Genomic DNA, 57,671 nt, shown 5'->3' on the forward strand with positions numbered 1-57,671 from the left:
TGGAAAAAGGTGTGCGCTTCGTACAGCCGCCAACCGACCTCGGGACAGTCGTTACGGCGATATTCGACGATACATGCGGCAACTTGATCCAGATCCAAGAGGAGAAACCTCAACCGTAACGATCTTGAGCAGTCCCACCAGCCCCGTGGGACGTGGCCGGTCGCCGATCGCAACGTGTCGCGCCCAAGAACGGAAGCCACGACTTGACGGTTGCCAGGAGGTCGAGCGCCTGCTTGGCTCAACTCACCAGCGGATCACGGTGCCGAGGGCGGGACTCGAACCCGCACAGCCCGGAGGCCACTAGCCCCTCAACAGAGACCAACCCACCGCTGGTCACCACAAGAGCGTCTCGATTCAACTTACTGCCCATGGTCGCCGTAACGTCCACAGGCTAGTAAACCCGATCCGCCAAATGCGGTTTCCAAACCACCGAAAACCGGTGGTAATTGCATTTTATCCGATAATTTCGGCTATGCCTAGTCCCTCAGTCCCGTGCTGAAGTCCTCGGAGTAGATGGCCTCACGCCCCGCCACGCGCGCTTCGGCGAGCATCGCCCCGTCCTAGTAGGACGATCTGGACCGGTGGCTGATGGTGACGGCGGCCTGAAATCCCTCCACGGTCATGGCCTGAATCGGCAACGTGAGGTTCGGATCCAGGAACCGCAGGGTCTGGCCGTGGCTCAGACAATCTGGCCGACTGGGCCGCGTGGCCTGGTAATAGGACTCCTGAAGCACCTGCACCGACACGGCAAGGTCAGGCTCCGAGAGCAGTTCTCGCGCACGATTGCGCCTTTCGGGCTCTGCCGCCGCTCCGCTTGCCGCGTAAATGAGCACGTTGGTGTCGCCGAAGCGCAAGGCTGCTACCCCCGCGACTTCACCAGCAGCTTGGCAGCCGGCGATTGATCGACTTGCTGGGTCGCTGGCTCACCAGCACTGTCCCGATCGCGCCGGTGGTGACGGGCACTGGCGACAGAAGTTCCTTCGTACTGCTTGACCGCTACGGCCGCACGAAGGGCGTGGCGTGATCGAACTCGTTCACCCCGCGGCGATCGACCGCTACCCGGCGCTGCTCGTAGACGGGCGTGCCGGGGCCACCGCGCGCAGGGCGATCAATCCCGAGGCCAACGTGCCCGTGATACTGACGGACGCGCAGATCGACTCATGGTGGACCGCTACGTCGAGCGCCTCACCTAGAGCTAGACGCTGCGCAAGCGGCGCTTCGCCAAGGTGGCTGTAGAACCCGTGCGCCCGCGCGCGATGGACGCCCCTGTCTACGACCGCGCCATTCGGCGAGGCCTGCTCGCGCCCCTCATGCGCAACATCCGGTCGGGACTCAGCACCGCCGTTGCCGCCGCAGAGGCCATCGAGCGCCTGGACGAGGTGCCGCTGCTGACGACTCGGCGAAGAGGGTCTCGTGGCACGCGAAGTCGCGAAGCAAGCCCGGCGCCTGAACGGCTACCTGCGCCGGCGGCTGATCCAGACTTTCCGCGCCGCGCTGGGCGTCGACATTGCGGCCCTGCTGGACAACGAGGCGATCCGCCCGCCCATGGACGCTTGGCGGCGAGAGACCATCGACCTGATTCGCACGGTGCCGACGCGCTTACGCGGCGACCTACCCGCGGCGATCAACCACGCGTTTGCCGAGAAGCCGTTCGATCAGTAGGAGCTGACGCGCGTGGCGCGGGAGAAAGGGGAGAGTAGCGGCTAGAACTTACGCCAGATTGCGCCCGATCAGACCAACAAAGTGATCGGCAATTTGACGGCGGCGCGGCATGGGCAGCTTGGCATCGCGGAGTACGTGTGGGGGGCCGCGCAAGGCGAACGCGTGTGCGATGAGCACGCGGCGTTGGAAGGCACGACGCACCCCTGGGACGCTGAGGGTATTACGCCGGGCAGTGAAATTTCGTGCCGCTGTTCGGCAGAGCCGGTGCTTCCCGAAGACGGCATTGCCGCATGACCGTCAAGTCGCCGCCGCGCCGCCCATCACCGACATCAAGCCGCGCTGCTGGAGGTCTCGGAAGCTGTTAGCGATGCAAGTGACGCGGCCATGGCGGATCGACTGCTCGCGCTGTAAGGCCGGGAACGCGAGCCCCCGTAGCCTGCTGACGACCGCCCAAGACTATTATTGTTGCTTGACCCGTCGCCACAGCTGGGCGACACTCGGAAGGTGCGCTATCTGCCGACTTAGAATGACGTCAAGGTCAGCGACAACGGCGGATGCAAGGCCGTCAAAGGCACCTTGGGACCACTGGCGAAGGACTACTACATGAGAGTTAGTGATTGAGAAATACGAAAAGCAATAGAGTGTGACGGTCCAGGATTCTGGGCCGAGCGCGTGCTAAAGAAAACAGAAAAAGAGTACAGAGAGCTTTACCAACCTAATACGGAAGAGGATAAAACAAAAACCAACGACCCTAGCATGATATCAATTGCCCATTTTCTGTTCATATTCGGAAACGAAGACATTTCAAGAACTGTGGCGCACCTATACATGATTGGCGACTCGGAAGAAGAAAGGATAGGTAGAATAGCGCACTTCTTCTACCACCTGATAAGGAGGCACGACCGCCAAATATTCAAATGACCGATCGCTAGATTAGCTGCTTCATAATACAGATCTAGAATTCATATGAGAGCGGACAAATAAGGCCAAGACTTTCCGAAGGGCAAACATGATCGTTTTTGTCGTACGCGTATCGCTTAAATTGAGATTCAGCGTCAAGGTCACCAGGTTCAACATCAAGACCATGAAACTTATCTTTGTTGCCGTCATTTCACACTTGTCACACTTTATCTAACCTGAGCTTCGCCCGTCTCGGCCGGTGGCTACCCCGCCGCGCCGAGGCGGGTGAAGCCCCAGGCGAGTAGCCCGAGCGCCAAGTAGGTTGCCAGCAGCTCGGCCCGAATCTCGCGATCTGGCGCTGAGCCTGGCAAGACCTTCTTGACCGGCGCCTACGCCCTACGATGGCTTGAGATCGCCGAGGCGCTTGAATGTCACCCACCACATCACGTCGGCGGGGATGGCGTGGACCTCCACGATCACCGCCCCCGGCGTGAAGGTCACCAACTCGGGGTGCTGCCAATCGCCCACGTGAATGGCTGCCCACGCGGTGCCCGTCCATCCCATCCCGCCGCAGCATCCGACCGCGTGGACGGTCACGCCTGGAAGTGGCCCGTGGGTCGGGGGCGTGTAGTCGTTGAAGCGCACGTCCACGATCCACAGGCCCGACGTCAATTCGATGGGGTCCGCGGACGAGGCGCCCCATCCGTAAGCCCAGACGCTGACCTCTGGAGAGACGGGGACGTCAAACACGTGGCGGGCGTCAGTGCGCGCACGGTCCAGCATTGTCACGTATGCCGCCGTCATGCCCGTGCCTGAGGCATCGAGTGGCGCCTGCTGCCGGCGCAACTGGAGCATTTCAACTGCCGCGGTCACGCTGAGTGCGCCAGCGATCACCACCGCAGCCAGCATCAAAAGGCCGCGCGAAACGTAGCGGCGGGTGTTCATCGGCTCCCTTGTCGACGCCGTCTGCCGATGCCCTAAAGGCTATCAAGTCCCTATTCGACGCCCCTGGAATCCCGAGCTACGGTGCGAGGAGGTGAGCAATTGCGCCCACCCAAGAGGAAGGAGACAGCAATGTCTCACGTACTCACACGCACCCGGGCCGTGGTTGGCGGCGGAATCCTGGCGGTGCTCCTCTTGGCCTGTTTCAGCGTGTGGAGCCAGCACACGAGCGCGACCGTCGACGAGTAGACGCGGCTGATGGGCCGAGAGCGATTGCGACCCTGCTTGCAGTCCTTGTGCCTGTCGTGGTGGCCACCGTGGCTGCTGGCCGCCGGTGGCACCTGCACCTGAATTGACGACGGGCCGGCCCGCACTGGCACGACGCTGACCGCCGGGCCGGTGGTCGGTCAGACCCTCCGGCCCCGGCCCGGCCGCAATCAAAGGAGCACCCAATGAACCGTGCAGTGAAGGGCGCGGCGCTGGCGACCGTGGGCCTCGTGTTTGCGGTGATGGCCGTCGCGATGGTCTGGCACACCGTGCGCATGGAGTTGATCTTCTGGGGCGCGTCCCCATCGTCAATGACGGTCGCCGGCGATGAAGAGGCGTTGCACGGCAAAATCGTGCATGAGGTCCTGCTGGTCGACGGCGTCGGACGCGAGGATCAACGGTTCACGCTGACGCCGGGCGTTTGGCGCGCCACCGTCGAGGCGATGGACGCAACGGTCGATGAGGCGCGACTCAGCTCGACCGGTGACCGCAACAGCACGTCCATGTGGAACCTGGACTACCCGCTGGTGTTCACGGTGGGAGAGTTCTCGCGAGCCAAATTCACCCACGGGCCGGAGTTGGCGATCCGGGTCAACACGCTTGAGGATGACGTGGAATGGTCCGTGACGCTGGAACGGTTCGCGGAGCCGGTCTGGCCGTGATACTCGACGAGTAACGCCAAGCGGTCCGACTATGCCCGGCTAGAGGAGAACGCTTTCGGACCCGTCGAGTTGGTGCTGACCTTCGTGCTGCCGGCGGCGCTGATCCTGGCTGGAGCGGCCGTGGTGGTCATCGCCGTCTTCAGCCGAACCGTCGGCCGCCCCCCTGCGCGAGGAGGCTGACTCGAGCGATCGGTGGACGCGGCTCGGTGTCCTAGGAGAGTGAGTTCCCGCAGGCTGTCGATGGCGCCACCGCGGCGGCACCGTCATGCTGTCATGGCTCGTGGCCCCACTGACGCTTGGTGCACCCCGCATCGCTAGTGCCCTCGTGATGATGGTGCGGGACCACCATCGCAGCCTCTACGATTTGCTCGGCGGCACCGTCGTGATGACCGGCGTGTACTAGCGTTTCACGTATTGCTTCGGTGGCCTCCAATCAGAGTTGTCGAATAGACGCACCAGGATCCAGTCGCCGGCGGCCCCGCCGCCCGTGATCGCCGGTCCAATCAGCACCGGTCAGGAACGGAAGTCAACCGAAGGCATTCCACAGCCACTCGACGGCGCGGGTCACCTTGTCGAAGCCCCAGATACCGAATTGCGTTCGACCATACTGCCGATGGGCGTGCAGCTGCTGCTCAGGGCCATAGACCGGGCCGTAGATCACCGGTGGCCGCTCCTTGAGTTTCAGGGCTCGCTTTAGGTGCCGCCAGCACCGGGATGCTCCGGTCACAGGCACTCGCCGTCGTCGGCGGCGCCGGTGGGAAACGGCGTGAACGCCACCGCCCAGGTGAAGCCCGGCGGCACGTTGGCGGTGACCGCCACCTCGCCCGGATCCACGCGCGGCCCGCTCACGCGCTGGCCAGCACTGGACCCCACATATAGCACGGTGCACGATCGACTACTCCATGACCCGCCACCGAACCCCTCGACGGATTCGTAGCTGCCGTCCCACACCCAGTTGGATGGCTGCTCACCGGATGTCCACAAGAGGTCCACCCGCCAGAGGCCCGGCGACAGGTCCGCGATCGCCGACTCGTCACCAACGACCTCGACCCTGATCGACGCATCGCTCTCGGAAACAAGCCGCTCGATGTCGATTCCCCAGCGCACATCAGGGCCGGGCGGATTCACGGTGATGCGTGTGGGACCCGAATACAACGCGTCGTCGCCGTGATCGCCCACCGCAAACGAGACTGACTTGGTACGCCCCCAGGTGAAGCGGCTGCGTCCATCCACGGACTCCATGGTGACGTCGAGGGCGAAGGTGTCACCGCAGATCGTGGCGGTGTAGACGCCGGGCGCAAGGTCGCGGACCTCAGTGCCAGGGCCGACGCCCTTTAGGTCGATGGATTCGCAGAGACTCGGCAGCGTCGGGTCCGTGACGTCCGGCGGCACGATATTCGTGACCTTGCCGGTGACGATCCCGTCGCCGCTTCCTGGGATCGCACGAACCGGAACTCGCTCGACGGGGACTTCCCTCACAATCTCCGAGGAGACGATCTGCTCTCCCATGCTGGCCCGCGCGGCCATTTCCATGAACGTACGCGTCTCGCGGCGGGCCAACTCATCGCTGACGGTCTGCCACACGAGGCACCCGGCAATGACGAGGCCAAGGGTCAGCCACACGAGCCGTTCAGAGCGGGCCACGTGATTCACCTTCCGCTCTCAAGCGTACGTGCAGGCGCCGGGCCGATGGTCGGACATCCCCAACGCCGCTTGCGTGACGGTGCGCTGGTCCTAATGGCCTCAGGGGCCGTCAACCATTCCCCTCGTCGGCGGGCTGCGGTTCGACCCAGAACTCCATGCACGCGCCCGCCTGGACGTGCCGGTCGGGCTGAAACCTGATCACGAGCTGCCGACCGGCCAGTAGCGGAAACGACGTGCCCACGTCCACCAGCCACTCGTGGACGTGTGGCCGCAGGTCCTCAGCCAAGGCCCAGGCCCATTTCAGCGCGGCGGCCGTTTCCACGTCGGGAATGGAGCCGCGCGGAATTGCCGTTGGGTCTGCCATCGCCACAGCTGGCCGCCCAGCGGTGGCCGGCGCTGGCGCCCCTCCGTTAGGCGTCACAGCCGACCACCGTCTCGGTGGTGGTCAGCCGTGGATCCGCACCGGAGGAGGGCAGCAGGTGGTCGCCCGGCACCTCCGTTTCTGGGCCCGCTGCGCCAGCCCCGGCGATGAACGGAGAGAGCCCGAAGGCCAAAGTGGTGGTCGCGGCAGCCGTCCTGGCTGCCGTGCGAAGGAGACACCGTTTCATGGCGGACCTCCTTATCATCAGGTAGTCACCATTGGCTACCTACCAGCACAGTAGCTCGCCATGCGCGCGTGTCAATCTTCTCCTTCGAAGTGACTGCACCGGACGGAAACGACGCAACTGGCAGCCGCTGATGCGACTGCCAGCAACCCGCACGGGTGCGGGTGAGTCGATGCTACTGCTGCGTCCCATGAGTACGAAATGAGCCGAGTCGGTGCTGAGGCATCAGTGGCCTGTTCCAACCAACTCGTGACCTGCGATGGGTCTTGGGTCCGCGCCAATCACAGAAATCACAAGGCTTGAATCCGTCGGCCGCGCTGCCCGCGCTGTGACTATGGCTGCGGCCACGGTGCAGGTGGCGCAGCGAATACGATCGGTCTTCCAAGATACGGATCGTCACCCCCCATCAGCGACTGGGGAGGCGGATGCTGCTGGACGTGAATGTCTGGAGCGCCTGGCCAGCGTCGTGACCCACAGGCCGGACCCTCCCGCCACCTCGCGCGACGCCGAACGCGTCGACGACCGGCCGGTGATTGCTCCACGGCAACCGCCTGTTTGCCTATCTCGACTGCTCGGGCCCGTCGACTGTGAATGCCATGTAATCGGACGGCAGATACCTTGCAATCAGACGAGTGTAGACCTTGCAATTGGACGGTAGCCGGCTGACGATCAGGCGGAGCCTGACCTTCCGTTCTGCCGGCGTTACGTCGACCGTCGGCTGGCCGAGGCCCTGGAGGACTCGCCCGCGGTGCTCATTCATGGGCCGCGCCAGTGCGGGAAGCCCGCTCTCGCCCAGGTCGTGTGCGCTCCGAGGCAATTGCCCTGGCGGAACGCCGGGGCACCGTGGGCTGGAAGCCCCGAAGCACGCGGGGCCGAGTACGCCTATATCAGCTTCGACGACGATGTGGTGCGCGGCGGGGCCGAGGCTGATCCCATGGGCTTCGTCGCGTCCCTGCCCGAGCGCGTCGTCCTCGACGAAGTCCAGCGTGTCCCAGGGTTGTTCGCCGCCCTGAAACCGGCCATCGATCGCCGGCGTGTCCCGGGGCGCTTTGTCCTCACCGGATCGAGCAACGCGCTGCGGGTTCCCACGCTCGCGGACTCGCTGGCGGGACGCCTGCAAATCGTCCGGCTCCATCCGCTCGCGCAATCCGAGCTCGCTGCCGGACCAGTCGGTGCCACCGTCCCAGATCCGATGCCGCGCTTTCTCGACACGCTGTTTCACGGCCGGTTCCCGACCCGGCAGACCGACCCGCTGGGCGGGCAGCTGGGCGAGCGGATCGTGGCCGGGGGATTCCCGGCGGCCCTGGCACGCCCCACAGGTCGGCGGCGGACGGCCTGGTATCGCGATTACGTACAGGCGCACCTGGAGAAGGATGTGCGGGACATGGCCCGCGTCACGATGCTCGACGCCCTGCCCCGGCTCCTGATGCTGGCGGCGGCGCAGACGGCCACCCTGCTCAACGTGTCCAATCTCGCATCATCGTTCAGCCTCAGCCGCCCCTCCATTAGCGCCTATCTGGGTCTCCTCGAACGGGTCTTCATGCTCGAGCTGCTCCGCCCGTGGCATAGCAATCGCCTGCGCCGCCTCGTCAAGACACCCAAGCTGCATATCGGCGATACCGGCCTCGGATGCGCACTACTCGGGCTCGATGCCCGCGGCCTGGCGAAGCATCGCGGGCTCCTGGGCCAGCTTCTCGAAACGTTCGTCTTCCAAGAGTTGCGGCGCCAGGCCAGCTGGCACGACGCGCACCTCGAGCTTTTTCACTACCGGGATAAGGATCAGGTCGAGGTCGATATCGTCATTGAGCAAGGGGCTTTGGCGCTGGCGGGCGTTGAGGTCAAGGCGTCGGGCACCGTGACTGGAGCGGACTTCCAAGGCTTGCGCCGTCTCAGGCGAGCGGTTGGTGACCGATTCGCTGCGGGTGTGGTGCTCTACGACGGTGAGGTCTGCACCAGCTTTGGCGATGGGCTTTTCGCGGTACCGATCCGCGCCCTCTGGGAAACCGCCGCCTGACCCCGGCACCGAATCCATCGGTGCGGCCGCGGCGCTCGGCTGGCAGGAGGATCTGGGCTGACGGTCTGACCACGAACCCGCCACTGCACCCGACACCCCAGCTTCAAGCGTCTCGACCATGCACAGGGCGTGACGGAACGTGGCCTCCTCGACGCCCTGGCAGTTTAGTCGTGACCCACCCCGCAACGCCCTGGACAACGCCTGCCGCTAGCGAACCGGGCTAAGCGGCGGTGGCCGTGGATATTCGCACTCGTGACTTCCACCGATCGCAGCGCATGCACCGGCGCCTGCCGAGAGTCCGCCACCGGCGCCTGCTCCTCGGCCAGCCCGCCCAACTCACCGGCCACGCTCCGCGCCAAGTCCGCCGTCACCGTCCACGCACACCGTGTCCGATCTCGAATCAACGAAGACGACGGCCTCATCCCCAGCACAGCCTCCCGAGAATCCGGCCATACCCATCCAAGACGAACAACGTTGCCAGCCGCGGATCATGCGTCCTCACGACGAGCTGTGAAGGAAATCGTCCGGACGCCGCACTCCCAAGTACGGTTCCTGCTCACCACTCATGGGATCTGATTTGGATGTGGCCAGGTCAGAAGAACGGCCTAAGGCGCGGCTCGGATGCGAAGGCGATCCAGCAATGCCAAGAACTGGTAAGACTTCACGTACGGTGCTGCAGTTTTTCCGGTGGGAGACTCGACGCTGACGCTCGCCCCAAGTCGGCGAGCCTGCCTGAAGGGGCAAGCACACGGCGTGTCAAGGTTGTCAATCAGGCCCCGAGGCCACAGGCGTGACGCTAGCTGATGGTCCGTCTACGGCACCAAGGCTTCCAGTTCAGATCCAGGCGACGACGACCACCGGCCATATCACGCGCGCGCAGACCGTCAATCCGGGATCTTTGGGCGCGTATCCCGACTGGCGACCAGAACTTCGTTTCCCTCCAACCAATCCCCCTAAAGGAAATCAGGGGACGTCGGATCGCCTCGCAAAACCTCCCGGCGACAACGTCATCGACCATTTCGTGGAGCCGCTCGATCTCGCCTTCTGCGGGCTCGTCGCACGCGTCGCAGCCACAACTCGGAAAAAGCTCGCCGTACCACCGCCCGAATCGGACGTGAAGACCCGGAAAGGTTGAGAACACCACCACAATTGGGGCGGAGTCGTGGTTCCTCGGGTTGAGTCGCACATGCGGACGTGCAGGGTCCAGTCCCTGCTCCAGTTCCGCCTCCAGGCCATACCCCTCGATACGCTCGACGTCGAAGTCGTTCTCCAGGCGGTCGACAGTCTCCAGCATGGCCGAATGCAACGGTCGAAAGCGCTCGGCGTTGGTCACGCGGCTGTACGCTGGATCTGGAGGTGGTCCCGCACTTCCACATTTCGCATATCCAAACCAGCCAGGCATCTCCCTACGTTCCTTGTTCCACGCCAGCCTCACGCCGCAAGATAGTCCAATTGTGACGTGTGGACGCCGCGGAGGTCGACCTGCCGAGGCGACCGCGCCCAGCTTCGTATCCGCTGAGGAGCGCGCGGCACACCGCCGGCGCCAGGTACCTGCCGTGATGGCAATGACACCCTCTTCCGCACCGCCTTTGATAGCGGCGCGGACATCGCCCAACTCGTCAGCCAGGGCGAACAGCCGTAGCCGGTGTCGGCACAACACGTCATCATGGGGCATGAGCGGGTGCCTCGCACTCATCTCATCACTAGATCCCGACGAGACGCCGCGTGCACCGCTCCCTGGTGTCAGCCCAATCCGCTGCAAAGTGTCGCGTCTCTTTGGGACGTGAACACTTTAGGCACTAGCCGACTATGTATCTCGTGTCATGCAGCGTTGCCCCAAACGAAGGTCGCAGTTGCCCGGCCTGCACGATATGAGCGACGATCCGTCGGTAACTGCGCAATTTCGTCTCGGATAGGTTCGATTCTTGGGCCACGACTTGCCTGCGACTATTCGGCTATGTCACGATTCCGCGATTCAACGCAGACTGTTCGACGGGAGTCGAGAAACACATGAAGCTCAAAGAGGTGGTACCGGCGAGTGACTGGAAGCAGCGACCGCAGCGGTCACGGCGCATTAGCCCTGAGATTCGCGAGATTGTCAGCCGTCTAGACAAGACGTCGCGTGGCGAATGGGTCGTTATTGGCCTCACCGAGCAGGAGAAGAAGCGCCAGCCCACGATTCGCGGCCAGATCACGTCGGCGGCCGCACAGTCGGGACTCAAAGTAAAGTTTGAGATGCGAGCGGGCGATTTGGGCGTACAGAAGGCGTAGGCTTACGTCGGCGGCGTTCGGCCTTCCGAGTGAACCACGGCGCCGGGACCGGTAGCGCTAGCCGCACACCCTGCCTCGCTGCTGCAGGCTGGGCCCGCTGGCACCGGCAGCCGTCCGGGCTCGGGACCAGCGTCAAGGGCCGGGACGGCCACGCTGCCGAACGGTCTCTTGGGACCCAGGGGCGGACGGCCTGCCCCGGCCGGGTGCTTCCCCAAAGACAATCCGCGGGCCTTGCAACATACAAGAGGCGGTTCGCGAGCCGCCCCCACCGCTTGGTCGGCTCGGCGGGGCAGTACTTGCTCGCGGCGGTACCTCCTGGCGCTAGTCCACGCGAGCCGAGCTGTCGGAAGCGAGTCGGTGTCGCAGATTCTCCAAAATGCGCTTTCGGCGCTCCTCGTAGAAGCGCAGAAATCCATTGACATCAGCCGGCACTTCACCGAGATCGTGCAGCTGGCAGTGATTTCGCCTCTCAGAGTCAGACGGGAGTTCCGCGCGCAGCCAGTCAGCCGGCGGCATGGCGCCCTTGCGCGAGTTCGTTGATCCCTCCAGGAGCTGGAGGTTGGCTAGACGGTTCATCCGCTCGCGAAATGCGGGGATCTTCTCCTCGTTGACTCCGGCCTTCTTCAGACACGCCGGTGTCATCAGCGCACGCGGAAAGACATGGTCGATGTGGAAGCGGTTTGTGGCCACGTCGACGAAATCGTACAGAAGGAACAGGAGGCTATAGGCATTACCACCGTACGTGGCGTCGGCAAAGTCTTGGATTTCCTCGTCGACAAAGGTGAGGCTCATGCCAGGCGGCATCGCTTGCTCGATCGCGCGAGCCGGGAAGCCATCGTGACAGGACCTCTCCCGAATGGCCCTGCGGATTGCCACCAGCAAGTTATCGACACCGCCGCCCCAGATCCCGCGCTTTAGCAGGGAGCGAATCAGCCAGTTACGTATCGCCGCGCGATCCTCCACGCCCAGCGCTTGCTGACGGTGGTAGAGGAAGTACGCGATCGGCAACAGGGCATTTGCCGATGTCAGGCTCAGCCTGGAATACCCGAAAGATGAAACCAGTTCCACCGTTTCTGAGATTGTGCTTCTGATGCGATCCCATTGATCCTGAAGGGCGCCGATCTTCGATTTACCGAAGTTCTCGACCTTGAATCGGACGCTGCTGCTGTCCCCAAGCATCAGGCAGGCCTTGAGCACAAAGTCGTGGTCGAAAGAGAAGCCACTGCCAACGTTGTTGATCTCGTCAACCAGAGCATGGATTTCTTGCCGCGCGTCGACCTTGTCCCATTGGGCTACTGCCATGCTGAGAAGCATGTCCGAATATGAAAGGGGCGTGCCGCCGCTGTTGGTCCGTACAAAGATGTTGAGAACCCGTTCTGGGTCCTGGTCCGGCTCTTCGTAGGCCGAGACGGTGCCATTGCTGTGAACGACGTGGTGTAGCCGGTTGAGTATCTTCTGGGGCTCGCGCGTATCCGCGAGCCCCAGGTCATGAACGACGTCAATCAGGTCTGCTGGATCCTCAACGTCAAGGATGTCTCCCACTCGGTACCAGTGTTCGTGGTCGTCACGGCAGTTCCGATCGTAGGCCTCCTTCTCCGGGAGCAGGCTGAATTTATACGCGAGCTCGTCGTCGTTCTCCGTCTGGGACGCGAGGAGATTCAAGTAGAGCCGTCGTTCCGGAAAGGCGTCCGGGTTGTTCCACCACAGGCGTGGAAGTTTCCATCTCCCACTGCCGTGGAGTGCGACATTTAGCGCGGTCAAGCGTTGTTGTCCATCGAGCACCGCCGTCAGGCCGGGTACGGTGGACGGCGCCCCGTGGACGGGATTGTGGGGCTTCCGTTGATCGTAGTTCGTGATGAACTGGTAGAAGCTGTAACTCTTGGCAGTCTCGGGATCGACTCGCCAGAACAGGAAGGATCCAATCGGATAGCCGCGCATAAGGCTGTCAAAGAGCCTTTCGATCTGACGCGGCTGCCACACAAACTCCCGTTGAATGGCCGGAAGCAGGTACTGGTTGTTGTGAATGTGGCCGATCGCCTGCTTGATGGTGATTGGCGTCTGGAATGCCACGGATCTGCTCTCCTAGCGCTGTGCGCTTTCCAGTGCGACCGCGTCGGCGGGTGCTTGGCGGCAATACACTATCATTCGCCAACATCGAGTCTTTCGTGTATCGCCATCCGAATACGTATGAGTGCGGCCAGCATCTGGTTTTGCTTGGAGGATAGTCTTGCATTCTTCTTATCGTCACAAGTCAATTCTTCCAATATGTGACTCATCGCTAAAATGTGACTCTGAATCCTCCGCACATCGATCTCGGCATTCGAAAGGCGTGTAGATACATCATCGTTAAACGCTTTCTGTGTTCGCGGGAAGGTCCACGGGTGGCGTGCATAGTTGAGCGCCCCTTTCAGCAGTCGCCATAGCCGTCGGCAGCCGCCGCGTACCTGTGCTGGGATTCTTGGCAAATTGATCCATCTGATGATTGCCCCAACAGAGACAACCAACGTGCCTATCGCAGCGGCAATGTAAACGGCTTCAGGTGTCATCGTGCGTTACCCGCGTGCATGGGACTGGCGCATGGTCGTCGCTGCTTACGCCGACCAATCGGGTCCGCCGGTCAAGAGCCTACGAGCGACGAATTCGCGAATGCGCCAGCGACTCGATCCGACCCACCCCAGAAAGGCAAGACCGACCACGGCAATTGGGCCGAAGATCCCGCACATGAACAGGGTCGAGAGCCGCAGTTCTTTCCAGGACTGCGGTACTTCAATGTCCTCAAACAGTTCAGGCGGAACACGATCGTCACCGGGTGCTGCGTCCAAAGCTATGCGTCGGGGCTCTTGAAGAGCCATGCGTGGGAGCTCTTCCGGGTAAGCATCCGGGTATGTCTCCTTGTGAATCTGCTCGTGCGTGCGTCGTCGTGCGCGAGGGGACGCTAGGCTCCTGATCACGTAGAACGATCCGTAGACGCCGATGGATACCCACGCGATCAGGGCAAGAAGCCCGTGCTGGAAGATCTGCACCCACTCTAGTGGACCATTCATCAGTTCAACCCCCCGCCATGTATCCCAGCCGCCGATTCCGGCGCCGCAGCCCAGAGAGCGTGTAGATTTTGCCCTTGAGTCGGTTGCACGGGCCGCAGAGCAGCACGCGGTTGGTGATGTGGTTCAGGCCGCCGTCGGAGCGCGGCGTGTTGTGATCCAGCTCGAGGTAGCGCGGGTAGTCGAAGGTACGGTCGCAGCCCGGGCAGCGTGAGCCGTGCTGCGCCAGCTGGTAGTCGTAAGTCTCGACGCGTGACATGCGCAGTCCCTCCGGCTCGGCGTAGCGCACCGTGACCTGGAGGAACGGCACGGCTTCCTGGCCGTCGTCGGTGCGCACGGGCGGCTCGGTGACGTAGTGGATCTGCGGGTCGGCGTCGGTGAGCAGCTGGCGGTTGTCGGCCATGCGCTGGCGGACGATATCCACGGCGCCCGCCCAGATGTCCATGGCGACCCAATGGCGGCCCAGGCGTTCGGCGGCGATGGGCATGGTGGCGTAGCCGGCGAACCGGTCGAGGACGATGTCGCCGGGGTTGCTGCTGGCGTTGATGATGCGCTGGTAGAGGGGGCGAGACTGTTGGGTGGGCCAGCCAGTGCGCTCTTTGGCTGATGACGAAAGCACGGTCATCGCCCACCCATCCGACACCGCTTTGCCCTCGGCGATAATCTCTGAGATTCGCTTGAGCCTGCTCTTGCTATATCCCCGGCCACCAGGCATCCATATCCACTCTGTTCCGTCGTCGTCAAGGTGGACCTCTTGCTTTCGTGTCTTGATGATCTCCTCACGAGTACACGGGATCTTCGGCATCGTGATTCTGGCTGCCGGCGATTTAGCATAGAACAAGATTACGTCATGCTTTCGGTGTTGATTCGATCAAGGTACATCAGGCGGAATGTATAGTCCCAAATGATCTCGTTTCTGAAGTTCCCCCGCCCAAACATCACATCCAGCAGCGCCTTGAGGTAGTGGCTTGTCGTCGGGTCGCAGTGGAGGTGCAGGCTCCCGTCGTCCCGCAGCACGCGCCGCATTTTGATCGGCCGCACGCCCATGAAGCACAGGAACGCCGCCATGTCCTCGCCCCAGGCCGCCCGGGCCGCGTCGATGACCTGCCACACCTCCGGCCAGTCGTCTTGAATCTGATCGATCCACTCGCCCTCCACGTCGTCGGCCCACTACCAGCGGTCCTGGAACTTCCCGCCGCTCGCCAATCTGTCGGGCGTGGCGTGGAAGTCGCGGCCCGTGTTGAACGGCGGGTCAGTGGCGATCAGGTGGACGCTGCCGGAGTTCATGCCGCGCAGGAAGTCGAGGTTATCTTCGTGAAAAAGCGTCCGGTTGGCGAAGTTCGGCTCAGCCATCCGCGCTCGGCTCGCGCCATTCGATCAATGCCAGCATGCCCGGCGACGGTCGGTAGGACAGGGGATGCCCGGATTCCGGGAGATGCTTCGAAACTCGCGCCTGCACCTGCTTGCGTGTGGGCGGGCGTCCCTCCCCGTTTCCCTTCTGCCTGACATAGAGGCGGCACCGCGCGATCTCTTCGGTCACGAACGTCACATGACGCGGTTCACCGGCGCGCACCAGCACGTCGCGGATGGCCTCACGATGCGTCATGCGTTCTCTCCCTTCTCCTTGGCTCCGCGGACTGTTTCCGTAGGCGTCCTAATCACGTGGCGCGAGCGGGCTGGTATCGCGAGGGTCGGCGGGCTGCTTTGGGCGCATATCTGGATAGGGACGCATACCTGGCCCGCGCGGCCTGCCTTCCCTTTCAGGAGGTAGAGACGGCGTCCCTCCAAAATAAGGGGCATTTGGGGCGTCATCGTAGGGGGCGAGGAGTTCTGAATTGCCCATCAAACCGATGGCCACCCTACCACTCGCCCTTTAGTGTTTTCCGGTCACGCCAGCACTTCGGGCAGTACGGGCCGTATGGTTCTTCTTGAACCAGCAGGGTGCGGCAATCGGAGCATAGACCGTCATTCGGCACGGCTATCCCCAGTTCCCCCGGCTTATCCCCGAGCCAGCTGGCTGATGTTCGTCTCGAGGATCCACGGGCGACACCCGCGCACGACCGCGCGGGCGGGCGCCTGTAGCTCCGGCTCCTGCGCCAGGTCAATCGACGACCACGTCGGATGGTCGCGGAACTCCCGCTCGAGCTGGTCGCGAAACGTGTCGAGCGAGTCCAGGCAATACCTCGGGCCGCCGACGATGTCCGGCTGGGCGCTGGCGTTGTTGAGCGGCACCGCGATCCTCATGAGGGCCGCGCCCGCCAGCAGGAACTGCACCGCCTTGGTCATGATCCGGTCGCGGCGGATCACTCGGGCGGCGGCGGCTCGGCACGGCGAAGCGAGAGCGCCTGAGCCAGGACTTCCTGGTCTGCCCGCACCACTTGCTGAAGTGCAACGAGAGACTCGGCAATCTTGCGAATGCTGAGCTCCTGCAACTCATCGTCGGAAGTCGCGCCAGCCAACCGCTCAAGGGATTCCTGTGCCTCGTCGTGCAATTGCGGACGGCAGTATTCGCAGTCATAGGGTCCGACGTCTTGACCGCAGTCTTCAGCGGCCCGATGTGCGCCAGCATAGGTGGCATACGTGCCGCCGCTCAGGGGATGCCAGCGAGTGTTCATGGTTCGGTGGCCACCAGGCCCGGCGAATGAACAGGAAAGCCGATGAATCCTGGTATACCGGCCAGCGCCGTGGTTTTCCCCCACCACGAAGCCGCCAGGCCCCCGCGCTAGCATCCGCCAGCCTCCCCAGGACATCGCAGCAGGCGCCGGGACCACCCAAGGCCACGCGTGCGCTCCCACGGCTCGCCGGCGCGCACCAGCACGGCGTTGGTCATGCCGCGGTCGCGGGGAGCATGTCAGGTCGATCCGCTAGCTGGTTGCCGTTCCCAAATCGCTCGGCTACAGGATCGTCGTAGGGCGTTGATGCCATTGGATGTCCCGCCGACACAGCAATGCAGACGCACAGGAGGGTAGCAGGCACCGCGGGAAACTCTCGGAGAGTCTCCGAGAGGGCGCTTGCGGGGGCCCAATCCGCGAACTACGGTGCTGGCAGGTGGAGCACCGCCGGTCGCCCGGCAGCAGCGTGCTTCGCGCCACATCCATCCCAATCGGCCAGAACGGACAATCCGGTCGCCAGTGCGCCAGGGCACGGCGACTATGGCGCAGCCGATAGCGCGCGGGCAGATTCTCATGGTCACTTGAATGTTGAGCGCTCATTGGCAGCGCCCCCACAATACGTGTGCTGCCGTGTCGGCGCCGTGCATCTCGACCAGTCGTACGGCCCCACAACTGCAGGACCTGCCGACCCGAAAGGATTGTCTGACGTGCTTGACTTGGAGTTCTTTCAGTTGGTCCTGCTCCTGTTTGCCATCTGACTGATCAGCATGCTCTCCATGCTTGGCCTCTGGGCTCTCTGGCAGGGCGTGCAGGGACGCTTGTAGCGCGCCCATAAGCGGACGGGCCGGCCCGGACGCGACGTATCGGGTGTACGTGAATTGGGCTATGCGACCGTTCATTTGCCCGATTACCACGTCAACACGCGCGGGCGCGAGCTGCGCACGAGCGGTCGGCCCATAGCCTCGCAGTGCCTTGGACCGTTCCCGGCCCTCAAGCGCGCCTGGGTGGTGGCGAACATCGAGGGCCTCGTTCGCCGGCGCTGCCAGTCCTGCTGGCCCAGCGTCAGGCACTGATTGGTCTTAGCTTGGCCGCTGGCCTACATCTGGCGAGTGGAGACAGCTGCGGCGGAGGGAGGGCATAAGAGAGGCGCGTCGTGACAGGTGCGGGGTGTCGAGTTCGCGCCTGGCCCGGCAGGAGGCAATAAAATGCCCCGCCACCCAGGAGGCAAAGTGATCCACTACCACTACACGGATGCGTTTGACCGGTTTGAGTATCTTGACTCTCTCGTGCAATACGACCTAGACCAGTTCTGCACGCTCGGATGCTTTGACTGGAGGGGGCGGGGACGGTTCCCCGCAGCAGTCGGGAGAGATTGAAGCCGTACGGGAGCGTTGGCCCCCGCTTTCGGAGGGGCTCGTTGGTGGCAGCCTCGACCGGTTACTCGAGTCGAAGCAGGCAGTTGATGCACTGGCGGCACGACGCCGTCGCCGATGAAGTTCGATTCCGCCGAACTAGCTTGGCGCAATCTGGAGTTCTGACGTCGGCCGACTGCCACTGATCGGTGGGCATTCGAATCGGCGGCAGATCGAGGACTACGCGAACGGGTTGTCACTCCCGGCCTGGATCGTTCGGGGCGTCACCGAAGTCGTCCAGCGCAAGCGTGCCTACATCCGTCTACCCGAGACCACCGAAGTTGTGCTCGTCCCAAGTTGTAGCGACCGGTCAGCGCTCGTACTGCTTCCTCAACTGCTCATTGAGCCCGTAGAAGCCTGCACGCACCATCTTGTCGATCACATCGAGAATGCGCTTTCGAAGCGCAGGCTCGCTCGTCTCCTCATGCAGTCGAACCATCAGCGGCGACAAGTTGTGGGCGACACCTGCCTCCTTGAAGTGGATCGAGCTCGCCTTGGAGCCATACGCAAGAACTGCACGCTCCGCCAAGTCGCACAGTTCGATAGGGAGTGGTTGTTGCGTGTTTCGTAGGCGGTGCACTAGCGACGTTAAGTCGGACCCAGAGTCCATTGATTGCGCAAACGCAGCGATGAGGGGGCCCCGCGATGCGATCTGATCGGGCCCCAGTGCGCTCCAGCACTCGCCGGCTGCCCGCCGAACGGCTTCACTCTCATCCACAAAGGACTCTCGCAGGCGTTTCTCGCACTCGACCCCAACGGTCTTATCGGACAGGTTGTGGGCGTAGACACTAGCAGCGCCAACCCGCGCTACCTCGCCCATCCCAAGCAAACTGTCGCCATCTTCACGGGCCTCGTCCAGCCAGAGCGCGGCGAGAGCAATGTGTCTTGCCCCAGCCCGCGCCGCAGCAGGCTGGGAGGACTTCAACATCCGCCGAAGGACTGTTCTGACTGCCGGATAGTCACGGAAGATTGCGTAGTTGAGAAACCGTTCGACGAACTGGTACCCAAGGATTGCATCGGCTCCCTCAGCAAGTCTTTCGAAGCAACCAAAGGCATCGCCGCGGTGCGCGTCTAGGATGGCAAGCAGCGACTCAACTGCCACCGATCGCACGGCGAGCACTGGATCTTCCACGAGGTGCTGGATGGTGGGCTTGAGACGAGTCCAGCGGCCTTTGTCCGCGAAGAGCAACCGAGCCAGAGCCGTTGCCGCGGCGCCACGCGCCGAATTGATGGCCTGGGTGACCGGATCTCCGAAGCCGCCGGCTTCCTGCCATTTGTCAGACTCTGGATCAGGATCGTCTTGAGCAACGCGGACTAACATCTCGACGATGTCGTCCGAAAGATCCTCCTCTGCCAGCGCTCCTATAGCATTCGCGATTTCTCTTCCAGGGACTTGGACACCAACGTGTGCAATGCGGCGCAAGACCGAGCACGCTTGGTCACGCGTTCCGGACCGGCCAACTTCGTTCTCGTGAGCTGTGAGTCCTCGGAGGATGGCCTCGAAGTAGATTGGCGTGTGCGTTGCATCCATCCGATTTGCCAGCGCAGCAAAGCGCGCTGGCTCCTTGCGCACCAACGTCGTGAGACCGCGCGACAGTTCAACTGCGCCGCCCACGAACCGTCCTCCACGAAAGGTTGCCCTGGGTTTGGCGTACGCGGCCATCGCCGAGAGCCAGTGATCGTCCGACATACTCAACTGGGCCTCAGCGGGGATGGGGGGACCCGCCGCCTGGAATCCGTGCTCCGCAGCCGGTGGACGTGCGGCACCACGCTCTGAAGCCTTAGGAAATCGGCGATCAAGTTCCTGGATCCGCCGATGTGTCGTCCCCGCGATCCGTTCTTGGGCAAGGGCGCGCAGTAGCGCGAGTTCGGTGCGGCCTACGAATCGTTCGTCGCGTTCCCAGCTTGGCGTAAAGTGCAATATGGCGCTCTCAAGCTGTTTGAACGACATCTGAGAGCAGACTGCCGATGCTGCAGCTACGGCAGTTCGGCTGACGGCTGCGATAGCGTCTGTTTCTCCCATCGAGACGTCATATCCGATATCAAGCCGCTGGGCCGGGCAACGCAGAAGGAAGCGCACAATGCGCTCCGCGTAGTAGTCCGGGTTTGCGCTCCAGGTCTGAAGTAGCAGCGCAGAAATCCACTTTCCGTCGCTCCTGCGCTCTTTGCCCACGATGCAATCGAGTTCCGTGGGGTTGTTCTTGGCAATCAGTCTCATCGCCTTTGCGAGCGCCTCTCGGAGTTGATCATCTGGCTTCCCGTGCATGCCGGGTGCCACGATCCATCTCTTTGGGACCCTCAGGTCGAAGCTCGCAAATCTTGGGAACAGCTCCCGAACAAACGCGCAGGGTGCACCTGTCGCGCACTCCTCGATTACGTGCGCGCTGAACTGACTCGAGGTGACCAGTCCTGTCTCTTCGCCGAATGGATCGTTGCGGCCGAGTTCGATAGCACGGATGCACTGCCGGTCGAACCATGCCGCCAACACCCTTGCGGTAAACTTTGGTCTCTCGATACTCGGCGCATACCAGATCGACCACCAGTCGTCATTGATCGCAATCATCGGTCTTGCTTCATCAAGCGTTCCGACAGAAATTAGGGCGATAACCAAATCCTGCATCTCGGAGCTCGTATAGCCGTATCCGCCCGCAACCAGCGACCGCAATCGGTCGCGCCATTTGCTAGACCCTCCGCGGAACGACTCAACCATCGCAGCTACCACCGACGATCTCGCATTAAGTACGTCGGTCATTCGAATCAGCCAAATGGCGCGGTCGATGTGTTCGTCATCACGGCTTAGCCACGACTCCCACCGACCCATTTCTTGAAGTACATCGAACCAGGGCACGGAATTTGCGATGACGTTCCACGCGTGCCAGTCTAGTTCATCTGTGAGATTTTCAATTACCTGCCACTCATCACTGGTTGGATTTGGCAGTGCGCCAAGCCAATCTAGAACGACCTTCTTGATGTGGAATCGGACACTTTTGCTTTCGAGAAGGCTGCTTAGCGTACGCAGGTAGCGAAATCGATCGGGTTCACGATCTCGGAGGAATGCGAGTACTTGCCTGACCTGTGACCGGCGAAACAGGTGCTGTTCGTCAGACGAAAGCCATTGAACTAAGTCGCTATTCTTCCGGAGGAACGTTCTCGCAAACGCGTAGTCAAAGAACGACTCATGGAAGAACCGAATAGTGCGACAGTGAACGTACACAACCGCCTCTGATGCCAGCGCCCCGGACGCTGCCGGGAATTCGTCCAAGATCAATTGCGGTGCAACAAGTGATTCCCTTTGGCTGAGTGCGTCGCAAAGCGAACCAATTGCGCTCGGAAATACCCCCGGCTGCTCGGCTCTATCGTCCACCGCTCTTGCCTTGTAGTCCCAAAACGCATCGAACAGGTCGCCTGCCGTACTAAAGTTGAGTGGCTCGGAACGTGCCGCCTCGATGAACAAGTAAAGGTGCAGAGCTACCGATAGAAGCTCCATTTGGTTTCGGCTCAATGTTGTTTGCGTTATACCAGAAGCTCTGATCGCAGATAGGATTGTGCTGTCGTCCAGTTTCCCGACGCCAATACGCTTAGCGCCATCCTGATCCTCGACCAACTCTCGAAGTCGCGAATCCTGGTCAAGGTCAAAGCTCCGACAGGCAAAGAGAATTCGCATCTTAGGATAGTTACGCACTTCTCTCAGTAGCGCATTAAACGGACCCCAAAACGCCTGCCGTCGTCCTGACACAAGGCTGAGCGCGTCTATCTGGTCCAAGCACAGGACAGACGTTTCGTCGCCGGCAAACTCACCAAGCGAGATAGCTGGCGAGTCAGGCAAACCGCGGCGCGTTCCAATCTCCTGGGCCGTAAAGTCGTTGGGAGTGAGCCAGTCCAGGCGGATCGCTAGGGTTGGGATGTTCTTGGAAGCAAGTTGCTTTAGCACCTGAGCCAAAACACAACTCTTGCCGCTGCCGGCCGAACCTTCAAGCATTACGTGCTTGCTGTCGCCCAACAACGCCTCTAGTACAGTGGTGCTTTCGTGCCGGACGATTTCTGCCCGATTGATCAGCAGTGCTTCGACTTCATCGATACACGCTTGCGTAAGTGTCTGGATCTGCTTGCCGACGGCCTCATTACCCACCAGCTGTGATTTCTGGACCCCGTGCCCAGCAAGATATTCCAAGAGCTCTTCCGCAGTGAGCGGAATGGCCACCCTTTGGGTCATGAAATCCGCGATCAAGAGCCGGACTGCTGTCGCGTCAATTGGATCTCCATTCCGCATCCGAAACAAAAAGCGAACACGCCGTTCGACATCTTCCTCAAGTTCTGGCTCACCCTTGGTTCGCACGGTCAGCAGTTGTAGACCGGCGAAAGCGGCCTGCTCGGTGCGGTAGATCGGGACGATGTACTTGCGAAACTGTCCCGACAGCCGGCCACTTCCTTCTATGTGCTGTTGGAACCTCTCAAGCGTGTCGCTCGACTTCGCCCTCCCGATTAGCTCTCGCAGATCTTCTGCGCTTGTGCCAGAACTAAAGAACCCGCAATCGCCTTCTCGTGTCTTCGCGATCAAGTCGCCCAGGACGCTCCGGCCAGTAGTGCCCTTCTCTGTCAAGCGGCTCAGTCTCCACTCGCCCTCGTGGTGTGAGCGCTTAACGGAATGATGCTCGTGAATACCAGCATTCGTTATTCGCCGGAAGTCAATCCCCGCACGCTCGTCGCCTAGGGCCTCAAATTCAACGCTTGCATAATCACCCTCGATAAGGTCTAGCGCGCCATCGACGGCCCACAGACCTTCGTATCGGTTTCCAAGCTTGTCGGCTTCGCCACCAAGTCTCGGCACAATCCCTCAGACCATCATCGTGGTATGACGCTCCTAGCCGTCTGCAATTGCGTCAACTGGGAAATTCAAGCGTACCGTAGTTCAGTACCGGCTCCGCCAGTTGCTGGCTATTGCAGGGAAACTGATGAGAATCACTGGGGGCAGAGGCGCCGCCATTGGGCCGGACTGGACCAAACCATTCGTACATTACGTCGCGCGATGCCGAGGCTGGCGAACGACTGCCACTCCTAGAGGTGAGGTATCGAGGCCGGATGCCAAGCCACACGGCCGGAGGTCGCTAGCCCCTCAACGCTAGACACCCAGCTCAGAGAGACCGGCGTCACGACTGTCACGGTCGGTCCTCGGAGCAGCTGGCCCGAGGCGTGACAGGCCTCCGGCCAAATGGCGTCAGGGCATGAGGTCCTGATCGTTAGAGTCACAAGCCTAGCTGCCGGCAATGCCTTGGTGATGCTGCCGTGGTGGTCCTAGCGCCAATACGCCGCGAACAACGGCTCAGTACGCGCTGACGACTGACGATCGACTAAGTGTCCGCTGACGTCCTGAGGCCAGAATCGATATCGCCCGGTGGCCGGACACTGGCAGCATCAGTCGGCAGCAGCGACTCCTCCCGGTCGGGGACGAACATTGGTGTCCACACGGCCCCGCTCGGATTCGCCAGAAACGCCGCTTCCCACGTCACCGCCACGACGAACCCGGCTACCAGCGCATCGTGCTCGGCCCGGTCGAATCTCCGCACTGCGTCCTCCACCTCCGCCAGCATTCGCAGCACCCGGGGCCGATGGGCGGTCACGATCCGCACCTCGGGAAACGTCGCGTACTCCCGCCGCCAGCTGCCCGAGAGACAGAAGCGCGCATAGCGCCGCAGCTTCAGCCCGTAGCGCCGCAACTCCGCCGTGCCCCGATCCACCTCCAGATAGATCCAGCGGCGCCGGCCATCCACGTCAATCTCGGCGATGGCGTCGGGGTGCACCGTCCGCCAGCTCCGCCCCACCTGATATCGCACCCGCGCGTGCGGGTCGGCCCTCCACTCGCGCAGGGTGGCCCCGGGATCGGCCTGACAGGCCTGCCGGATCGCCAGCATGCAGCGGTTGACGGCCAGTTGGTGATTCACGTAGCGGGGCTCCAGGGCCTCGGGCCCGGCGACCGTCGGGATGTCGGCCAGCGGGATCCCGGCTAACGCCACGAGCACGTCGGCACCCGCGGCGGAGAGACCGTAGACGTAGCCGCTGCGGCCGCCCCCAGCGCCCCCATGGAGGGGCTCGGCCCGCACCACCCACCCTTTGCGATGCAACCGCTGCAGGCAGATCTCGCAGGTGCGCCGCGTGGCGGTCTCAAAGGCCAGGGCCTGGACCTGAGCGGCCGTCAGCAGGCGATGGGTGAAGAGCAGGCGCAGCACCTGGAGCTGCCGGGATCCCACACGGACGCGCATCACGAGATCCGATACTGCCGAGGGCGTTGGGAATGGCGCAGACGCCGGATCTGCCGGGGCTTGGACCCCGCGGGAAGCGACAACGTGAGGCTTGGGGACGCCAGGGGTCGTGGGTATGGCGCAGTCGCTGGAACTGCCAGAGCTCGGACCCCACGGGAATCGGGAACTTGAGGCTTGGGGATGCCAGGGGTCGTGGGTATGGCGCAGTCGCTGGAACTGCCAGAGCTCGGACCCTGCGGGAACAGCAAGCTCGCGGCTTGGGGATGCCAGGGGTTGTGGGTATGGCGCAGTCGCCGGAACTGCGAGAGCTCGGACCTCACGGGAATTGACAGCTTGAGGATTGGGGATCCCAGGGGTCGTGGGTATGGGGCAGTCGCTGGAGCTGCTGGGGCTTGGACCCTATGGGACTCGGGAGCTTGAGGATTGGGGATCCCAGGGGTCGTGGGCATGGGGCAGTCGCTGGAGCTGCGGGTGCTCGGACCCTGCGGGAATTGACAGCTTGAGGACTGGGGATCCCAGGGGTCGTGGGCATGGAGCAGTCGCTGGAACTGCGAGGGCTTGGATCGGCCGGGAACCCGTACCCCCAAGACGAGGATCGAAGAGGACGAGGAGTGGGGGTACGGGTTAACAGTTCCACGAAGCGAAAGGTCACCAATGCTTGACGAATGCGAAACATTGGGCCTCGTCCATCAGGTTTGGCGGGAGGCCGGTGCACGGCCCAGACGTTCGCGTCGAGCGCTCGGGCCATTCGAAACGCCTTTCGAGCACGCTATCGAGCCACCTATCGCAACGTCATCCGATGGGTCATCCGAATGGCTGGCGCCGCGGTCATGCGCCCCCTCTCGGGTTGGGATCCAGTCCGTCCAACGGCTCCGACGTGCCCACTTTGACGCCGGTCGTGGTCGAAGGCTCGGGCGGTGTGGCAGGTTTGGAATTGGCTTCCTTGGTCTTTCGGGAGGCGTCCTTAGGCGGCTCGCCGTAGCGCTCCGCCACCAGCGCCTCGATCCGCGCCCGCGGCTTGCCCACCTGCTGCCGGCACTGGTCCCGCACTCCGTCGGCCGTCACCGGGTCACCGGCGGGGATGGGCACCACCCGCGCCTCGAACGGGCGCGCCGGCCGATTGTCCACGAGCGTCGTGATCGCCATGTGATACGCCGGCAGCCCGTCGAGCTGCTGGCGGGTGAACGTCGGCACCATCTCATCGACGAAGTGCCGCACTTGTGCCCGCAGGCCTCCAAACACCACGTGCGTGCGGGTGTTGATCAGCACGCTGTCCAGGATCGGCCGCAGCCGCGGATGGCCGGGGTTCTGCGTCGCCACCGTCAGTCCCACCCCGTAGCTGCGCGAGCGCTCGAAGAACGCCGCCATGTCCCGCCCCGTGTCCAGGAACTCCTGGAACTCGTCGAACACGGCGAAGAACGGTGGCCGGATATCGGCTGGTCGTCGGAGCACCGCCTGCCAGAATTGGGTCACCAGGATGCTGCCCAGCAGCCGCGAACCCGCCGCGCCCAGCGCCGTGTCCGCCTGGTCCAGATTGGCCAGCACGATCTTGCGATTGGCCAGCGCCCCGTCCCAGCCCACCGCCGAGCGCGGCTGCACCAGGATGTTGCGCACCCGCGGGTCCTGCACCAGCATCGCCATGCGCCGCAGCGCCCCGCCGAAGGTCAGCTCGAACTGCCGCGTCGAGGTGCGGTCGACCTGGTTCTGCCAGTAGGACCGCAGGAACGGGTCGGTCACCTGCGGCAGCAGCGTCTGCCGCCAGTCGCGGTCGAAGAACAGCCGCTCCAAGTCGAGCATGGAGGGCTTGATCTGAGGATTGGCGGCCAGGGTGCGGAAGCCGTAGGCGAAGGCCTGGGACATTGACGTGCCCCAGTGCAGGTCCTCGCCCTTCACCAGTTCCTTCATCATCGTGTAGACGGCCCCGGCCACGCGTTCGCCCTCGGCCGCGTCCCGGACGTCCAGCGGGTTGAGCGCCACCGGCCACTCGGTGTCGGCGAAGTCCAGCAGAATCGTGTCCTGGACGCGACCGGGCGGCACGGCGGCCAACAGCGCCTCGACCAGGTCGCCCTTGGGATCAAGCACGAGCAGGCCGTAGCCCTGTTCCATGACGGAGCGCGCCCACCAGTACAGGAAGGTGCTCTTGCCCACGCCCGTGGGGCCGACCACGAGGCCGTGTTTGAGGGCGTCGTGGGGCTTGATGCAGGCCCACTCTTTACCCGGATGCTCGGTCATGCGTCGCCGCTCTGCCCCAGGCGCAGGTCACGGCCGTGGGGCACGTCGCCGTAGCGGCCGCCCCAGCGCGTCCAGACCTGGGTCCCGACGAGGGTCTCCAGCTCGACCAAGGGCCGGCCGGTGAGCGCGTGGGCCTCGGCCAGGCTCACCACGAAGCTGGCGCCCGGCCACCAGCCCTGATCCAGGAAGCAGCGGTCGAAGCGATCCTTGCGCCAGGGACGGCGGGGCACGAGCCAGTTGAATGCGCCCCGGGTGGGCTCGAAGCACGCCAGCAGCAGGTCGAAGCGATCCTCGGCCTCCGTGCGGCTCGGTGCGTGCAGCCAGAGCTGGAGCTGCATGGTGAGCAGCGGGCTGTGGGCCTTGGACTCGGCGGCCCGGGCCTGGGCCTGCATCTCATGGGTGGGCTCACGGCGCGTCGGGTGGTAGTCCTGGCCGGTCATGAGGAAGGCCAGCATCTCTCGCAGCGCGCTGCCGATCTCGCGCAACACGGTGCGTCCCAGCCCGCCGCCCGACAGTCGCTGCCCGGCGCGGAGTTGGGCGACGCAGCGCTGTGCCTCCCGGGCCCGGCGTTCGCCCGCCCGCGCCACGAGGAAGCGCACCGCCACGCGCTCGCCCGCCGTCTGGTGGGCGAGGCCGCGGTCGAGTAGGACGACCGGGTCCTGGGCGAAGTCGTGGCGCAGCGGTAATGCCCAGTGCTGCTTGGGCGCCAGGTACGCGCGAATCGTATGGGGCGTGGGGACGTCCTCCCCGCTCGTCGGGGGCATGCGCTCACCGCTGGCGCCGTTGCTCGCGGCGGCTCGCATCGCACCGCCGACGTCAATAGCTCGTGGGGCGATAGCCCTGGGACGGTCGTAGGTCGATAGGGGCGGAGGACACCACGGCTCCGGTGCGCGTCCGGTGTAGTACGGACGCCCCAGCAACGAGGTCGATCCGCCGAGGTCGCCGATCACGCCTCGGGCCCCTTGCTCGACTGCGGTCCGGTGGCGTGAAGCGCCTCGCCGTCGCCACCGCTCCATCGCGTCCAGACCTGCCGCTCATTTAGGGTCGCCAGCGCCAGCAGCGGCAGGCCCGTCAGCGCGTAGGCTTCCTCATGACTGACCAGGAACGTCGCTCCCGGCCACGACCGTTCCCCGGCGAAGCCGCGGTCGAAGCGCCGCCGGCGCCGCGGCTCGTGCGTCTGCAGCCAGTTGCGCCAGCTCGCGCACGCATTGAAGCCCTGCAGCAGCCACCCCATACGGCCCTCAGCGAGATCCCGCGTCGGTGCCCGCACCCGGCAATGGATCTGCAGGCTCAGCAGGCGGGCGCGGGCCTTCGCTTCCACTGCCGGTGCGTCCCGTCGCAGCCGGGACCAGGACGCGCGCTGGTGCACGCTCCACCAGAGGCTGCTCGCAAGGTGGCGGATGCGCCCGCCCAGAGTGTCGGGCGGCGCATGCCGCTCGGCCCACAGGCGTTCGGCCTGGGCGCGAAAGTCGCGCACGGTGGCCGCGTCCGCCGGCGCGATGATGAAGCGGACGGCCAGGCGTTCGTCGGCCACAAGGTCCGCGAACCCCTGATCGAGCGGGGCATGGGGAACTTGGACTCGGGCATGGTCAAACGGCATAGCCCAGCTTTGTGCCGGCTTCAGATAAGCCCGAATCGTGTGGTGACCGGGGGCGCTGCGGCGCAACGTCCTCATGTCACGGACCCCACCACCACTCGGGCCGCTGGCTCGGCTGCACAGGGTCGATCTCGACGGCTCCGTCGTTCGGGTGCTGCGGTCCATCGGCGTCGTCCAAGACTGGAGCGAAATGCACCGCCGCCAACGCATCGTGTGCGATTCATCGGGGGAACTCCTTGGCGGGTCGGCTCGCAAGCGGCAGTTGCGGATGGGCTCGGGCCGTCCGCCGACCGACCTGCATCTGTCACAGCCCACCGTAGGGGTAGACGGCACCCGGCGGAATCCAGGTTTCCGTAATCGCGCACCTCAATCGGGTCGGTGGAACGTGGCGTTGTTGAGTGGCTCGGTAGCGAGTCGGCGGCTAGACCGGCACACAGACGCGTCGAAGTCGTCGGTTTCGCGGGCAACCCAATCGCAGCTCAGCTACGCGACTGCTCCTATGCACCTCTTCTCCGAAATCCGAGAACAAGGCACTAACCGTTTTGGACGGCTGGCGTTGCCTCGGTCCGCTGCTGGCCGCCGTTGGGTCCGGCGACGCTCGTCGGCGCGTCGCGAGTGGCTACTAGGCCGATGCGCTAGTGGTAGGGAGCGCGCGGTTGCACGTCGATCATGCCCCGCTTGGTGATCTCGCCCTGCAGGCGGCTGGGAACGTGCGTTGCGTCGGAACGTCCTGCCCCAAGTCGAGCGACTCCGCGATCTCGGGCGGCGTGGCGTGGAGAAATGCCACGAGCTGCGCCAGGTCCACGCAGGATCCCGGTCGTAGTCCCGCAAGTTGCCGCCTAACTAGCCCGCGCCGTGGGCCGGCGGCCGCTCGCGCGTCGCGTCCCCGCCGCCGCGTCGCAGTGCTGCCCGCCGGCACCCTGCAGATGCGGCGCTCAAGCCCGCCCTCGCTGGTGTCGGTGGTCACGAGGTCTCTTTCCCGTCTTCAGATCTGGACTTCCTGCAACTCACCAGGTTGCGTCGTGACGACGGCAGCTCGAATCTCTTCGATCTTCGACCGAGCATAGGGCCAGGAACCCGAGCGCAGCACAATGACGGCCAAGCGTCTGTCGTCGAGGTTCTGCTGGTACCTCATGCTCTGGTCGGTGGTAATCAGGACCTCGAAACCCTCTTCTTCCGCGATGTCCAGCAACTCACCGTTGCTCAGCGCCGCCCATCCTCTCGGTCCGGGCGTGTCGACGGTGTGTTCGGGAAGGAAGTTGCGGAGCGGTCTGGGCGTCCCCTGATCAAACAGGATTCTCAAGAGTGCTCACGGGCACGGGAGCCTTCAAGGATTCGGCCGCGTGCCGCAACACCGCCCTGACCTTCCAGTCTTCGGCACCCTCAAACCATTCGAGGAATTCCTCAACGGTGGCGCCGCTCTCCAGGTTCTCGAAGAGGGCGGATACGGGCAGCCTGGTACCGGTGAAGACCCAGGCTCCGCTTAGTCTGTCGGGAACGCTCTCGACCACCGGACACGTTTCCCAGTCCGTCATTCGATCACCTCCCACTCTGCGGCCAGTGTATCTGTCGCCTCGTCAGGGGGTGTGCGGAGATTCGTCCCAAATGAAGTGCGAACCGACGACCCTCAGCTCGACCTCGCAACCGAAGTGGCAGATCACGGCATCCTTGATCGTCGCCTTCAAGTCGGTCCAGTCGTCCCCCTGCGTGAAGATGCTGTAGCCCAGCGCACGAGCGTCGAAACCGCCCTCCGCTGCCTCCGTCACCTTGAAAACGATCTCTGCTGGCGCCTTCACCTGATTTCCCTGGCCCGCGAGTCCGAGCTCTTCCGTGTCCTCAGCCGCATGGATGCTGTGTGTTCACAGTGTAGAAATGTGGCAACCGGCACAAAGCAGCCGAGCGTTGGCGTCGCCAGAGCGCATCGCATTCAGGCAGCCCCGTAGCGCCGGCAGGTCGCGTCGGCGACGGAAACGGTGATGATCCGCATGGCCACAATCTCACAGATCTAGTGATGCACAACTCATGGGGGAGAGGTCTTATCCCTCAACAGAGACCAGCCCACCGCCGGTCACAGCAATAGCGTCTCGATTCAACTTACTGCCCACGGTCGCCGTATCGTCAGCAGGCTGGTTAACCCGATCCGCCAGATGCCGTTTCCAAAACCACCGAAGTCCGGTGGTGGTCGGGTTCTATCCAACTAGCTCGGCTGTGCCTAGCCCCTCAGCGCCGTACCGACGCGGCTTCCAAGTGCTCGCTCGCTGGTGTCATTGGTCATCAAGCCGCTGCGGCCTGCATGAACGGGTTGATCACCCGCAGGCCGCCACAGTCCTGTTGCGTGCTGAAGTCCTCTGAGTAGCTGGCCTCGCACCGCGCCACGCGCGCTGCGGCAAGAATCGCGCCGTCCCAGTAGGACAAACCGAACCGGCGGCTGCCTGGTCGAGTGGGTCGCGTGGCCTAGTGATAGAACTCTTGAAGCACTTGCAAGGAAACGGCAAGGTCAGGCTCCGAGAGCAGTTCTCGCGCGCGATGGCGCCTTTCAGGCTCTGCCGTCGCTCGGCTTGCCGCGTATATGCACACGTTGGTGTCGACAAAGCGCAAGGCTGCTACTCACCGGCCTGCTCCTAGGGCCTCGGTGCGGCCTCGGCGACCTCCGCTCTGGCCCGCGCCCGGTCGTACAAGTCCTCCCGGGGCAGGCTATCGCGCGTGTCCAATCCCACCCCACGCGCCCCGAAGTCCGCCACCACCTCATCCAGGAGCCAGCCGCGCCGTTCGGCCGCTGTCTCCACGCGCGCTTCCCCGGCCTGCCTAACAGCCAGGGTCCGCAAGTAGTCCCGCACCAGAGCCGATACCGACGTGTCGAGCTCCGCCGCGCAAATGCGGGCACGCCAGTAAGTCGCCTCATCGACGGAGACGGTGATGTCTTTCCTGGACACAATCTCACAGCTACCGTGGCTCACAGTAAATGCTGGCGAGCCTCGGCGACCGCGCTGGCGTTATACCAGGACACGTTCTGGCGCTGCGCCCAACCCAATCTCAGCGGCGAGCCGCGATCGACAAATGAGTCGGATTCCAACCCGGCGAGCCCCGGGTCGGGAACCTGGACTCCACTGGCTGGGATAGTCTCAGAGTCCGGCGGCAGTTCTGCGACAACGTGAACCACTGCAACTGGCACGGGTCCGTGAGTGACCACATCACCACTCTGCGCGGGGGCTGGTGAAGGCACCTTTAGCAAGTCGACCCAGACTGCCGAGCGGCGCAGGCTCGGACGGCAGTGCGGTAGTGCACTCCGGCGCTGCCAGCCGGGCCAAAGCGAAGGTGTTGGTTCCAACCCCTTGTAGCCGGACAAGCATGATTGGAACGATCGAGGACCTGCCCGGTCCGCGATGGCTTAAGCGTTCATCGGGTACCAGGACGTCCAACGTCCTATTGGCGGCCAGCAACTACCGTCCACCCAGAACCCTAGTGAGGCCCTGCGCCGCTGCGAATCTGTTGGCTCTCTGGGTACCGGACCGGACGGATTCCAGGCTGCTAGCGGAGTATCGCGCTATGGGCGTGGCTCGATCTGGATGCCTGGTTCGATGCCGTCCTGTTATTCTTTTCGCCCTCATTCGGGAATATGCGCATTCATTCACTGCGCAGGGTGCGGTCGATGGAGGCCAGGGCGGCACATTGGCGGTTCGCGCGCATGACGCCATCGCAGGTCAACGAAGACCCGGTGCAGGGCGAGTTCTTCACTGCAGCTGCCGATCTACCTGATCGGCTGGTCCGGGAGTCGATTCAGAATTCGCTCGACGCACGCCGGGGAAGGGAAACGGTGCGCGTCCGCTTTGCCTTCAGCGGGTCGCAGCACGCCTTGCCTGTACATGCCGCGCAGCGCTGGCTGGCAGGACTTGCTCCTCACCTCGAGGCCCTCGCCCGACCGGGCTCTGACGAGTCTTCCGGTTCGACCAGAATTGGTGCAGAAGCGGATGCGATGCGCGGTGCCCTGGCCTGCCTCAACCAGCCAATGACGTGGCTCACAGTTGGCGACTCCGGCACCACCGGTCTGCTCGGTGACATTACGGCCAACCGTGAGCGGGAGGCAGGAAACGATTTCTGGGGCTTTTTTCGTAGCGTTGGAATCTCGCCTAAGGGCCAAGACTCTGGCGGCTCGTGGGGTCTAGGCAAGTGGGTATTCCCCGACGCCTCCCGCATCAATGCCTACCTGGGCGTCACGCACCGAGCAAATGAGGATCACGCCATGCTGATGGGCATGGCGATGCTCAAGACCCATCACATGACGGCTCAAGACGGGGACGAGGTCAAGTACCCGCCGTATGGCTACTACGCTGCCGCAGCACACGAGGACGACGACGAATGGCTGCCGCTACCAGTCACGGCCGACTCTAGTCCCGCCGGACTCGTGGCCAACGCAATTGCTGACTTTCAGCTTGAGCGGCGTGGAGACGGACCCGGGCTCTCAGTTGTCGTGCCCTACCCGAGGGAAACCGGGGAAGAGGATGAAGAGGTCCTCACGCCGGCCACGATCGCCCGTGCTGTGGTCATCCAGTACTTCCTGCCTATCGTACGCGGTGACCTGGAGGTGGAGATCGTTAGGCCCGGCGAGGGCGCCCGCGTCATCGATGCCGCGACCATCGAACGCGAACTGGCGATCATTAAGCCCCGGCGCGATGACAACGCACCAGACTGGTTGCGCGGCGCGGTAGAGCTCGCACGCTGGGCCGTCGGGCTCGACGATGGTGCACACCTTGAGCTTCCCGTCCCGACCGGCAGGGACAGCGACTTCGAGGGTGTGGACCTTCCGGCACTCCGTGAGCGATACGACCGAGGGGAACGTCTGGCATTCCAACTGGCGCTGGATGTGCGCACCCGTGACCCCGACGAGCTGACTCCAGCCAATTTCCGCGTCTATCTCGAACGCGATGATGACTTGCCCAGGGGGCACGACTATTTCGTGCGCGGCCATCTGCGCATCCCCGAGATGGATCACATTCGGAGCCATAGGGCACGCGCTCTCGTGCTGGCTCACGGCGAGTCGGATTTGGGTCACCTGCTGCGTGATTCAGAAGGACCCGCGCACGCATCTTGGAGTCCGCAGGCACAAAGGCTAAAGGACCGATGGATTGGTGGTTACTCCCGAGTTCAAGCCGTGCGCCGCGCTGCGGCTGTGCTCTTGCAGCGCCTGGCCGAGCGCCCCGAGGAGAAACAGTACGACGCCCTAGCGGACTTGTTCCCATCCAATCTGACGGCGGAGCGCGGCCGCGGGCGAACGCGGCGTCCGGGGACGGGCGGCCTGGATCCAGTGGAGCCCATCAACGGCGGGGCAACGGCGGCGCTGGCGACGGTATCGGTCCCTGGGGGATTCCGCGTGCGCGCGGGGACGTTGGGCGGGAATGGAGTTTCAGGCTCTGAGTGGTCGCTGCGCTTTGCCTACGACGTAGCACGCGGCGGCAAGAGCCGTGCCTTCCGGCAATACGCGCGGGGCGCCGACCAGGAAGCGCCTGATTTCTCGCTCCGCAGCGGGCAGGTGCGCGTCGAGCAGCAAAACTGCGAGCACGAAGTTACGGGCGAGAATGAGTTGCGATTCCTTGCGCTTGCCGATGACTTCAGCCTGACTGTGACCGGCTTAGATGAGCGCGATGTGCTAGTTGAAGTGCAGCAAGTTGACACAGCCCCGGCACAAGCGACCGACGGAGAGCAGGAATGATCCGCCGGCTGAATAGCACCGGGCGTCGGACGGTCAAGCGTGAGCATGCCAAGGTGAGCCTGCGCCCGGCGGAGAATGGCGCTCCGTCGATTCACGACATGCAACTCGATCTCGCTGGCTACGGCTTCCCGCCGGACGCTCGCGTGCGCGTCGAGGCCTGGCGCAGCAATGCCGTACAGCGCTGGGACTACGGCACCGTGGGCGCGCTCACGCCACCATCTGCCGAGCAGCGCCGAATGACTGAGGTGCCGGAATCGTCCCAGTTTCGCGTGCTGGTGGTTGCCGGAGACGGTTCCGGACGGCTGCTGGGACACATGCCCAGCATCAAGCCAGTTCTCCCGCTGCGCTCGTTGCTTCCGGTGCGTGAAGTCGACGAAGACGAGCTTGGCGGAGAGATTTGGCGCGTCGACTTCGGGGATGGCGACTTACCCGAGCTGTGGGTCAATCGCGCGGTCGGCGGGATCAGCGAATTCGTCCGCACTAACAAGGACTTTCGGGCCCTCGTAATGCCCGCCGTGCTACGCGTGATTCTCACACGCATTCTTATAGACGAGCGCGCCGATCCAGAGGACGGTGAGAGCGCTTGGGAGGGCTGGTTCCGGCTGGCAAGCAACCTTCTCCCGGATGCAGACGTCCCACGGATTGAATCGAATGGGGAGGCAAACGACCTAAGCGAAGCCAGGAGTTGGATCGACTCGGTGGTGGGGGCATTCGCGCGCGACAGAGTATTCGCTGTCGGTGCTTACTCAAAGCCTTGGGACTACTAGGCAGCGTAGTGCGTGCTCCTGATCTGGCTCAGTGCAACGGCTGCCTACCAGGCGCCAGGCGTCCGGGCAGGTGATGTGTTGGCGAGATGCCCATGAACTGTTGCAGCGCTATTCGGATTACCAGACCGCTCAAGAAGCCCGGACATTCGGCCGATATCCGCGCGGACAGAGAATCTGGCCGCCCATCGTTGGGCTTGCCGATTTGCCAGACAGCGCACTGCTGCATGCCCGTCTCGTTCCGTCCGCGATCGACCGCCATCCGAGCGATCCGGAATTGTCAGACACCATGGACGCACGTTTGGCAGGCACCGGCGGCTGGAAGCCCCGTGGCACCGATTCAGATGGGGCGACGGTGAGCGAGCACGGCCACTCCCCCCGGTCCACCGACGTTCAAGCGGCGCTTGCGGCATTGGTTGGGGCGCGCGCGCACATCACGGCCGAACAGGGACTGCCTGGTCGCGTCGACCTGCACGACCTCACCGGCGGTAATCCACTCGCCATGAGACTGTTGAGCGACGCTCTTGGTCACCCCGCAACGCGCGTGCGAAAGCGCTCGGCGCGCAGCGCAATCATGTCCGCCCTCAGCGCTCTTGATGGTCCGCCGCAAGCCGATCGCCCTGGCACAACGACCCTGCCCGGAAGTCCGGTGACGAATGAACCGGCCGATCGGACCAGCCCCGAAGGTGGGAGACCGCCCGGCGCCTTGGTTCGCCGACTAACCGCGGATGGCCTGCGGCGTGCGCGTGAGTTTCTTGCCGAAATTCGCGAGCGCCCGACGGCCCTGTCCGAACCGCCGCGCGATCTCCTCTACGACGAGCGCTACAGCCGCCCATTCCAACCAGAAGTTTGGATCGAGCGTCGCTCCTTCCGCACGCGCCGCGAGGCTGCCGAGTATTTCGCTCCCAAGCTTGCGTCCATCCGGCATCTCGTGGCCGACCATGCGGGCGTTTGGTCTTGGCTCGGGATGTACTACTTTGCCGAAACGGTGCGCGTCGAAGACGGCGAGGTTCGACTGTCGCCGCTTGACGAGACCTTTGTTGTACACCGCGAGGACACTCGGTCCTACATGCTGAGATTCCGCCATTACCTCTGGGGAGCATGGAGGCTCTATGAGATGCACGGCGAGACGGCTGCATTCCTGCTGAACCAGGAATTGACTTCGTTCGGTGATATTGCGCAACGAACGTTTGGTGCAATCCGAATATTTAACTCGGCTGGAATTGTCCCGCTAATTCTGCGCCTATATACCAAAGACGGGCAACAGAAGCGAGGCTTTGGCCACGGCCCCGGAGGCTTGCGGCATCTTCTCCGGGTGTTGGACCAACTCGAACGGACGTACGACGTTTACGGCATGGCACCTGATGCACTAGCAAGGGTGCTGCCCGACGAATTCCGGCGCTGGGATGGTGTGGCCGAAAGTGCTCCGGATTTGGGGGGCACCAACGCATCGGACTCTTCCTCGGTTCGCAGCGTCGACGACGATCCGCCCGCGGGAGATCATTTGACGCCTGCGAGCGATTCAGCAACCAGTAGTGTTCCCGCTCGCGCGGTCGACGAGGCTGGCTTGGCCTCGGTCGAAGTCACGATCCGCGAGCTCGTCGACGCGCGCGCAAGGATCCAGGCGCTCGAACCAGTGACGTGGGTGGACCTGCGAGGATATCTCGAGGAAGGCTCCGAGTGCTGGAAGGCGTACGTTTCAGCGCACGGAATCCCTGAGACTCGCCTCTTTCGCGATATTGCCCTGAGCCGACTAGCTGACGCCATCCAGTCGATCGGCGGTGGCTAAGCCGCCTGCCACGGCGTGACTTTGCCCCCGCACCTGACCTTTCGTCCGGCCGAGGCGCCCATGTGGGCGGACTTCGAGCGGCTGCTCGATTCACCGGGCCGTTGTACTGCTGGTGCATGCCGCCGCGGGCGATGGCCACAGAGGGAACGGCTCCAGCAAGGAGGTCGCCGATGACTAGCCATAAGACGCGCAAGGCTGAACCGCGGGCATCTGCCTCGTTTACGCGCGAGCTGGAGGCATTTGTCCGCGACTGGGAAGAACACCTAGTCCGAGTCGGCTATGCGCCGCGCACAGTGAAAACACACGTCCGCGGCCCAAGCGTGATGTTGCGCTGGCTGCGTGGTGAAGTGATTGCGCCGGGGCAGACGGGACGCTGATCGGCTCGTGGGCCGCTGGCCAGACTTACCACATGGACAACCCGCAACGGCCCTACGGGTCGTGCAATCGGATCAACGGTTAACGCGCGGCGGCTTATCTGCAGACTAAGCTTCAGCTGCGGCAACGCCTTTGCCTGTCGCATCGTCCGGCGGAGGTCGGTATGCCGTTAGCGTCAACAGGCGCAGTGGCAGGTATGCGCGGTGTCCGAGGAGGTCTTGTATTCCGCGCTGGCTCGGCGAAACCGCGCTTGACTCGCGAGCAACTCGCGATCGATTGATCACGGCCAGCGACTGAAGCAAGGATTCCCCAGGGCAAGAGAAAAAGCCCATCGTCGGTCGAAACTTGACTGCCCGGTTTGGCTCGCAGGATCCCGGTAGGGCGCCGATTGGGGTAAGTCCTGCGGAGCCTCCGATTGCTCCTGGCCCTGGTGGCACCCGCGAAGGTCAGGACTCAGTCAAGGTCGATGACCAGACGACAATGGTCGCTCGGTCCCCACTCGTCAGGTTCGTTTAGGGCGCGTGCCGTCACGCGGTCGGCAATGTTCTCCGTGGCAAAGACGTAGTCAGCTTGCGCCCAGGCTTGCGCAGGCGTCTCGCTGATTGACCGGAAGGTCACGACATCACCACGATCGCTGCGGCGTCCCTCAGGCACGACGTGGCGAAAGCCCAGCGCCTGCATTCGGTCGAATGCCGTCCTGAAGTGCAGGGCCTCCCGCTTGTTCCAGATCGCGGTCGGATGGGTGCTCCATCCCGGATAGATGACCCAGTCGCCAGCGGCAATGACTCGGCTCCGGCGGCCAACCAGGCGCGCGAGATCGGAGATCAGCCGGTGCACCGAACCGATGGGCTCGCGGCGACTCGGGGAGCCCGACTCGTGCGTGAAGGCGTTGGACCAGGGCGCCATCGAAATGACGGTGAGCGGCTCGCCGCCGTCAACCGGGGTCACTATCGCGGCACCGAGCGTGGCCCACTCGCTGGTGTAAAAGTCGTTACTGAATTGATCTCCGATTGGCCCCGTGGCAATGAACTTGACGCCGACACGGTCCGATAGCCGGGCCACGACCGAGGGATAGCCCTGGCCGGCATTGCGGCGCCTTTGCCAAAGTCGGTGGTCGACGTCGACGAGCTGATGAAGGTCCTCAGGCACGCGCGAGGCTTCCTGCAAGAGCCCGATGTCGACATCGGCCATCTGCACCAGGTCAGCCCATGATCGGCGCTTGGCCTCCATGTTCCAGCAGACGATCTTCATTGGACGTGCACCCCAATCAGTTCGATTCTCTGGTCCAGCTTCAACGTTTGCCTGTAGGAGTAGGACGACGGTCAGTACGGTGCCGGCCCGACCTGGTCGGCGGCTGCGTAACTTCGCCCAATAGGTCTTGCGCTTGTCGTTGCCGCCCTTGTTCTGGCGGTTCGTATGATTCCGCCAGCACCGCGGATTCGGACGTCGACTCTGAGAAGCACGGCGCCGTCCTACGACCGTTGCATCCGCACCTGGTCTTGAAGTCCCAGGTCGCTCAGAATCTGCGTTAGCTCCGTCTCCATGTTTTGCGCATGCGCGGAGCCGACGGTCACTGAGAAGTCGACCGTCACCACGAGATCGTCGCCAGCGCGCAGCTTTGGAATCAGCTTCGTCCCGAGTCGGTTCCAAGTCTCCGGCGGAACAGGCCCGGAGAGGCGAATAGTTGTGGTGCCTGTGCCGGGACCCGGGCCAACGATCGGTGGTGGTTCGGGGCCTGGCGGCGGTTCGGTGCCCGGACCCGTCCCGTTGTCCGGTTTCGGCGGCGGAGCTTCGCTTGCCGCCCTGAGTTCCTCAGCTTTGGCCTTGGTCAGGAGAAACACATCGGCCTCAAACGCCACTTCCTCTGGCAGAACAGGCTCCCGATACCACCAGCGCTCGAAGCCGCCGTCGGGCTTTGCGCCGGACGCTAGGCCGAAGTCACCCCGCGCTACAAAGTCGACGATCTGCCGTCGCAGGATGGCGTCTGGATCGATCAGGCGGGTCAGCGCGCCCGTAAGGAAGCTCTGGCGCAAGCTCAGCAGCGGCCAGGCCGCCGCATCTTTGAACGCGGGCGGCCAATGGCGATCGATATACCCCGCGCCGACGGACTCGTTGAGCAGCGCCTCGGTCTTTAGAGCGCTGATGATCCGTCCGCAAAGCGTGTCGCTGGCGCTGGCGTGCCCCGCGCCAAGGTCGATCACCTTGAGTCCGTTGCTTTCGTGGGAGTCGGCAAGCACAACGAACCGATAGGCGGCCCAAACCTCGTCCATTGCAGCCTGCTCCGCCTCTCGGACGCTGGCCCGCACGTCGGAGCGATCCGCGCTGTCAAATTCGCTGCCCAGAGCGCCGTCGCGCACCTCTTTCTCCACTCGCCGCCACGCCAGCCACATTTCGGCTTTGTCGCGAAGCTCTCGGCCCGGTCTCCTCGCGCACCAGACCAAGGAACCCGGATACAGCCGGGGGGAACTACCCCGTTCCTTGGTCCATCGGCCAATGCGCTCGACGACCCCGATTGCCTGCCACTCCATCTCCGGATCGAGGACGACCAGCGTGAGGCGCGATGAGTCTTGAACGGCACTGCTGTCCTGTGGGAAGAAAACGACCGGAACGCTCGCACTGGCTTTGAAGGCATCTTCGACAAGCCTGCGAATTGCAGGCCTGACTTCAGTTTCCTCATCGAGCGAGGCGCGACGGTCGCTTACGACCTTCTTCAGGGTCGCCTGATGGTGGATCAGGTAGCCGTCCGTTCCGTACCGGCGCACGAAGAAGCTGCGTGCTTCCAGCGCGTTCGCCATGCTGTCAATGGTCGTAGTCTCGACTTCCGGCTCACCGAGGGCGAACCGCAATTCCGGCAGGTGCGCCACTTTCTCGAACTGTCCCCCGGACGACTCGAAGAGGATTGCCGTGCCCACCCGGCGGTGGATATCCCGCAGCGCTCCCTTGGTGTCCGCGTCAAGAGCCCTGGCATGGGCCATCGGTCCCGCCAGGTCGGCTTCGATTGCCACGTCGAGCCGTGTCTCTCCTAGTTGACCGAGAACGACAGCGCGGAACTCGGGCACGTGCAAGGGCGCCGAGCCCAGCGTGATCAACGGCTCAGTTCGAGCTTGTCGAAACTGCTCACGCGAAGCCCACGAGATCCACTGCGCCAGCATGGCCAGGGCGCCGCGGGTCTGTTGAAACTGGGGGAGCGCTTGCCACTTGCGCTGAAAGACCGAAAGCGTCGCCGGATGGAAGGGATAGCAGGCTTCGAATCGGCCTCTCAAGAACTCCTTGGCTCGGTCTTCCGTCGTCGCGGTATCCACGGCAAGCCACTCGGGTGGGAGCCGGGCAGTTCGTTCGAAGCACCAGTCGGCGTAGGCCCTGGCAACCCGCTTGCGAATGCGAGGCTTGCCCAAATCCTCGAAGAGCCGCCGTCGCACGACCTCGCTTATTTCGGACTCGTCATTGGCGATCAGATCCCGAGCAACGCGCCGCACCACCTTGGTAATCCGTTCCTGCCATTGCTGATCCCAATCGGTCATTTCTACCTGGCTGCGCGGCAGGCTGATGACTGCCGCAGCTTGCGTGGTGCCGGTCACGGCGACGGTCAGGTTTTGTAGGAACGCGTGAAAGCTGTCGGCCATTCCTCGATGGCGGTTAACAAAGTTCAGCACTTCGTCGAACAGCAGTAGCACCGGGGCATCCGCGGCAGCGAAGACTCGGGCCAGCGCTTCGGTGCCTGGTGGAGCAGTTCGCGCGGCGGCGCCCAGGGCGACGACGCCCGCGTCCCCCGCCAGTTGGCGGGCCAAATCGATCCAGGGCGTTTCGCGCCCCTCGGTTGGGTCCCAAGCATTGCCGACAAACACGCCGACGCGGGCCGATGGCACAGTCGCAACCCCGGCCATGGTGAGCAGACCCGACACGCCCGGCAGCCCAACGGCATCCGCACCGGTGTTGGCCAGGTGATACAGCGCGGTGAGTGTGTGCGTCTTGCCACCGCCGAACTGCGTGATGAGCGCCAGCACCGGCGCCGTGTTCTCAGTCCGCCCGGACAAGCGCCGCAGCACCATGCCGGCGTGCTCGGTCAGCGCACGGGTAAAGCACGTGCGGGAGAAGAAGTGCGCAGGGTCCCGGTAATCCGGGGGCGCGGTTCCCGCCACTACCTGCTCGAGGGCGATGGCGAACTCGTCGGGACTGAAGGATCGGCCTTCCCGAACTTCCGGACGGAGAGTTACAACTCGATACCAGGGATCCATGTTCTAGGTCACTACCGGCATGAGAACGACGGCGTCGCGAAATGACTCTCGGTTCCCAGGAATGACCATCGTGTAGCCCACTAAATCACCGCGGCACCGCAAGGAGCATGGCGTCGAGCAGACGTTTTTCCTGGCTGCCGCGAGGGTAAAGGGCGGAGAGAGCGTTGGCGAGACGCAGGAAGTCGGGTCCGCGGTCCTGCTCAGCCTCCAGCAAGTTGCGCAGCGCCTGTGTGCGCCCCGACCCTTGAAAGAGCATCGCGATGTGGACCCGGTCCAGCGTGGTGGCTTCCAGCGTAGCTCGAAGTTCGTCTCCCGCAGCCTGTGCGCGTACGCGGCGCCGCGCACGGGTTCGCGTGCCGGCGGGCTCGGCAGGGAACAGGGTGAGCTGCGCCGCGGCTTCCGCGCTGGACTCGATCTCGTCGGCCAGTCCGCCGGCCCCGGACTGGCCGAAGAGTTGCCGGCTGCGTGCCGCGACCGGCAGCAAGCGCACAACGCCCTTACGCGTCTCGATGATGCGCGATCCCCAGTCGTCCAGATGGATGCCCAGCGGCTGGGCGAACCGGCGCACCACGTCGAAAGGCAGGCTGTAGGCGGCGGCCGTTCCGCGCGGAATCTCATCTTCGTCGGAATCCCCGCCCCCGCTGGTGCTCTGCAGCGTCCAGAGAAACAACGCGGTCAGGCGGGCGTCTTCTTCAAGCGCCGCGGCGAGACCATTGCGGGCCTGGGCCTCGGCGGTTCCCAGCACCTGGCGCAACGCCTCCGTTCCGACAACCTCCCAAACTCTCTCAAGGTATTCCGAGAGGGCGACCTCTCGACCCTCCGCAGTCTCAACGGCGGAATAGCGGCTGTAGATCTCCAGAGCCGGACCAACGCACGCAAAGACCAAGTCCGCGCCGCGGATACCTTCGCCCTGCAGGCGCTCCATCCATGAACCGACGCGCACCGGCAGCTCCCGCAGTACATCGGCCCAATCGCCAATTCGTGCATCTCGAGACCGCGGCCGGCAAATCAGATGCACACTGGTTGCCAATGCTGCAGAGTCCTGCGAACGAAGCCGACCAGGCCTCTCAGTTGCTATGGGCCAGGAACCCGTGATAGTCCAACCACCCTGGATCATGCCGGAAAGAAGAGCTTCCCATCCTTCTGTGGTCTTGTGGGCGAAGACCACCGAGCCGATTCCATCCTCATGCAATATGCGCCGGCCCTCAGTGAAGGCAACAGCCATGCCATCTTCGAAGAACTGTTGGTCCTTGTGAGGGTAACGCTCGGAGTCCCAGTGGGCCATTTCACATAGTTCTTGGTCCTTGGGAGTCAGTTGGTTGTCCGGATCGAAGGGATCTTTCAGCAAAGGATGATTGGGCAATGCACGCTTCAGCCATACAAAGAAAAAGTCAGAAAGGTCGGCATAGGGGACTGCAAAGTAGTACGGCGGGTCAGTAAACCAGACGCTGGCCGAATGGTCAGGCAGTGGATGGTCGGCCCCATCGGCCTGCTCAACTTGACCTGTTGGACACCCGGGGATTGCGTTGATAACTCTAGCGATCCACCCTATTGCTCCGTCGATATTTCCAGACGAATCCGTTAACTGTGCGGCCTCGGCAAAGTCCCAGACCATAGGCAACGCTTGTCTGCCAAAAGTATGGGCGACAAATTCGCCCCCTTCTGCCCAAATCACGCCAGAACTTCCGTAGTCAGCACATCTTCCAACTACCATAGCTAGAGCCAAGCTCGCTACATCTCCATCTGAACTTCTCGCAATCCCGCTCGCGAATTCTACCAACGCCAGCTTCTGCCTAGCCGTAAACAAGTCGCCCCATGTATTGATGCCGTAAATCGGAACGTTAAAGGTTCCGCTCATCAGCGGCAGCACCTCATTTGGTACAGGACAGAGACTCTGCTGCCCGCTGCGCTCCCACTCGACCAAGAGACTCTCCACACGCTTCTGCGCCGATCGAACCGCCGCATAGTCAGTGTGCGTCGGCAGCCGGTATCGGCGGCCCCGCTCGCTGGACCTGAGCGTCACCACCGCCGTCATGCGGGCACCTCCGATGCGATTGCCCTCCGCATCGAAAACCGTGTCCGTGCCGCCGCGCTGACTGGCAAGCTGTGCGCGAACCCTCTCCGGCGCGAGCACCGCGCCGCAGCAGAGACAGGTGGCCCTGGCTCGGGCGACAGTGCCGCCAGGAACCTCATGGTCGGCTGTTGGGATGAATATCTCGAAGTTCACCCACGGCGCAACGCCGTCCGCCCGTTCCACCCTGGGCCACAGGGCCCGCTTGCGCTTCGGTTTCTTGCACAGCCATAGTGACCGCAGCAGTGGTATCTCGGCACCGCAGTTGGGAGCTTCGCAGCGCACGGTGCGCGCCCAGAGATAGGCGATGGGCGTGGCCCCATCTGGGTCTTTGGGATACAGGTCTGCCAGCTCCCGCTCAGCCTTGGCCTTGATTTCCGCGCCGACCCGCTGAAGCTCCTCGGCCAGCTTCGGACCGTGCCGCGGGATGTCCTCCAGCATCACCTTGAGGATCAGGCAGGCCACCGGGTTGAGGTCACTGGCGAAGGCCTCGCAGCCCAGCCGCAGCGCCTCCAACGGAATGGATCCACCCCCCGCAAACGGGTCCACCACCAGCGGCGTCTCCTGCGGGTGCGCAGCCTTTACCAGCATTCGCGCAACGCGCAGATAGACCGGAAATGCCGCCATGTCCCAGTTGGCGAATGCGCCGATGAACCAGAGCAGCGCCCGGCGAAGCTCCTCATCGCTGCGTGGCGGCTGCCGAACTTCGCTTAGGATCGTTGGCGCCTGGGTCTTGAACGCCTCAGGACAGTTGGGATCACAAGGATCGGGCAGCAGCAGCGCCATAAGCACCGCGCGCGACGAGGCCAGTGGCCTCCGCGCCCACCAAATGTGCAACGTTGACGGATGCCCATGCCGGATTGATTTCTCACGCGCCGCGTGCCGCGAGACCTCGGCAATGGGGAAGTCCACCTCAGCCAGGCGTTTGCATGCCTTAGGAATCATCTAGAGATTCCGGCTTCGGCTGACTTCACGCCGCCTTTCCCCAGCGGTGCTGCACGTACTTCACCGCCTCGTTCACCGGAAGCGGGCGGGTGGCATTGCCAGTGCGAAGGAAAAAGACCGCGGAATTTCGGTCATCCACGTAGATCGGATGGTCGCTCGCTTCGACCGTCACCTGGCAAACGTCATGTCCGTCGATCTCGTGGAAGGTGATTGTCAGGTACGACGACGCCGCTTCGCCGAGATCGCGCGCGACGAGCTGTTGCAGGTGCAGCTCGAATCCGTCTCGATCCTTTTTCTTCAAGGTCCCGTAGTCAGCCGAGATCCCAACAGCGGCTCCGGCGTCGTCGACGCCGATTAGGAGTGTGCCGCCGTTCCCGTTCAGGAATCCGGCCATCGTCTTGATAGCAACCTTCTCGAGTTCCTTGTTCACACGCTCATCGCGACGGTCCCAGCGAAGACTTGACTTGAATTCGAGCGTGTCGTTCTCGCCCGCCTCCATGCGCCGTCGAACGGCAGACTCGTCCGTCTCATCCTCTTCACCCTTGGGAATCCAGCTGGCAATGAACTCATTCATGGCCTGGGCCAGCAACTGCCTGCGGGCAGCAAGGAAGTTGAAGAAGCTATCCGCCCCCCATAGCTCCCGATCCATCGGCACTCTTTGTGCTCGGAGTGCGCCCGGCTGATTCCCTTCAATGTCGACGAGGTACTCCGCCGGGGACGCGGCGGCTATCTTTCGATTGGCCTTCTGTGTGAGGAAAGCCCGGTTTGCAACCTCGTTGATTGACCGGCTATCAGACTTTGAGTGCAGCCCCGCCTTTAGGAGAATCTTTCTCGGAAAGATGTGGTGAGACTCAAGGCCGTTGCGTTTGCCAACGGCGTCGTCGTAAAGCCGAATACCCGAGAACCAGTCTCGAGCGCCACGAGCTCGGGCCAACACATAGCTGAATCGTCCCAAGGCCGAGCCGATGCCCGCCCCGGCTAGGTCGGACGCCTCCAGGGTAAGCCGACCCCGCTCGCGCAAGATGGCTGCCTCAAGCTCAGGCGTGGGATCGGGGTCACTGTTGGACACCAGGGCCGTGTCTTGCTGAAGCTTCGTCTCGGTTGCGCCCGAGTACCGCGCCCACAGGCCGGCCAAATACATCCAACGGATAAACCGGCGCTTGATCGCGTCATTCGGAAAGCTACCCCCCTGCCGCGCGAGGTATACGGTCATCGGCACGAGGACGTTGCTGGTCGGCAAGTCATTTAGATCGTCGACAAATGCCTCGTGCTTCAAGACGTTCACGAGATGCTCAAACGCCACCTGCGTCTCAAGCCAGGCATCTTGAAGCTGCTCCGCAGGAACTCTAAGGAACGCACCTTCCAGCGTCACCGATCCAGTTGCTATACCGGCGAGGCATCGGACGAGGAAACCGAAATCCCCCCCGAACCCGTGCTTGGTCATCTCCCCATTGAATGTGCGCAGCTCTGCGCGGGCCTCGGGCCAAATGCTGCAAATGTGGGCCAACGCTAGATCAACCTTGGTAAGCGGCGTTCCACTGCTATTGACCCGATTAAAGATGTCTACCACTTCGTCGACGGTATAGTTGTCTCCCGTCACCTGGTCGACCGTATAGTTGTAGCCGCGAATCTGGTCAAGCCTGGCAAGTCTGGACAGATTGTTCTGGATGATTTCCCGGAGCTCATCAGGCAAATCTCCTAGCCTGTCCAGCAAGCTATTCAGCCCCTCACTAAGAAAGTCGTGAACACTGAACCAGGCGGGATTGTTTTCCATATGGGTCTTTTGCCAAAACCGGAATTCTTCAGTTTGCACATTGAAGTAGAGGTCGAAGAACAGCGACTCACCTTCGTAGAACGGCGGCGCCTTCCCTTCGACTAGAACGTATAGCGTCGTAAGCCGCTGCTGGCCATCGAGGAGCAACAGGGAGTGGCCGTTGGAACTCGAATCATCCCCGCGAACTGTGGACGGCTTGTAGGTTCGCCATACAAGCAGATGGCCCGTTGGGTGCTTGCGATACAGCGACTGCATGAGGCCTCGTACCTGGTCACGCTTCCACACATAGCCGCGCTGGAACTCAGGCAACAGAATTTCATTCCGCTCGATCTGGCTGAGCAAGTCCTGGATGGATTTCACTTCATGCATTGCGGTACCTCAAACTGCTGAGGCCATTTGGGCGGATCCGCGTGGCTCGGAGGACAGGGGCGTGTGGCATCCATCTGCCAATCGCGTGATCGAGCCCCACTGATTCATATCGCGTTCACGCATCGTGCGTCCGCCCTCCATAGGGAGGCTGATCTTCCCGAACGACCATCGGCTGGGTCAATGCGTCGACCGCCAGCCGATAGTGTTGCACTTTTCGGACCTCGTGACAGGGGCGCTGGGCCGGATCCTTGATGGCCTCCTGCAGTTTCGGTTCGGCCGCGCAGTTGGTGACGACAAACAGCCAGTAGTTGAGATCGCTCTCCAAGCCTTCACAGCCCAGTCGCAGCACATCCAGCGGTATTGCGCCTACGCACGCAAGCCGGTCCACTACCACCGGCTTCTCCACCGGGAGCTCGGCCCGCACCAACGACCGGCCCACCGTTACGTATTCGGGATCCACGGAGTTATCATAGTCAGCGAAGCTTGCGATGAACTGAAGCATCACACCCCGCAACCCCGCATCAGTTCTGACGGCCTTGCCTCACCCTGCCAGACCCAAGCGCAGCCCAACCACAGAGCGAAACGCCTCTTCCTTGAACTGCTCTGGGCACTGAGAATCGCCAGTGTCGGGCAGGACCGGAGACACGAGCATAGCGCACGACGAGCCGAAAGGTCGCCGTGCCCACCAGAGAGTTAACATGCAGGGGTGTCCACACCGAATCGCCATCTCTGGAGCCGCATGCCGTCAAGCTCCAGCGATTGCGAAGACCAATTCAGCGAGGCGTTTGCGGTCTTTCGGGATCTCAGTAGCGCCTAGCCCGAACACATCTACGCTCCGTTCCGAGGAGGGGTCCTCAGCGGAGTCTTATCCGACATGCGTCGCATCAGGCGACAAAGTAAACTGAACCATTAACGATTTCATGCCTTGCTCTGCTCTAATTCCTGTTCTGTCTCCGCATATTCTCCACGGATTCGTTGAAGTCCGGAACATCTCGCTCCTGAGACCACTCGTCCCAAAAGTCTATCGTAGCGCTCAATGGCTTCTCGCTAGGCGGATGAATTCGAATCCGACTCGGCAAGAGAACAGAATCACCAACCACAAGAGCTTCTCCGATATCAAGAATCGGAAGCGTGTCCATGAGACCTTCGAGACTCTCTGGCATCAAACGACGCACTGTTGATTGATCGTCACTATTAGTAAGTCGCAGAGACATAACGTTATGGCACTGACTCAATATTGTCGCACTCACGTCAGACGGTCGCTGGCTCACCACTAACAGTGCCACCCCATATTTCCGGCCTTCCTTGGCAATTTTCTCAAAATTCTCAATTGCACGTTGCTCCACGGGATTCGCACCTTCCTTATGCGACAGATAAACGTGAGCTTCGTCGCATACCAGTGCCATAGGCTTGCGATTCTTTCGATCCGTCCAAAACTGGACCTGGTAAATAACTCGGGCAACGAGCCCGACAATAACAGGCAATATCTCAGCTGGTACTTCCGAAAAGTCAATGACTTTGATCTGGGATTCATCGGCCGAGTAGTCGACGAGCTGTTTGACGATATCTGCCATCGCGAAATACTCGTGTGACGCAGACGGTGCTTGAAAGAGGAATCCATATCGCTTGTCAGTAAGCCTACTATTCAGACGCAGAAGCAAACGGCTAAACTGACCATGAAACGGACCGTTCTTTTCTCCCCTGGAACCTGGTATGCGCTCCTCATTTAGTCGCTTTAGCTCTTGCACTACATCGTCTATCGCAAAAGGGATGGGGCTGTCCAATGTGAAAGCACTCAAGACTTCCACATTATTCAGTTCCTCCAAGCCCTTCTTTTTCTCAGCTACCACCGCGTCCTGAAACACCATCACCTGGTTGTGCGCGCTAAACTCACTTCTGTCTATGAACATTGCCTGAAGCTCTTCGGCATTCAGCAACCAGTAGGGCAGGAAGAGAAGTGACTCGCTGGACTGCCCTAGTTCCTCGGGACCCGGAACGCGAAGATGACGGGCGTAAGAGAGCTCTCCATATTCCCCGTGAAGATCGAACACGATCAAGTTGGCCGACGGAAGGCGTGAGGCTTGCTCCAATATTGCTGCGACTGACCACGATTTCCCGGATCCAGTGCTACCAAGTAGTGACGCATGACGTTGAAAGAATCGATTGCCATCCAAATATGCCGCAGCATTCTCGTCTATCGTATACCTACCAACTTCAAGCGAGTGAGCTCCCTTAGTCTCCGCCGACAGAAGGGCCATAAACGCTTGCAGAGGAGCATCCCTCAGCACAAGGCACTTGCCATCAATCTCCGGCACTTGGATTAGCGAACGCGAGAATTGAGACTCATTTTCAAGACTTTGCGAGACAGTGCCCACGAGGGTAATTCGAACAGAGTTAAGAACTCGCTCCCGCTGGACCGTCAAGTTCGCTATCTCCGGATCTTCGTCGAGCTCCGAATCCGTAAGGTCTTCAAGAACAGGCGTCTTTACCACGCGATCGATTACACCAATCAGCCATTCATCGATCGGTCCCGGCAACTCAATTGCCACCAACTGGCCGACCCGTGCTTTCCGGAGATCTTCGTCACTGTCTACCTGAACGTCAACCCGTCGCGTGTCCACAGCGCGAATGCTACCGAGTTCGTGCGACGCATCGAACGCAAAAATCGCCATATCAGTCCCCAATCAGTTCCACTGTGAACTTCGAAATATCCCACAGTTGCTTCCCTGGCAACCTAAGCCAATCGGCGTACTGCCTATTGAAAATACGCGTCCCACATGCGTCCTCCTCCGGAATCTTGCAGACAAGCCAAAGGTTGTCTGCCCGATCGAGTAGCGATTCAATCCGCACGTTTGAGTCTCTAGTCACAATAAGCCCCTTGCACGAATGGTCAATGAGCTTGCGATTGATGTATGATTCAAGATGATTGTCGTTGAAGCCATAGCCGAGAAATAAGAACCGAGACGCTTTGTCGATTGCCGCGTCAGCAGAAGCCAATAGTTCGCGTCTATGAATCTGCAATTCTCGAAACTTCGAAAGCCCTGGAGTAATCATCACGCGGCTCGCAAAACCGGGCGCATTCCACATCCACGAATTGTTCTCGACTAGCACATTATTATGAAAGAATAGATTAAGCGAGCCATGAACCTTATATACGCGGATGTGTTTGCGGTATTTCGTAACGGTGCGCATCCGGCTGCCCTGCATCACATTGCGTTTATACTGCATAGACTGCGCCGCCATTGCCCAATCAAGATCGCGCTGAATTCCACCACAGAATCCGGTTGTATATGGTATAGAGTGATAATCGCAGCTGTGCTCAAATAGCGTGTCATAGTTCGGTGTTAAGACATGCAGCGTGCTATCTGATGGTGGAAGCGTGTCCACTATGCGCTTGAAGAACCCCGCCGCTGGCCACTCGATGTCACCCTTAGACAACCTTAAAGAAAATTGACGATCGATTTTCGAAATGAACTCAGCCGTCGCATGTGTGATGGCAGCCACTAGTTCGGAGTCCGCGACGTTGTCGAGTGCAGCCTCGAGATCGTGTCCGCTCTTGAGGGATTTCAAGGCTTCGTTCCACTGCATAGCTTGCCTGGAATTGCAGCCATCAACGGTGACTGAGTTCGTGAGTTCCTCCGTGAGCGCCGGCATTCCGAAGCGCGGGTCAAGTGCACACGACATACCACTCCCCAGAAAGACAAATGGCTTGTCGCGAAAGAAATCGCGCAAAGCCGTCTTCGCAATATCCTCGGTAAGGGACGGTCTTCCTGCTTTGTCGCTACTTGTCATTCAGGGTCTGATATTGCCGTTCAGATTCGTTGAGCACCACGGGCTGCGTGAGGGCATCCACTTGCAGCCAATAGTGTTGCACTTTGCGGACTTCGTGCCACGGGCGCTGGGCCGGATCCTTGACCGGCTCCTGCAATTGAGGGTCTCCCGCGCAATTGGTGACGACGTACAGCCAGTAGCAGTCGCGGCGGTCCTCGGCGACACGGCGCTCATTGGGTGTGAGCAAGATGGTCCCGGACGCGGCAGCCAGTCCCTTCACCTCGATGAGCCGCAGCTCGCCGGACTTCGTGTCGAGGCTCGTCACGTCGTAGCCGAGGTTCTTGGTGTGCACGTCCTCCACCAGCCGTCCTTCGGACTTCTCGTGTTCCATAACCACCCGCATGGCCGTCATCTCTGTCTCCGGATTGGGCCGCAGTCGCCTAACCTCCGGGTGCTCAATCTCTGGATGGGGTAGCACGAGCACGCTGGCCAGCCGCTCGACGCCCTGCAGTGTCAGCGCGCGCTGCCGGGTGAGCTCGCGCCGTCGACGGTCGCGGCGTGTCAGCACTTCGTCGTAGCGAGCTTCGGCCTGGGCCTTGCGGCCCTCGGCGCCCGGAATCTGCTGCTCCACCTCCTCGACGGCGCGGCCGATCTCCTGGTCGGTGCGCTGCAGCACCTCGGTCAAGGCCAACTCGACATGCTCGGCGATGCGATCGACCTCGGCCAGCCGCTCTTCGCGCTCTCTGTCGATGAACGGCGCGAGAGCATGCTCATGCAGCCAGGTGCTTGGTTCTGGCAAAGACGCCACGGCAGGCAGATCGTCGGGCGGGACGGCGGGCGTCAGATTTCCGAGGATCTCCGGCTCCCGCAGGCGGGGCGTGTCGCCGTCGGCCAATTCCACTGTGAATAGCCGTTCGTGGATGACGTTACTTAGGCCGTCCACAACTCTCGCGCGGTAGATATCGAGCCGAGCCGGCATCTCGTGATCCAGCGAATGGAAGCAGGCGCCTTTGGCGAAAGCCTCTCGTCCCGCCTCGAGACCATGCCGCCGCAAGGCTTCGAAGAGTGAATGTCCGGGCGTGACCCATTCCAGGCTGCCAGCCTCCGCCGTCTCGCGGTCGGTGGATAGACGCGGATAGCGGGACGCAATGTCGGCCAGTTTCCAGTCCGGAGCGCGGTCGTAGGCCTTGAGCACTGAGGACGTGCGGCCAGGATCGAACGAATGGGGCATGTGGCGCACCGGCGTGAGCGTGAGCGCAGCGTTTTCCGCGCAGGCCGCCATGAAACGGGCGATGGTCTCGGGCACCATGCGGCGCTCCTGGGCGCGGGCGCGGCGTTCGACGAGCATGTCGAGGTTCAGCCGCTTGGCTGCCAGGCCCTCCAGCGCCGTCTGGCAGATATCGCGGAAGCGCACTTCATCCACGTCCCTCAGCAGCCGCTCCTCTAGATCGGCGTCGCCCAACCTGCCCGCGTAGTAGTCCCGGAACACGCGCTCTACGTGGGCCGCGGGCAGCACCTCGCCAACCACGTTGAACACGGCGTCGTCATCCAGGGCGTTGCGGATTTCCTGCAGCTTGTCCAGCAGCCGCTGCAGCACGCGCCCCTCGATCGTATTGGTAGCGACGAAGTTGAAGATTAGGCAGTCGAGCCGTTGGCCATACCGGTGGATGCGCCCCATGCGCTGTTCCAGGCGATTGGGATTCCAGGGGATGTCGTAGTTGAAGAGGAAGTTGCAGCACTGCAGGTTGATGCCCTCACCCGCCGCCTCCGTGGCCACCAGGACCTGAATCTTGCCGTCGCGGAACTGCTGCTCGGCGTGGAGACGTGTGCCAGGCTCGTCGCGCGAGCCCGGCGACATGCTGCCGTGGATGGTGCCGGTCCGGAGCCCCCAATTCTCGAGCTTCTCCACCAAGTAGCTCAGTGTGTCTCGAAACTCGGTGAAAATCAGAAGGCGCTGGTCAGGGTTGTCGAAGAACCCCTCCTCCCGCAGGATTTCCTCGAGGCGCCGCAGCTTGGCCTCGGTCTGCAACTTCTCCACGGACCTTGCCCGGATTGCCAATTCGTGGAGCTCAGAGATTTCCCGGCGAACCTCATCGGCATTTCCAGCCAGCGTGACGGCTTCCAGCAGCCGCTCCAGGCGTTCGCGCTCGGAGTCTTCGAGTTCGTCTAAGTCTTCCAAGTCAGGAAGATCGGGTGGCGCTGTCCGCGCCAGGTCCTCGGCCTGTACGAGTCCGTCCTCCAGCCGCTTGGCCCGATTCTCGAGCGAGAGGCGCATGGCGTAGGTGCTAGAGGCAAGCCGGCGCTGGTACAGCGACATGAGGAAGCCGACGGCACGCGCCCGCCGGTCGTCTCCCCGCGATGCCGCGCGGAGGCTCTGGCGCTTCACAAAGCGAGTGACCTGGTCGTACAGCTCGTACTCGTCACCGTCAATGGCAAAGCCGGCCGTGTGCGTGAAGCGCTTGGTGAATACGGGTGCAGCGGCCCAGCTGCCGTCCGGTTGCTGTTCCGGGAAATAGACCATCGCTTCCTTAGTTCGGCGCAGGTAGAAGGGCGCGCGCTGCTGTTCCATCGCTTCGCGGATCGACTTCACGTCGGCGTAGACATCTTGGTCGAGTAGCTGGAGGAAGAGAGTGAAGTTTTGCGGGTCACCCTTGTGCGGCGTGGCAGTCAGCAGAAGCACGTGATCGGCACTGTCGCGCAGCAATTCCCCCAGCCGGTACCGCTGGCTCTTGTGCGTCTCATCCCTGGCCGACATGCGGTGAGCCTCGTCCACGATCACCAGATCCCAGCGCACCTGCCGCAGCCCGGGCAGGATGTCGGCGCGCTTGGCCAGATCGAGCGACGTGATGACGCGCGGCTGCTCCAACCACTGGTTGACGCCGAACTGATCGCGGATGTTTGAGCCCTTGAGCACCAGGAACTGCTCGTCGAACTTTTCCCTGAGCTCGCGCTGCCACTGAAACGTCAAATTGGCAGGACAGACGACGAGGACGCGTTCGACAAGTCCTCGGAGCTTGAGCTCGCGGACCAGCAGGCCGGCCATGATGGTCTTGCCGGCGCCTGCGTCATCGGCGAGCAAGAAGCGCACACTGGGAAGCTTGAGGAGATGGTCGTACACGGCTTCAAGCTGGTGCGGCAACGGGTCGACGCGCGAGATTGACAGCCCGAAGTAGGGATCAAACTCGTAGGCGATGCCGAGCGCGTAGGCCTGGAGTCCGAGGCGAAGCAGCTCTCCGTCACCGTCGTATGACAGCGTGGGCTCGCTGATCGTGAGTTGAGCAATGTCACTCGTGGTGAGCGTGGCGCGGCGGAACTGTTCCGATTGCTGACCGACGAGTCCAAGGGTCCACGCGCCTGGACCCGCCGCTCGTACAGTCTCGACCAGCATTGGCTCATCGAACAACGGTCCGATCAGCCGCTGGCCTTCTCTTGGCGGTTCAGGTTCGCTCACGCAGCCGGTTTTCTTGCGGTGGTTGGCCGAGCGCGCTCACGGCTCGTCTCGTCGCCAGTGCTTGAACGCTCGGTGCAATCTTCAAAGAGCGATACTACCGTACGATTCCCGAACAGCGCGGCTGCTCACGGTGCCGGTTACAGCCATATGCTCGACTGCTTTCTGCAGTTGGAGTCCGTCGCTGCCAAGACGACCACGGAATCCTGGATTGCTGCCACCGGGTGGCGTACCCATCATGGGACTGACATGACCGGACAACCCGGCCTTTCGCCTGCGAGCTCGGCGAAATTAGGGCGGTCTCACTGAGTGGATCGCTGGCTGGGCTCTATCGAATCGCTGTTCGCCTAAGGCGACATTTCTCGGAACTGCGGGCCCTTGCACGCCGCCGTTAGCGACGAGCTCAGGCGCCTCACCAAGCGCACCGGGATCGCGGAGGTGCGCCTTCGCCGTTCATTCCTCGTCGAATGGCTTCTGACCCGGCTGTCAGCGGACGTTCCGGACCGCTGGGTCCGTTTTGACGACCGGCGACTGGAGCACCGCTACGACGGCGTGGCTTCCACCCACGGCGATTCTGAAGAGGTCGCCGAGCACGCTCGCGCAGCCGTGGACGCCGCATTGCGTCGAGCCACAGAGCATCAGGGACTTGAGCCGGTGCAGTTGGCGGTCCGTCACAGCGACCGTCGGCCAGAGATTACCCAGGGCCCCGTTCTGTCTTACCGCATCGAAGCCTCTGACCGCGACGGGGAGATCGGAGACGCCGACCTGCTCATAGGGTTCGCCTACCCGGCCGAGGACGAGATTGAGTGGATCACCGGCCTCGACGTGCTGGCGGCCGTGGACGGGCCGCCGCCGTTGCTCCCGACGCGCAGTCGGCTGGCACAGACCGCGGACCGCTTTGGGGCCTACATTGGCCTCACGAGCCGCTTTCCCGGCTGCCAGGACCTGCTAACCATCGCGCGGTTCTCGCCGCACCTGACCTGCACGGCGCATGAGGTGCGTCGGGCGCTGGCGCGCATGTGGTCGTGGGATGCCTCGCCGACCTGGCCGCTGGCAGTGCCAGCGCCACCGCTATGGTGGGCCGACGAATATCGACTCAGCGCGGTCGAACTCGGTCTACCGCCAACTCTGGCTGTCGGTCACGCGTGGGCCGCGGCCCTGCTGGATCCCATCCTCAGCAGCACGGTTCCGCCGGGGGCGCAGTGGGATCCCACGGAGGCCCGGTGGGCTCGAGATTTCCCGGTAGGCACCGCGAGTGCCCATCGGACGTGAGATCGCCTCAGCGTGGCGCTGCAGGCGCCGACGGGCCGTCGACGCACCACGCGTGCTTGGCGTCGCGCGGTCCGTAGGCCGGCCGCCAGATGGCCCCGAAGGGATCGGCCACCAGCTCCGCCTCCGAAGTCGCCGCCACGTAAATCCCGTCACGCAGGCGCTCGTAGGGCAACTGATCGAACTGGTCGATGACATCCGCCGCCAGTTCCGCGATCGCCGCCGCCCGCGCCGCCGACATACTCACCACGCGCAGGGCTGGGAACATCGGGTAGACGGACGGCCAAGTCCTGGAGAGCCAGAAGCGGGCGTAGCGGAGGACCTTGGCCGCATAACGCTTGAGCGGCTGGGTCCCGCGGTCGACTTCCAGGAAGGCCCAGTGCTCACGATCATGGACCTGCAGCATGACAATGGCGTCGGGATGCACGCTCCGCTGGAGCTTCGCTCCCCTTGGCAGGTACCGCACGCGACTGAAGGGGTCTGAGGTCCACTGGCGGACGTGGGTTCCGGGACTCTGTCTGGAGGCTTGCCAAACGGCCACGAGACAACGATTGGCAGCGAGCTGGTGACGCACAAAGACAGATCGAGCGGTGGGAGCATCGGGATCTACGGGGATGTCCACGATCGGAATGTCGGCAGCCTGGGAGAGCACCTGAGCGCCTGCAGGGGCGAGTGCATAGATGTAACTGGAACGACCACCACCAAGACCACCACGAGTGAGTTCAAAGCGGTGAACGTAGCCTTTGCGATGGAGCTTGGTGCAACAGGCCTGACAGGCGCGCCGGCTGGAGGTGGTGAAGACGAGGGCGGCAATCTGCTCCACGGAGAGATAGCGGTGAAGACGAAGCACCCGCAGGACTTGAAGTTGCCGGGCGAAGGGGTGCTGGGCGGGCATCGGGCAGCAGAGGTTATTCCAAGGATTCGGAGCTCTGAAGGAGAAACGGATCCGGGAATAACGTTGGGCCATGCGTACCCCCGGAATCTGGGGTGCCGAGGCGTCCAGGGACAGGCCGGCCCTTCAAGAGAGGGCCGCCGATGGGCCGAGATTCGCGAGGCGACGGTGGTTGGCGCGAAACGCACCGCATGGCGCAACGGTTGGCGCAGGCGTTGACGTAGCCGACGATCGGTCTACAGACGAGCTGCCGGGTGGCATTCGCCGGCGCATCGACACTCCCCTAGCCCACCGAGTCCTGACCAGGACCGATCGCGGACAGGGGTACACGGACAGTGCGCTCGCTAGGTTGCTCTATCTAGGTCACGGTCATCGTCGGCGGATCAAAAAAAGACGCATAGCCAGGATTCCGTATTGCCTACGGCCGGTCATTTGGCCTTGCTCTGCGGTGCGAGGACCGTGCTCCACCAGACAGCTCGCGCCTCGACAACCGCCTTGCGCGCCCCTGGAACTGCCATCTGCGAACAGGAGCCGTCCCGTGCGAAGCCACAGCGAGAAACACCGCAGGCACCGCAAAGACTCACCATTTGAGCCCTTGCCACCCCGGCAGTGTCCCGATTCAGATGCGTGCCGCGGCCCAACTGACCACCGCTTCCGCAATGCCCAATGCCTCGGCGTACTCGGGCTCAGACACCGGGGCGGCGATGCCGGGATAGCGGGCTGTCGTGGCGTACGGGTTGAGCCTCTCAGCCTGACGAATCACTTCCGGGACAGCCTCGCCAGCGTCTTCAAGCAAGGTCAGCAGCAGGCCCAAGTCGTGCACGTACGGGAACTCAATGCCACGAGCAAGCAACACAGCCTTGACGGCTTTCTCGGCCGCCTGCTGAGCGTCAAAGCATAGATCCTCGAGGTAGATGCCCAGGCTGTGGTTACGAGCCTTCGACAGATTGCTTCGAGCCCGGTTCAGCCATTCGCGCGGGTCATCGGGCGGGTACCGCTCAGGCGGCTTCATAGACCACGGTCCCCTCCCGAAGGGCAGGCTTGATTACCAGCGCATGGCTGTTCTTGTAGCGTTCGATGTGCCTCGGCGCGACGACAATCGCGTCAACGGCGACTCGCACTCCCCGCAGCTCTCGGTGGATCCGCGCCGACAGACCACGCGCGTCGTCTTCGTCCTTGATGACCAGCAAGTCGATGTCGCTGTTCGGCCCCATCTCGCCGCGTGCGGCGGACCCGAAGAGAATGATCTTCTCGGGCTGGGCCACGTCGACAACCCGACGAACGATGTCATCCAGGATTTCGTGGTCGAGTGTCTGGTTCGTCATGAGTAGCTTGCTCCGGCTGAGTCAGCCAAGAGCTTCCCTGCCATCATACGGCTGTCTGAGCTCTCGAATTGTCAGATTCCGAATGGGGAGCCCACAGCTCGAGTCGGTCCACTTCCGAAGCGGCCTGGCTCTCGTCGAGCCGTGCGCCGAAACTTCATCACGCTTGGTACATGTCAACGGCGCTCGCAGCGGCAAGAGAGCTAGGTCGCTGGCGCTGCCTTGGCTGGATCCCGTTCGATGAGCGCCCGCAGTGCGATCGCCACGGTCAGGCTAACCACGGGTCGATAGGCTCGCGACAGATGCGGGCGGCTCATACCCATCGCCCGGGCGATTGCGGCAATCGGCTCTCCGCGTGCGTAGCGGTCCAGGAATTCCCGCTTCCGCGGCGGCAGGGCGGGCAGCGACGCATCGACGGCCTGGCAGAGAAGTTCCTGGAGGGCCAGGACCTCGCCGTGCGGATTCAGGGGGTGTTGCCGACGCGCGTGCGCGCCGACGCCGGCAAGTCTGGCCAGCGGCGATTGGCGCAAGCGCACAGGATCGTCCAGGTGCCTCAGGCATTCGTCGACCAACCGTGCCCATTGGGCAAGGGAGCGACGGCCTGGGGATGCGGACGCGCGCCCGACCGTGGTGGAGGCCGTCATGCCTCAAGGGTCACCACGGCTGCCGGCCTCCGCTAGCCAGGAATCCGTAGGACTGCCAGTGATCGAGTCGCACGGCGGGGAGAGAGCCGATCTATCGGCGCCGACCGGTCACGCCACTACTTCGAGCAGTTGTCCGTTCTCGGTTCGCACCACGATGGAGCCGCTCTCCGCCGCCACG

At 62.7% G+C, this 57,671-nt stretch carries 49 protein-coding genes (2 of these 49 running past the window's edge); 11 read left to right on the forward strand and 38 right to left on the reverse strand.

Translation table 11 applies throughout. From position 1 onward, the window contains the following. Nucleotides 1-119, forward strand: partial view of a VOC family protein gene (locus OXG79_09180; protein MCY3783943.1) — the 3' end only. It extends 277 nt beyond the left edge of the window; the window shows 119 of its 396 coding nt (coding positions 278-396); its start codon lies off the left edge, out of view; it ends in the stop codon at nucleotides 117-119. A 441-nt stretch (nucleotides 120-560) separates the two neighbouring features. Here the strand turns inward: OXG79_09180 and OXG79_09185 are convergent, their stop codons facing one another. Beyond that, nucleotides 561-854 (reverse strand): hypothetical protein, encoded by a 294-nt coding sequence (locus tag OXG79_09185; GenBank protein MCY3783944.1) that lies wholly within the window; start codon nucleotides 852-854, stop codon nucleotides 561-563. A gap of 559 nt (nucleotides 855-1,413) precedes the next feature. Between OXG79_09185 and OXG79_09190 the strand changes: the two genes are divergently transcribed. Continuing rightward, nucleotides 1,414-1,662: a hypothetical protein gene (locus OXG79_09190; GenBank protein ID MCY3783945.1), complete on the forward strand. Its 249-nt coding sequence runs from the start codon at nucleotides 1,414-1,416 to the stop codon at nucleotides 1,660-1,662. A 1,296-nt stretch (nucleotides 1,663-2,958) separates the two neighbouring features. On the opposite strand, the gene OXG79_09195 is transcribed toward OXG79_09190, so the two are convergent. Further along, entirely contained in the window at nucleotides 2,959-3,507 is a 549-nt protein-coding gene (locus tag OXG79_09195; protein MCY3783946.1) for a hypothetical protein, read from the reverse strand. A gap of 449 nt (nucleotides 3,508-3,956) precedes the next feature. On the opposite strand from OXG79_09195, the gene OXG79_09200 reads away from it, so the two are divergent. Next, nucleotides 3,957-4,433: a hypothetical protein gene (locus tag OXG79_09200; GenBank protein MCY3783947.1), complete on the forward strand. Its 477-nt coding sequence runs from the start codon at nucleotides 3,957-3,959 to the stop codon at nucleotides 4,431-4,433. A 265-nt stretch (nucleotides 4,434-4,698) separates the two neighbouring features. Then, on the forward strand, nucleotides 4,699-4,836 hold the full coding sequence (locus OXG79_09205) for a hypothetical protein (protein MCY3783948.1): 138 nt from the start codon (nucleotides 4,699-4,701) through the stop codon (nucleotides 4,834-4,836). 123 nt (nucleotides 4,837-4,959) lie between these two features. Here the strand turns inward: OXG79_09205 and OXG79_09210 are convergent, their stop codons facing one another. From OXG79_09210 to OXG79_09220, 3 genes are all read right to left on the reverse strand, one after another. Continuing rightward, the gene (locus OXG79_09210; protein MCY3783949.1) at nucleotides 4,960-5,094 is read right to left on the reverse strand and encodes a hypothetical protein; all 135 of its coding nucleotides are present in this window, start codon (nucleotides 5,092-5,094) and stop codon (nucleotides 4,960-4,962) included. 62 nt (nucleotides 5,095-5,156) lie between these two features. Next, nucleotides 5,157-6,077, reverse strand: coding sequence for a hypothetical protein (locus tag OXG79_09215; protein MCY3783950.1), 921 nt, complete (start codon nucleotides 6,075-6,077; stop codon nucleotides 5,157-5,159). A gap of 109 nt (nucleotides 6,078-6,186) precedes the next feature. Further along, nucleotides 6,187-6,447: a hypothetical protein gene (locus OXG79_09220; GenBank protein MCY3783951.1), complete on the reverse strand. Its 261-nt coding sequence runs from the start codon at nucleotides 6,445-6,447 to the stop codon at nucleotides 6,187-6,189. Nucleotides 6,448-7,400: 953 nt separating this feature from the next. Here OXG79_09220 and OXG79_09225 point away from each other — a divergent pair. After that, complete coding sequence (locus OXG79_09225) at nucleotides 7,401-8,696, forward strand: ATP-binding protein (protein ID MCY3783952.1); 1,296 nt, start codon at nucleotides 7,401-7,403, stop codon at nucleotides 8,694-8,696. Nucleotides 8,697-9,492: 796 nt separating this feature from the next. Here the strand turns inward: OXG79_09225 and OXG79_09230 are convergent. Then, nucleotides 9,493-10,098, reverse strand: a complete 606-nt coding sequence (locus tag OXG79_09230; protein ID MCY3783953.1) for a DUF6226 family protein — start codon at nucleotides 10,096-10,098, stop codon at nucleotides 9,493-9,495. A gap of 608 nt (nucleotides 10,099-10,706) precedes the next feature. Between OXG79_09230 and OXG79_09235 the strand changes: the two genes are divergently transcribed. Next, nucleotides 10,707-10,967, forward strand: a complete 261-nt coding sequence (locus OXG79_09235; GenBank protein MCY3783954.1) for a hypothetical protein — start codon at nucleotides 10,707-10,709, stop codon at nucleotides 10,965-10,967. Between the two features lie 321 nt (nucleotides 10,968-11,288). On the opposite strand, the gene OXG79_09240 is transcribed toward OXG79_09235, so the two are convergent. The 19 genes from OXG79_09240 to OXG79_09330 all read right to left on the reverse strand — a co-directional run bounded on the left by OXG79_09240 (nucleotide 11,289) and on the right by OXG79_09330 (nucleotide 31,051). Beyond that, entirely contained in the window at nucleotides 11,289-13,037 is a 1,749-nt protein-coding gene (locus OXG79_09240; protein MCY3783955.1) for a DUF262 domain-containing protein, read from the reverse strand. A gap of 71 nt (nucleotides 13,038-13,108) precedes the next feature. Next, the gene (locus OXG79_09245; GenBank protein MCY3783956.1) at nucleotides 13,109-13,513 is read right to left on the reverse strand and encodes a hypothetical protein; all 405 of its coding nucleotides are present in this window, start codon (nucleotides 13,511-13,513) and stop codon (nucleotides 13,109-13,111) included. Between the two features lie 45 nt (nucleotides 13,514-13,558). Further along, nucleotides 13,559-14,011: a hypothetical protein gene (locus OXG79_09250; protein MCY3783957.1), complete on the reverse strand. Its 453-nt coding sequence runs from the start codon at nucleotides 14,009-14,011 to the stop codon at nucleotides 13,559-13,561. A 4-nt stretch (nucleotides 14,012-14,015) separates the two neighbouring features. Next, nucleotides 14,016-14,813, reverse strand: coding sequence for a DNA methyltransferase (locus tag OXG79_09255; GenBank protein MCY3783958.1), 798 nt, complete (start codon nucleotides 14,811-14,813; stop codon nucleotides 14,016-14,018). A gap of 38 nt (nucleotides 14,814-14,851) precedes the next feature. Continuing rightward, nucleotides 14,852-15,166 carry a DNA methyltransferase gene (locus OXG79_09260; GenBank protein MCY3783959.1) on the reverse strand — a complete coding sequence of 105 codons (315 nt, stop codon included), beginning with the start codon at nucleotides 15,164-15,166 and terminating at the stop codon, nucleotides 14,852-14,854. A 12-nt stretch (nucleotides 15,167-15,178) separates the two neighbouring features. Continuing rightward, nucleotides 15,179-15,361, reverse strand: a complete 183-nt coding sequence (locus OXG79_09265) for a hypothetical protein (GenBank protein ID MCY3783960.1) — start codon at nucleotides 15,359-15,361, stop codon at nucleotides 15,179-15,181. Continuing rightward, nucleotides 15,354-15,614, reverse strand: coding sequence for a hypothetical protein (locus OXG79_09270; protein ID MCY3783961.1), 261 nt, complete (start codon nucleotides 15,612-15,614; stop codon nucleotides 15,354-15,356). Before OXG79_09270 ends, OXG79_09265 begins: the two co-directional genes overlap by 8 nt. A gap of 392 nt (nucleotides 15,615-16,006) precedes the next feature. After that, nucleotides 16,007-16,315: a hypothetical protein gene (locus tag OXG79_09275; GenBank protein ID MCY3783962.1), complete on the reverse strand. Its 309-nt coding sequence runs from the start codon at nucleotides 16,313-16,315 to the stop codon at nucleotides 16,007-16,009. Further along, nucleotides 16,312-16,623 (reverse strand): hypothetical protein, encoded by a 312-nt coding sequence (locus tag OXG79_09280; protein MCY3783963.1) that lies wholly within the window; start codon nucleotides 16,621-16,623, stop codon nucleotides 16,312-16,314. The genes OXG79_09275 and OXG79_09280 overlap by 4 nt, the downstream gene beginning before the upstream one ends. Nucleotides 16,624-18,342: 1,719 nt before the next feature. After that, the gene (locus OXG79_09285) at nucleotides 18,343-22,632 is read right to left on the reverse strand and encodes a hypothetical protein (GenBank protein MCY3783964.1); all 4,290 of its coding nucleotides are present in this window, start codon (nucleotides 22,630-22,632) and stop codon (nucleotides 18,343-18,345) included. Between the two features lie 748 nt (nucleotides 22,633-23,380). Then, the gene (locus OXG79_09290; GenBank protein MCY3783965.1) at nucleotides 23,381-24,289 is read right to left on the reverse strand and encodes a replication-relaxation family protein; all 909 of its coding nucleotides are present in this window, start codon (nucleotides 24,287-24,289) and stop codon (nucleotides 23,381-23,383) included. A gap of 828 nt (nucleotides 24,290-25,117) precedes the next feature. After that, nucleotides 25,118-26,521 carry a DUF853 family protein gene (locus tag OXG79_09295; protein ID MCY3783966.1) on the reverse strand — a complete coding sequence of 468 codons (1,404 nt, stop codon included), beginning with the start codon at nucleotides 26,519-26,521 and terminating at the stop codon, nucleotides 25,118-25,120. After that, complete coding sequence (locus OXG79_09300) at nucleotides 26,518-27,471, reverse strand: hypothetical protein (GenBank protein ID MCY3783967.1); 954 nt, start codon at nucleotides 27,469-27,471, stop codon at nucleotides 26,518-26,520. Before OXG79_09300 ends, OXG79_09295 begins: the two co-directional genes overlap by 4 nt. Beyond that, on the reverse strand, nucleotides 27,468-28,121 hold the full coding sequence (locus OXG79_09305; protein ID MCY3783968.1) for a hypothetical protein: 654 nt from the start codon (nucleotides 28,119-28,121) through the stop codon (nucleotides 27,468-27,470). The genes OXG79_09300 and OXG79_09305 overlap by 4 nt, the downstream gene beginning before the upstream one ends. Before the next feature lie 982 nt (nucleotides 28,122-29,103). Next, nucleotides 29,104-29,421, reverse strand: a complete 318-nt coding sequence (locus tag OXG79_09310; GenBank protein MCY3783969.1) for a hypothetical protein — start codon at nucleotides 29,419-29,421, stop codon at nucleotides 29,104-29,106. Beyond that, a complete protein-coding gene (locus OXG79_09315; protein ID MCY3783970.1) occupies nucleotides 29,405-29,653 on the reverse strand; it encodes a DUF433 domain-containing protein in 249 nt (82 codons plus the stop codon). Before OXG79_09315 ends, OXG79_09310 begins: the two co-directional genes overlap by 17 nt. Nucleotides 29,654-29,695: 42 nt before the next feature. Beyond that, the gene (locus tag OXG79_09320) at nucleotides 29,696-29,914 is read right to left on the reverse strand and encodes a 2-oxoisovalerate dehydrogenase (protein MCY3783971.1); all 219 of its coding nucleotides are present in this window, start codon (nucleotides 29,912-29,914) and stop codon (nucleotides 29,696-29,698) included. 478 nt (nucleotides 29,915-30,392) lie between these two features. Continuing rightward, a complete protein-coding gene (locus tag OXG79_09325) occupies nucleotides 30,393-30,533 on the reverse strand; it encodes a hypothetical protein (GenBank protein MCY3783972.1) in 141 nt (46 codons plus the stop codon). 206 nt (nucleotides 30,534-30,739) lie between these two features. Then, nucleotides 30,740-31,051 carry a hypothetical protein gene (locus OXG79_09330; protein MCY3783973.1) on the reverse strand — a complete coding sequence of 104 codons (312 nt, stop codon included), beginning with the start codon at nucleotides 31,049-31,051 and terminating at the stop codon, nucleotides 30,740-30,742. Between the two features lie 752 nt (nucleotides 31,052-31,803). On the opposite strand from OXG79_09330, the gene OXG79_09335 reads away from it, so the two are divergent. The 4 genes from OXG79_09335 to OXG79_09350 all read left to right on the forward strand — a co-directional run bounded on the left by OXG79_09335 (nucleotide 31,804) and on the right by OXG79_09350 (nucleotide 36,755). After that, nucleotides 31,804-33,825 carry a hypothetical protein gene (locus tag OXG79_09335; GenBank protein ID MCY3783974.1) on the forward strand — a complete coding sequence of 674 codons (2,022 nt, stop codon included), beginning with the start codon at nucleotides 31,804-31,806 and terminating at the stop codon, nucleotides 33,823-33,825. After that, entirely contained in the window at nucleotides 33,822-34,592 is a 771-nt protein-coding gene (locus OXG79_09340; protein ID MCY3783975.1) for a hypothetical protein, read from the forward strand. Before OXG79_09335 ends, OXG79_09340 begins: the two co-directional genes overlap by 4 nt. A gap of 100 nt (nucleotides 34,593-34,692) precedes the next feature. Further along, on the forward strand, nucleotides 34,693-36,378 hold the full coding sequence (locus tag OXG79_09345) for a hypothetical protein (protein MCY3783976.1): 1,686 nt from the start codon (nucleotides 34,693-34,695) through the stop codon (nucleotides 36,376-36,378). Between the two features lie 170 nt (nucleotides 36,379-36,548). Next, nucleotides 36,549-36,755, forward strand: a complete 207-nt coding sequence (locus OXG79_09350; protein ID MCY3783977.1) for a hypothetical protein — start codon at nucleotides 36,549-36,551, stop codon at nucleotides 36,753-36,755. Nucleotides 36,756-37,206: 451 nt separating this feature from the next. On the opposite strand, the gene OXG79_09355 is transcribed toward OXG79_09350, so the two are convergent. The 8 genes from OXG79_09355 to OXG79_09390 form a co-directional block, all read right to left on the reverse strand. Next, entirely contained in the window at nucleotides 37,207-38,004 is a 798-nt protein-coding gene (locus tag OXG79_09355) for a hypothetical protein (protein MCY3783978.1), read from the reverse strand. Between the two features lie 221 nt (nucleotides 38,005-38,225). Next, a complete protein-coding gene (locus OXG79_09360) occupies nucleotides 38,226-40,988 on the reverse strand; it encodes a DUF499 domain-containing protein (protein ID MCY3783979.1) in 2,763 nt (920 codons plus the stop codon). Nucleotides 40,989-41,073: 85 nt separating this feature from the next. After that, nucleotides 41,074-44,004, reverse strand: a complete 2,931-nt coding sequence (locus OXG79_09365) for a DUF1156 domain-containing protein (GenBank protein MCY3783980.1) — start codon at nucleotides 44,002-44,004, stop codon at nucleotides 41,074-41,076. A 25-nt stretch (nucleotides 44,005-44,029) separates the two neighbouring features. Further along, the gene (locus tag OXG79_09370; protein ID MCY3783981.1) at nucleotides 44,030-46,147 is read right to left on the reverse strand and encodes a DUF262 domain-containing protein; all 2,118 of its coding nucleotides are present in this window, start codon (nucleotides 46,145-46,147) and stop codon (nucleotides 44,030-44,032) included. A 115-nt stretch (nucleotides 46,148-46,262) separates the two neighbouring features. Next, on the reverse strand, nucleotides 46,263-46,607 hold the full coding sequence (locus OXG79_09375) for a hypothetical protein (GenBank protein ID MCY3783982.1): 345 nt from the start codon (nucleotides 46,605-46,607) through the stop codon (nucleotides 46,263-46,265). Nucleotides 46,608-47,082: 475 nt separating this feature from the next. Then, the gene (locus OXG79_09380; GenBank protein MCY3783983.1) at nucleotides 47,083-48,819 is read right to left on the reverse strand and encodes an ATP-binding protein; all 1,737 of its coding nucleotides are present in this window, start codon (nucleotides 48,817-48,819) and stop codon (nucleotides 47,083-47,085) included. 1 nt (nucleotide 48,820) lies between these two features. Next, nucleotides 48,821-49,939, reverse strand: coding sequence for an SIR2 family protein (locus OXG79_09385; protein MCY3783984.1), 1,119 nt, complete (start codon nucleotides 49,937-49,939; stop codon nucleotides 48,821-48,823). After that, nucleotides 49,929-53,369 carry a helicase-related protein gene (locus OXG79_09390; protein ID MCY3783985.1) on the reverse strand — a complete coding sequence of 1,147 codons (3,441 nt, stop codon included), beginning with the start codon at nucleotides 53,367-53,369 and terminating at the stop codon, nucleotides 49,929-49,931. The genes OXG79_09385 and OXG79_09390 overlap by 11 nt, the downstream gene beginning before the upstream one ends. A gap of 375 nt (nucleotides 53,370-53,744) precedes the next feature. Here OXG79_09390 and OXG79_09395 point away from each other — a divergent pair, with 375 nt between their 5' ends. Next, nucleotides 53,745-54,638, forward strand: coding sequence for a hypothetical protein (locus OXG79_09395; protein MCY3783986.1), 894 nt, complete (start codon nucleotides 53,745-53,747; stop codon nucleotides 54,636-54,638). A gap of 7 nt (nucleotides 54,639-54,645) precedes the next feature. Here OXG79_09395 and OXG79_09400 read toward each other — a convergent pair whose 3' ends face one another. From OXG79_09400 to OXG79_09420, 5 genes are all read right to left on the reverse strand, one after another. Then, nucleotides 54,646-55,530: a replication-relaxation family protein gene (locus OXG79_09400; GenBank protein ID MCY3783987.1), complete on the reverse strand. Its 885-nt coding sequence runs from the start codon at nucleotides 55,528-55,530 to the stop codon at nucleotides 54,646-54,648. A gap of 616 nt (nucleotides 55,531-56,146) precedes the next feature. Further along, entirely contained in the window at nucleotides 56,147-56,539 is a 393-nt protein-coding gene (locus OXG79_09405; GenBank protein MCY3783988.1) for a HEPN domain-containing protein, read from the reverse strand. After that, nucleotides 56,526-56,852 carry a nucleotidyltransferase domain-containing protein gene (locus tag OXG79_09410; protein ID MCY3783989.1) on the reverse strand — a complete coding sequence of 109 codons (327 nt, stop codon included), beginning with the start codon at nucleotides 56,850-56,852 and terminating at the stop codon, nucleotides 56,526-56,528. Before OXG79_09410 ends, OXG79_09405 begins: the two co-directional genes overlap by 14 nt. Nucleotides 56,853-57,052: 200 nt before the next feature. Then, a complete protein-coding gene (locus OXG79_09415) occupies nucleotides 57,053-57,385 on the reverse strand; it encodes a hypothetical protein (protein ID MCY3783990.1) in 333 nt (110 codons plus the stop codon). A 216-nt stretch (nucleotides 57,386-57,601) separates the two neighbouring features. Then, nucleotides 57,602-57,671, reverse strand: the 3' end of a protein-coding gene (locus OXG79_09420) for a tyrosine-type recombinase/integrase (GenBank protein ID MCY3783991.1). The gene runs 1,028 nt beyond the window's last position; 70 of the gene's 1,098 nt are visible here — the last part of the coding sequence; the start codon falls outside the window, past its right edge; it ends in the stop codon at nucleotides 57,602-57,604.

The sequence above is a fragment of the Chloroflexota bacterium genome (assembly GCA_026706485.1).
Taxonomy (GTDB): Bacteria; Chloroflexota; UBA11872; order UBA11872; family UBA11872; genus JAJECS01.

What these genes read in the sequence shown, in the direction of transcription:
- OXG79_09230 (MCY3783953.1), bottom strand. Translation starts at nt 10,098, where the DNA reads ATGCCTGGCTGGTTTGGATATGCGAAATGTGGAAGTGCGGGACCACCT.
- OXG79_09360 (MCY3783979.1), bottom strand. Translation starts at nt 40,988, where the DNA reads ATGGATCCCTGGTATCGAGTTGTAACTCTCCGTCCGGAAGTTCGGGAA.
- OXG79_09195 (MCY3783946.1), bottom strand. Translation starts at nt 3,507, where the DNA reads ATGAACACCCGCCGCTACGTTTCGCGCGGCCTTTTGATGCTGGCTGCG.
- OXG79_09200 (MCY3783947.1), top strand. Translation starts at nt 3,957, where the DNA reads ATGAACCGTGCAGTGAAGGGCGCGGCGCTGGCGACCGTGGGCCTCGTG.
- OXG79_09335 (MCY3783974.1), top strand. Translation starts at nt 31,804, where the DNA reads ATGACGCCATCGCAGGTCAACGAAGACCCGGTGCAGGGCGAGTTCTTC.
- OXG79_09245 (MCY3783956.1), bottom strand. Translation starts at nt 13,513, where the DNA reads ATGACACCTGAAGCCGTTTACATTGCCGCTGCGATAGGCACGTTGGTT.
- OXG79_09305 (MCY3783968.1), bottom strand. Translation starts at nt 28,121, where the DNA reads ATGCCGTTTGACCATGCCCGAGTCCAAGTTCCCCATGCCCCGCTCGAT.
- OXG79_09355 (MCY3783978.1), bottom strand. Translation starts at nt 38,004, where the DNA reads ATGAAGATCGTCTGCTGGAACATGGAGGCCAAGCGCCGATCATGGGCT.
- OXG79_09255 (MCY3783958.1), bottom strand. Translation starts at nt 14,813, where the DNA reads ATGCCGAAGATCCCGTGTACTCGTGAGGAGATCATCAAGACACGAAAG.
- OXG79_09235 (MCY3783954.1), top strand. Translation starts at nt 10,707, where the DNA reads ATGAAGCTCAAAGAGGTGGTACCGGCGAGTGACTGGAAGCAGCGACCG.
- OXG79_09340 (MCY3783975.1), top strand. Translation starts at nt 33,822, where the DNA reads ATGATCCGCCGGCTGAATAGCACCGGGCGTCGGACGGTCAAGCGTGAG.
- OXG79_09365 (MCY3783980.1), bottom strand. Translation starts at nt 44,004, where the DNA reads ATGATTCCTAAGGCATGCAAACGCCTGGCTGAGGTGGACTTCCCCATT.
- OXG79_09280 (MCY3783963.1), bottom strand. Translation starts at nt 16,623, where the DNA reads ATGAACACTCGCTGGCATCCCCTGAGCGGCGGCACGTATGCCACCTAT.
- OXG79_09270 (MCY3783961.1), bottom strand. Translation starts at nt 15,614, where the DNA reads ATGACGCATCGTGAGGCCATCCGCGACGTGCTGGTGCGCGCCGGTGAA.
- OXG79_09290 (MCY3783965.1), bottom strand. Translation starts at nt 24,289, where the DNA reads ATGCGCGTCCGTGTGGGATCCCGGCAGCTCCAGGTGCTGCGCCTGCTC.
- OXG79_09350 (MCY3783977.1), top strand. Translation starts at nt 36,549, where the DNA reads ATGACTAGCCATAAGACGCGCAAGGCTGAACCGCGGGCATCTGCCTCG.
- OXG79_09295 (MCY3783966.1), bottom strand. Translation starts at nt 26,521, where the DNA reads ATGACCGAGCATCCGGGTAAAGAGTGGGCCTGCATCAAGCCCCACGAC.
- OXG79_09370 (MCY3783981.1), bottom strand. Translation starts at nt 46,147, where the DNA reads ATGCATGAAGTGAAATCCATCCAGGACTTGCTCAGCCAGATCGAGCGG.
- OXG79_09400 (MCY3783987.1), bottom strand. Translation starts at nt 55,530, where the DNA reads ATGCCCGCCCAGCACCCCTTCGCCCGGCAACTTCAAGTCCTGCGGGTG.
- OXG79_09405 (MCY3783988.1), bottom strand. Translation starts at nt 56,539, where the DNA reads ATGAAGCCGCCTGAGCGGTACCCGCCCGATGACCCGCGCGAATGGCTG.
- OXG79_09250 (MCY3783957.1), bottom strand. Translation starts at nt 14,011, where the DNA reads ATGAATGGTCCACTAGAGTGGGTGCAGATCTTCCAGCACGGGCTTCTT.
- OXG79_09380 (MCY3783983.1), bottom strand. Translation starts at nt 48,819, where the DNA reads ATGGCGATTTTTGCGTTCGATGCGTCGCACGAACTCGGTAGCATTCGC.
- OXG79_09385 (MCY3783984.1), bottom strand. Translation starts at nt 49,939, where the DNA reads ATGACAAGTAGCGACAAAGCAGGAAGACCGTCCCTTACCGAGGATATT.
- OXG79_09315 (MCY3783970.1), bottom strand. Translation starts at nt 29,653, where the DNA reads ATGACGGACTGGGAAACGTGTCCGGTGGTCGAGAGCGTTCCCGACAGA.
- OXG79_09265 (MCY3783960.1), bottom strand. Translation starts at nt 15,361, where the DNA reads ATGGCTGAGCCGAACTTCGCCAACCGGACGCTTTTTCACGAAGATAAC.
- OXG79_09410 (MCY3783989.1), bottom strand. Translation starts at nt 56,852, where the DNA reads ATGACGAACCAGACACTCGACCACGAAATCCTGGATGACATCGTTCGT.
- OXG79_09205 (MCY3783948.1), top strand. Translation starts at nt 4,699, where the DNA reads ATGCTGTCATGGCTCGTGGCCCCACTGACGCTTGGTGCACCCCGCATC.